Consider the following 57,671-nt stretch of genomic DNA (forward strand, 5'->3'; position numbering starts at 1 on the left):
AAACAGATTCTATATCATCTGGGTTTAAATCGCTAATTCCATTTCCATAATCTATAGGAGCATCTCCTTGTGCGTAATTACTAACACTTCTTGTAGACGTAATTCCAGAAGTAATAGGAATTCCATCTACTACAAATAAAGCTTCATTGTTTCCATAATTTAAAGATTGATCCCCACGCAAGGTAACTCTAACAGATCCGCTTGGTCCTGTGCCTGCCTGATCAAAAGTTAAACCCGCTACTTTACCAGACATTCCATTAATCCAGTTTCCTGTTACTGTTTTGGTTAAATCTTCTTCATTCACTTTAGCTACAGAATATCCTAAAGATTTTTCTTCTCTAGAAATATTCAATGCGGTAATTACTACCTCACTTAACTTTGTTACATCTTCTTTTAAAACAATTTTAAGCTGAGTTTTATTTTTTACAGGGATTTCTTGCGTAATATATCCGTTATAAGACACGACCAGCACAGGGTTGTTAGTAGTTACGTTGATGGTGAAGTTTCCATCAAAATCTGATATTACTTGGTTGGTGGTTCCTTTTTCTAAAACCGTAACCACAGGTAAAGGGATGTCCATTTCATCTGTAATCACACCTGTTATTTTTATTACATCTGATTTTGTATCGGTAAGTTGTTGTACCGAAATACTGTTATTGATTCTTTTAAATTGTAATTTAACTTTAGATGTTAGTTCTTCTAATATTCTTAAAACAGATATGTTTTTGGATTTGATTGTAATCTCTTTATCTATTTTTTTAAGAGATTGATCATAAATAAAATAATAATCTGTTTTAGATTCTACTTCTTTTAAAATTTCTAATGGAGTTGCGTCTATTTTTAAAATTGATATCTTTGTTTCTGCCAGATTTTGGCCGAATGCAAATTTTGCAAACATTGGATTGGCAAAAAATAAAAGAGCTAAATAAACAGACAATTTTGTGACCATTTTTACAAAAGGATGTTTAATTAAGTTCATAAAAAATGTTTAATAATTTCTTTAATTAGTTATTGTTAATCGCTAGCAGTCTGTTTTACTCGCCAAAGTATCTTATAACAGACTGTTTTTTTATTCAGTAGTATGTAGTTTCGTTTTCTTTATGTCATAAAATTTATTTTAATGATTACACTTTCCTAAAATTTGAATTTCTTTAGAAGAAATAAATCTGTAGGATAAATTAGGTTTTACAAAAGTGATGTTATCTAATATGTTTTTTAAAGAAGCATTTTTAAACACTCCTGTAAACGAACAGTTTTGACTATTTTTATCTTCTAAGTGTATTTTAACATTGAACCATTTTTCTAGTTTTGGAATTGCTGTTGCCAACGTTTCATCATCAAACCTTAAAACACCATCTTTCCAAGCTAAAAACCTGTCTAATTCTACTTTTTGTTTTTGAATACTTTTGCTCTTTTTATTAAAGTTTACCTGATAAGAAGGAGTTAAAATCATCTCATCTTCTCCTTCAATAGCTACACTAATTTTTCCTGTAGCAAGAGTAACTTCTACATCATCCTGATCTTGATACGCTTTGATGTTAAAAGTGGTTCCCAACACTTTAGTAGTAACCATTGGAGTTTTGACTATAAATGGATGTGTTGGCTTTTTTTGAACATTAAAAAAAGCCTCTCCAGTTAATATTACTTCTCTAGTAGTTTCGTTAAAAGTTTCTGGAAATCTAATTTCACTGCCGCTATTTAAATTTACTACCGATCCATCTGGTAAAGTCACTGTTAACTTTTTACCGTAGTCAGCTCTTTTAGTAATAGTTTGTGCCACTGTGTAAGTGCTTTCTATTTGTAGTTTAGATGAAAAATACCAACTACCTCCAACTATAGATGCAGTTAACACAAATATTGCAGCTATTCTTAACCAAGTACTAATGGATTTCTTTTTCTTAGCTTTATGAATGTTTGAGTAAATTTCTTGTTGAACCATAGACTTGTGCCTATCGTTAAAAAAAATATGTTGTTCATTTCTTGCCAACATTTTTTCCTCAAATAATTCTAAAACTTGTTGTTCTTCTTTAGAAAGATTTCCTTTTTGCCTTTTGTTAATTAATTCTTTTAATTCTTTTTCTGTCATTTTTTATGGGTCTATACTAGTATATACCCAAACCTAATTTTTTTTCACGGTTCAAAAACAAGGTTTAACGTTATGTTTATATTCAAAGATTTCGTTAATATTTAATTAACAAAAAAGAAAGATGAAGTTATTGAAGCTCTATAAACACCCCAAAAAAAGAAGAAAAGAAATTACTTTTTCCATATGGGTTCTAAGAGATTTAAGTGCAATAGACAATTGATTTTCTACAGTACGTTTGGACGTTCCAACTTTTTGAGCAATTTCTTCGTTGTCTAGACCTTCATAACGACTCAACGTAAAAATTTCACGACATTTTGTAGGAAGATTGTTTATATAATGACGTAATCGTAAGTTCGTTTCATCAAAATCATGATCCAATTCAGTAACAGAATCTATTGTTAACTCTCTACAAACTTCCAACTGAACCTGGTTGAACTTTTTATCTCGTATAGAGTTGTAAACTTTGTAACGCACTGCCTGATGTAAATAAGCTTCTATATTGTTAGGAGATACCTCTTTTCTTCTCCTCCAGTAATCTAACCAAACTTCTTGAATTACATCTTTAGCTTCTGCTTCATCCATAACAATAGACTTTGCAAAAATATATAACTGCTCCCATAACCTACTATACAAAGTGCTATAGGCTATTTCATCATTATTAGTTATTCGTTTTGCCAGTTCTGAATTAGAAAGCATTTTATACTTTTTAGGGCTGCAATGTACTTAAAATATACCCTGTTTATATTATTGAAATGTTAACCTTTGTTGCAGGGAAATAACTAGTTATAAAAAAAAACGATGCAATTTATTATATATAGGAGGGTTTTAAATTTAAAAATAAATAATATTTTAGCCCAAAACACAAGTAGATGTCTTGCATGCATGTAAGATTATTTTAAACAATTTTAATCCAGATGTTAAGTTTATGAATGATTGGGATACATTAAAACTATTGGTCATTTTCTCATTACTTGCGGCAGTAAATTTATTGGTACTTTCTTTAATTCTATTGTTTAAAAAAAACAATAGTCCAAGTAATAAAGTGTTAGGACTCTTAGTTTTTATCCCTAGCTTGGTTTTGGTAATGAACCCTTTGTTGTATTTGCAATATTTTTCAAAATATTTGGTGTTTATCTTTTTAGGTTTGTCTAGTACTTTTTTGTTTGGACCTTTATTGTTATTGTATGTTTATTTGGTTCAAGGAAATACATATTGGTTTAAAAAAAAGGAACTCTTGCATTTTTTGCCTGTTTTTTTGGTTACGTTTTATGGAGTGTATCTCAATTTTCAGTCAAGAGAAGCCATTCTTGAAAATTATTTGCAAATCGTTTCAGGAGAAGACGTAGTTACGAACTTTATTTATTTGGCTCAGTTAATTCATTTTGCAATATACATCACTTGGAGTATTAGAAAAGTGAATGGAATGAGAACAAAAAACTACCTGTCTGTTGCAGAAAAAAACAACTACAAATGGCTTCGTTTTTTTGTGTTTCGTTTGTTGTATCTTAATGTTTTAATGTTGTTGGTGTATATAGTTCAAATCAGTTTTTTTCCTAGCTATATGATGTATTCAGATCTTTTGGCAACACCTTTAGCATCTTCATGTTTTTATCCAATTATGGTGTACAAGAGTTTTTCGGCCAATGCTACGTCTAGTGAAGATGTTTTTGATTCTAAAGAAAACAAATTCAAATGGCCTTTATCACCAAAATCAGCGCAGGTAAAAAAAGAGGATTGCAAGGAAAATGCCGAAGACTTACATGCTTTATCGGTCCAAATTCAGCAGCACATTAAAGAAAGTAAAGCCTATTTAACGCCTAATTATGCCATTTCTGATTTGGCAAAACAACTCCATCAGTCCCAAAGAATGGTTTCTGACAGTATCAATCAAGTTTTTGGTAAAAATTTTTCAGATTTGATACATGATTATAGAATAGAAACATCAAAAAAGTTATTGTTAGAAAAATCCAGTAATTTAACCATAGATGCCATTGCAGAACTGTCTGGTTTTAAGAGCAGAGCTACTTTTTATAGAGTGTTTAAAGACAAGACAAATCTTACACCAGCACAGTATGTAAAGAAGTATAAATCCGTCTCATAATCCGTTTTTGAGACATCTTACATTGTTTTGTTTCCTAGTTTTTTAGGTAAATCTTGTTTATTTACTTCCCAAAAACAACAACAATGAAACATTATATCAACAAGCTTTTTTATTTTGTGGCGATGGCTGTTTTGATGGCTTGCACTTCTGATAACGGACCGGAATCCGAAGCGGGTTTAACCCAAAATCAACAAGATTTTATAGCGTTACTCAAACTAAAGTATCCAACACAGGTAGTTAATTTTACAACAGAGACTGCAATAAATGAAGCTCCGTATGCAGTAAATCAAAAAACTACTTTTACTTTTTCTAGCTCGGGAATGTTGTTTATAGATACCAATCCAGAAAAAAATGATGGAGATGAAATTGAACTTCCAGTTTTTACCATTAGTGGTAATGAATATATTTGGAAAGATACAGAACAAGATTTGTCTTATGTTTTGTCTTTAACAGCAGAAAATTTTATTAACGAAATCAATGTTTTTAAAACATCAACTAATACTTTTTACAACTCTTTAAAAGTTAGTTCTGATGCTATTGAAGTTGAAAAGACATATTCTTATTTATTGTTACCAAATGAAATTGAATGTACGTCTCAAACAAAAAATAAAATAGAGACCGATCAAAGATTAATTACCATGAGAACAAAATTCTGTGATGGTTCTCAAAAATCTTTGAGTTTTAATTTTAAAGCAGATATAGCTATTGCCACAGGAACTTATCAAATACAAGCAACAAATGCTGAAGAAAAAAATCCGTTAGAAGGAAACGTAGCGGTGAGCTTATTTATAGATGGAGAAAATTACTATGGGCAATCAGGGACTATAACTATAAAAACAAACAACACTCTTAATACACTTGTTGATTGTGTTTTTGAAGGACTTGTGCTTAAAAACTCAAATGATGATGAAATTGTAATCTCAGGACAAATACTAGGGGTATAATGAAAAAGCAAATGTTATTAAAGTCAGCGTTACTGTGCTGTCTTTTTTTAGGAACCATGGTGAGCTGTTCTTCTACTGACGAACCAGAAGATGCTATTAATAAAGAAGAAGAGATTATTGAAGAAACTAAAGAGGGTTCTTATTACTTTTTTGGAGATGATAATATTGAATGTGCTCCTGTTTCTCAAGGAAAGACTTTGGTTTCAATTGTTCATATCATCTCTAAACCATGCCAATCGAGTAGTGCAGCTTTAACTTTTTATTTTGAAGTGATGCAAGAAATTGAGGTAGGAAGTTATGAAGTGTTGGCATCAGAAAGCATCAATGTTTACCCAGAAAAAGGACAAGTATCTATTGTTTTTTACAGTCACGATTCCAAAAACTGGTATGCTCAATCGGGAACAGTAACCATTACAACCAATAGTGATGACTCTTCTAAAATAGACTTAAAGTTTAAAAACCTGATAATGAAAGCTGAAGATGGAACAGAAACCACCTTTACAGGTCAAATTATTGGAGTGTAAAAAATTAAAACTTAATAAATAATAAAATGAAAAAACAATTTTTTTTAATAGCTGCTGTATTAACTATTTCCATAGCAAATGCGCAACAAGTTTCGGAAATAAAATTAAAGACAAAAGGATTTAATTTAAAAAAAGCCAAAAAACAGGATAAGGTTTATATTAACTCTTTTAACGTGTTTTTTGAAGTTTATAAAGAAATAAGAAATAAAAAAGCAGGGTATAAAGGGACAAGAGGAAAAGTAGTTGGAGATGCTAAAGTAAGTTTAGGAGTAGGTTTAAAAGGAGTAGATATTGCTGCGATTCAACAAAAAACAGACTTGCTTTACCAAGAGACCATCAATAAAATAAAAGCGAGTGGCTATCAATTAGTACCTGTAAATGAGGCGAAAAATTTAGAAATTTTTGAAGGATATGAAGTTTTACAAGGTCCATTATTGTTAGAAAAAGAAGAATTGCCTGGGGTAATACAAACTGTACCTGCTGGATATTCTTTTTTATCAAAAATTCCTAAAAAAACCGATGTAGGAAAATCTCTAGCCAAATTTACTAAAAAGTTTAAGCATCCTAAGTTATCAAGATATCCAAAAATTTCAAAAGAATTAGGAGATGTAATGGTGTTGGATATCAATATGTATGTGATGTTTACCGAAGCTCCAAAACCAGGATTTAATTTAGGAAGTTTAGATAAGGTGGCTAAGGTAAAAATTAATACCAACTATAGGTTGGTAGATAGGTATACCGTGGTAAATTCTGGAGAAGATAAAAAAAGTCTATTAGGAATAAAATCTGCTGGAAATAATATAGCTACCGATGTATTAACAGAGTTCTCTGTAGTGTATGGAAGAAATAAAATAGGAGGTTCTGCTTTGGCTACCTACGATGGAAATTTAAAAAAACCAATAGAAATAAACGGAGTCCTTAAAAAGGAAAAAATAAAGGCATATCAGTCACAACAAACCATTGCTCCAACCCTCAACAATCCTGCGTATCAAAAAATAGGAGGAATTACTTTGGCTACCATCGAAAACAGGTTTTCTAAAAATGCAAGTTGGATTCAGGTAGATGGTGCAAAACACAGCGATGGACTTTACAATGCTTGTCATCTGTTTTTAGAACAAAATTTAAAAGAAGTTTTTGATTAAAAAATCTATTATTCTATGGGAAAGTAAGGTTGATAAAGTGAGGTTTGATAATATTGTTTATCCTAGCTGTTTGCCATGTATATGGGCATTTGTTAGATAACAATTACAAACCTAAAGGCTGTATCGTTGTTTCGATACAGCTTTTTTATGTTTATTGGTTTTCTAATCAATAGACTTACACTAAAATAGTAGCACTTTCTGTAGTGAGTTCATCTACTTCATCAAAGTAAAAATCAATTCTTCCCAAATTGATTCCATAGGCTCCTACTTGATTGATTAAGGTGTTTTTACCAGCAGCATTTTTAACAATGGTTGGCTTTTTTAAGAAAGTGTGGGTGTGCCCTCCAATAATCAAATCGATATTTTGAGTTGCTTTGGCAAGCATTAAATCAGATATTTTATTAGGGTTGTTTTTGTAGTGATACCCCAAGTGAGACAAACAAATAATTAAATCGCAGTGGTGTTTGGTTTTGAGTTCTTGGGTAATGTCTTTTGTAATTTCAATTGGGTCTAAGTAGGTAGTTTCTTTGTACAACCTATGATCTACCAAACCTTCTAGTTGAATACCCAATCCAAAAATCCCTACTTTAATTCCATTTTTATGTATTATTTTATAGGGTTTTACATGACTGTCCAAAACAGTGTTTTTAAAATCGTAATTGGCAGATACAAAATCAAATTGTGCATGGGGTAGTTGCTTATAAAAGCCTTCAATTCCATTATCAAAATCATGGTTTCCAAGTGTAGCAACATCGTATTGCAACTTGCTCATCAATTGAAACTCTAGTGCACCTCCAAAATAATTAAAATAAGGGGTGCCCTGAAAAATATCTCCTGCATCTAACAATAGTGTATTGGGGTTTTCTTTACGGATTTGCTGTACCAATGTAGCACGTTTGGCTACACCTCCTTTACTGGCATTTCGGTAGTGTGTGGGTTTAAATGGCTCTATGTGACTGTGAGTGTCGTTGGTGTGTAAAATAGTTAAATGCCTTTGTTTTTGGGTAGTAAAAGCAGGCAATGTAAGTCCTCCAGCTAGAGCTAAAGTACTGGCACCTCCTACTTGTTTTATAAATTTTCTTCTTTCCATTAGTCAAGTGTTATGCGGTGGTCTATACGAGCTTTTAAAGTGTCTGTTTTTTTAAAATACTGAATGATAGCATCTCTAACTTTAAGATCTATCTTAGTTAAGGCTATAGGGTTTTTAAAAAAATCCATGCCATCGCCTCCGTGTTGCAAATAATCAGAAGTAAGAACAAGGTAGTTTTTGTTTGGATCAAATTTCTGTCCTCTTATGCTCAGTTCGTAGCTTTGGTCGTTGTGTATGGTGAGTTTTATTTGTTTAGAAAGCGGATGGGCTTTTTTTCCTTGAATAAAATAATGGATGAGTTCTTCTGTTTTTTTTCCACTAAGTTGAACCACAACCAACTGATTTTCAAAAGGCATGAGTTTAAAAGCGTGTTCTTTGGTTACATTTCCTTTGGATATCAACGCTCTAATTCCTCCAGAATTAAATAGGGCAAAATCGATGGTTTGTTTCGTTTTATTTTGAAAAATAGGCTGTGCCATTTGATAAGTCAAATCGGCCATTAAGTTGCCCAAATTACTTTGTTGTTGGTCTGTTTTTTTTTGTAAGGTTACAGGTGTGTAAGTCAGTATTTGCTGCATTTCACGGTCTAGTTGTGTCTTGTATGGAGCAATCATACTATCAATAGCGGTATTAGCTACCATTGCACTATCTATAGCGATGTTTTTGCCAACTATTTTGCTTAGTTGTTGTGTGCTGTTTTTACAGGACACGAAAGATATCCATCCACAAATAAATAAAATGACTTTTGTAAGTTGGGTTTTCATTTTAAAAAAGGATTATTTAACAGCTAAATTAAACAACGATTTTACAAACAAGCGAGATTGCAAAGTTGTGATTTTGTTAACATTTAGTGTGTTTTTGTGACTTTGCACTGGCGAAGTATAAAATTAAAATGTTCGATGTCATCTTTGTTTAAAAAAAGCTTGCCGGTTATGGTAACAATGGCATCGGTTTCAATTTTTTGTACAGTGCTAAATTGCAATTCCATAGCGGTTTCTGGTCCAGCACCACCACAAAAAAAGCAAGATGCCATGGGGTTTTTAGATAATATATACGTTTTTTTAGTAGGATGTATGTCTAAAAAGTATCCTGTTATTTCAACATTTTTACCGTTAAGTTGATTTAGGGTTGTTGGGAAAGTAGGATACAGTACCAGTTGGTCTAAGGTTTCTAAGTACTTTTCTTTAAAAGTAACTTTGGCCATTTGTTCCCAGGTGAGTTTATTTTGTGCTATTGAGAAAGAACTCATTAAAATAAAAAGGAACAATACAAGGTTATTTTTCATGATTAAGCTGTTTTGCTATGTTTAGGTTAAAAATAGGAGCAACGGCTAGTAGTACAGCCAAAAATGTTACGCCAATAGTTAAACATCCTATTTGTATAATAGCTTGTAGTGGAAGTGGGTTTAATAGATGTTGTGGTAGGTTATGTTTAAAAATAGCTGTACTTATGTTTGTGAACAAAATTCCCAAAATTAGAGAAAGACTTACAATCATTATGCCTTCGTATAATACAATTTGTAGCAGTTGTAAACGACTTGCCCCATAGGTTCTCATCAAAGCCAAATCGTAACTGCGTTCTTGTACCATTTTGTATAGACTACTAAACAAAATAAAACCCGCAATCATCAGTACAAAATAAGCTATGGTTGCTATGGTTTGAAGACCTATGTTGGTAAATTGGTAAAGTTTGTTTAGCTCGTATTTGGGAAGTGCTGCCTGTAAATGCGTATCTTTATTAATTTTTTTTGGCAATGTTAACAAAGCCATTGGGTTGTTAAAGCGAATCAATATGGCTGTAATTTCTTTAGATTGTTGATGTGAATTTTCTCCATGCCCCAAATTAGGTGCATTGTGCTCCTTGTGTTGATGTACTTCCCAAATGCTTTCTAATGGTGTAAGAATAAGTCTGTCTGTTACTTTGTTTGTTGAGTTTAATATTCCTACTACTGTAAATTCTTCTTGGTGCACGTGATGTTCGTTTGCCATCAAACCATGAGCACTTTTAAAAGTAGCTCCCAATTGCAAACGGAGTTCTTTGGCAACTTGACTACCTATTACCACCTCTAATTTTTTTTGAGGCCATGTTCCTTGTAGTAACTGTGTATTGTATAGTTTTTTAAAATCTGGTGTAGTGCCTACAATGCGATATCCCAAATAATTATCTCCATAAGATATAGGCACTGCAAATTTAATATGTCTGTTTTGGCTTAGTTTTAAGGCTTCTTGATAAGCTATATTTCCTGTAGGCTTGTCTAAATGCAACAAAGCAGAAAGTACAAGCTGTATTGGGCTTCCTTTTGCCCCAACAATCAAATCAATACCCTGTACTTGTTGTTGTATTTGTTGTTCAAAAGAATGTTTAATTTGAGCAATACCAAGTAGTAAAGCCAAACTAAATGATAGTGTCAATACGCTTAAAACCGTGTGTAAGGGTTTTGATTTTATGTTTTTTATGCTGATGAACCACAAATTCATAAAACAATAGATTTAGAAAAATAGGGCTTGATGCGTTTGTCGTGTGTAATTACTATTAAATTGGCTTGGTTCTGTGTTGCCTGATTTAACAATAGCTGAATTCCTTTTTTACAGTTGATGTCATCAAGACTAGAAGTGGGCTCATCGGCCAGTAAAAGTTTAGGTTGATGTACCACCGCCAATGCAATACTGAGTCTTTGTAGCTGCCCTTCACTTAACTCATTACTCTTTTTATGCATAAGTTCACTTAAATCAAGTTGCTGTAACAGTTCGTCTATTTGTTTTTTTCGAATGGATTTTTTTGCAAAAAACAAACGTGTTTTTAAGTGTTCTAAAATGCTTAAAGAAGCCAAGGCATGTTTTTTTTGAAACACAAAGCCCATTTGTTGTCCTCTAAACTGCTCAGTTTCTTTAAAAGTAAGTTTAGAAAGAGAAACATCTCCAACACGAATTTCTCCACTTGTGGGTGGCAATAAACCAGCTATCAAATGCAATAAAGTAGTTTTTCCTATTCCAGATTTTCCCAAAATAAGCAAATGTTCTTTTGGTTGAAGTTGTATGTCTGGAAAACAGAAAGTTTTTTCACCTTTTTTGTATTGATAAGTCAATTGATGTGTGCTAAGCATGGCTTCGTGTTGGAGTTGTAAATTATATTTATAGTTGATTTAAATAGTTCATTTTTTCAATCAAATCTCCCGAAATAGCAACCACAGCAGGTTTTGGAATCCCGTCACTGTCAAAAGGCCATTTGCTGGTAGGGTTGTTAAGGTCTTTGGTTTGTTCTCCAGGATGTTGCACGCTTAAAAATAAGGTTTTTCCATCAGGAGAAAACCAAGGGCCTGTAAGTTCGGCATCGGTAGGTGCGGAAGCAACCCTAATTACTTTTCCTGCATCTTTGCCTAGTCTTGGAATCACAAATAAGCTGTTGTTTTTAAAAGCTTGATAAGGTTTGTCTGCTCTGTTCATAGCACTTCCAGACATGTCGGAAGTCATCCATAAATTTCCAGAAAGGTCAAAAGCAAGGTTGTCTGGGCACGAAAAACCTTGAGCTTCACCTCCAGCCAAATAGGTAGATGCTTTAAAGCTAAGTGCATCAAAAGCTCCGTTGGTTTCTTCAATTTTTAAAAGGCTTCCGTGAAAATCATTATTAGACTTGTTGTTGGTTAAACTTACAATAATGTTCCCTGTTAATGGGTCTATCTCAATGTCTTCAGGTCTGTTTAGCTCGGTAGCACCTAATAGTTTGGCTGCTTCTCTTGCGCGAATCAATACCTCTGTTTGGTCTTTAAATTTAGCTTTTAGTTTAGGTTGTGTTTCCCAATCTAAGGGCAACCATTTTCCATTAATGGTGTCGGCTACATAAAGGGTTCCTTCTTTTAACGATCCTGGTTTTGATGAAATAAATTTATACAAATGTTCGTTGTTGCTATCATCACCTGTATATGCAACCACGCGCTTGTCTGCTAGTTCGTACAAGGAGCAACATTCATGTGCAAACCTACCCAAAGCAATGTGTTTTTGGGCAGCACCTGTTTTTGGATCTATTTCTACCACCCAACCATAGTGTTCTGGTGGGTAATCATAAAAACGATCCCAGCCATAACTGCTAAATCGATGACTAGCAACATTATTGGCATCGTATTCAGTTTCACCAAAAAAACCATCGTAGTTTTCTTCACAAGTAATAAATGTATTCCAAGGGGTAATTCCTCCAGAACAGTTGGCTAAGGTTCCTTTTACTGTTGTTTTCCCTTTAATGGGTTTGTCCCAATTTAATTGAATAGGAGTTTGTGCGGTAATACGTCGGTTATAAGGGTCGTTGTGTACTATTTTCCATTCATTTTTTTCTTTTTTAATTCGTACAATAGTTCCCCCTACATGATACATTTCTTGATCTACTTGTTCTTGGGTTCTGTGTTCTCTAGGATTGTCGTAATCTCTGTAATTAAAATTAGACACAAATAGCGGATTGATGTACTCGTGATTTACCCAAAGCAATCCATCATTAGGATTGGTGTTATCTAAAGGAATAAAGCAAGTAAAATCATTGTTAAAGCCAAAAAGATCTTGATCGCTAATGGCTTCGTTCCAGCGAATAATAGGCTGGTAAGACAGTCCTTTGGATAAAAGCAAGTCGTCTTTGTTTGAGGGGGCTAAATTTTGCAATACCAAATCTTTTAGTCGGCTTTTATCAGCTTCACTCAGTTTGTTTTTAGAATTCGGAGTGGTGGTGTTTCCGCAACTAGCCAAAAATGGTGGAACCATTGCAACTCCGATTCCGATTTTACCTAAAAAAGAGAGAAACTCTTTTCTGTTGTAGGTTGTTTGTGTTTTCATGTGATTATTAATAAAATTTTGCTTGTATTTATGCTTTAAAAGGAAATGAGGAATGGTGTAAATCAATTTTTAACTGATTTTCAATTAGTTTATAACCCAAAGTATATTCTACCTTTACTTCTTGGTTATGGATGTCGGTAAAATAATAATTGCCCATGGTAATGGCTCTATTTTCTTCTAAGATCCATCCTGTATTTTCAAATCTGATTTTTATCCAAGGCTGCGAGGTAAAACCTTGATCCTCTTGGCAAGTTCTGTTTTTACCAGCAATAAAATAAGACAATGCTTCATTTTTATCAAAGCGAAATTGTTTAGTTTCACATCGTGTTGGTTTGAATAGTACAGGAACATGATCAAAGGCATAAAGCGAATCAATAAATTCTTTTGCTTTTTGTTCGCAGGCATTTCGCTCATTTTTTAGCTTTCCAATGGCTATTATACCCTGAGCCCATTGGTTTTGAGTTTGGTTTATTTGTTTTTTACAAATCATATTTGTTGAGGTTTTATGATTTTTAAAAATTCATTTCGTTTGCTTTCGTCTTCAAAGCACCCACCAAATTCTAGGGTAGTGGTAAAGCTATTTTTATCTTTAATTCCCCTAGAGGATACATACAAGTGTTTGGCTGAAATCATAACAATTACATCCTCCGTTTCTAAAGCATCTTGTAAATCTTTTAAAATCTGAATAGACAAACGTTCTTGCACTTGTGGTCGGTGTGCATAATAATCTACCAAGCGGTTTATTTTTGAAAGTCCTATCACCTTTTTTTTAGGAACATAAGCAATATGAGCATGGCCTGTTATGGGCAAAAAGTGATGCTCACAAGCAGAGTCTATGGTAATGTTTTGTTCTACAATAAGTTTTTGGTATCGATATTTATTTTCAAACGTAGCCAATTTGGGTTTGTTGGTAGGGTTAAGGCCGTAAAACAATTCTTTTACATACATTTTTGCAAACCTGTAGGGAGTACCCGAAAGACTATCGTCTTTAAGATCCAAGCCCAATTCTTCCATAATAAGGCCAAAATATTTTTGTATGGTTTCTATTTTTTCTGCATCTGTTTTAACAAATGCATTTGGTAGCATAGGGGTTTTAATGCTAAAACCAATATGGTTGTCTCCTATGTCTTCTATTTGTTTTTTATTCATTTGTGATTTTTTAAATGCAACATTGTTGCAAATATATTGTTTTTGTGCAATATTGTTGCCATAATTGATTTTAAGCAAAAAAAAACTCTCAAAAAATATTTGAGAGTGGGTAGTTTTAAAAGTTGCTTAAGTTGTTAGGTTTTAGTAAAGTCTGTCTAAAATAGATTGTAGCACATTAGGATTGCTTCCAGGGCCTATGGTTAATAATTTTGAACCTGTAGTCGGAATTCCGTTAAAAGGTCTAATCAAACAAGTTCCATTAGGTTTACGTTCAAAATAAACATAGTTTTCTTGTTCTGTAAGTTGACAACAGCCTTTTACTCGTAAGATGCTTTGGGGCAAAAGAGAACAAAGTTGTTGAATGATTTCAGTACTGGCAAGTACAGGTAAATCAATAGAACACGAGGACCAATGTGATTTTAAATGATCTATTTTTTCTACATGATTTTCAGTAGCTTTTAATTTTGGTAGCAACAGCAAATCTAAGTTACTCATATTTGTGATTGCTGCTTTTGGGTTTATTTTCTGAATACTTTCGGTTGCTTTCTGTAGTTCTAATTCACTTACAGCATCTATATGAGTCAATACAATTAATGATGAGACTTGTATCTGATTCGCTTCTAATTCGTTGTGTTCTCCTCTTTGTTGCCAGTTGCTTACATCTACTACTGAAATTTGTACTGGAGGCAAAAAATGGGGTTCCAGACCAACGCCTAAAAACTCTATTAGGGCACAAGCATCCGAGGTTCCGTTGGCTTCAATAAGGGTAATTCCTTGTTCTCTTTTTGGAATTCGGTTAACAGTTTCTCTTAATTCCTGAATACCACTACAACAAATACAGCTACCATGTAAAGCTTTAATCCATGTTGGATTTTGTTCTTGGGTAAGTTGTTGTGCATCTATATAGGCGTTTTCGTAATCGTTTAAAACAACAAAAGGTTGCCAACCTATTTCTGTGTATTTTTTAGTTAGATGTTTTAAAAGGGTGGTTTTGCCAGCACCTAAAAACCCTACAATGCAAATAATAGCTTCCATTTTTTTATATTTTGTAAATGTAAAAAGCTGTATTCCTATATAGAAATACAGCCCTTAAAATTTGTAGCCTTTGTGTTTAGCAAATTTTATAAATTTCTTGAATGTTTTTTAAGATGTTTTCAAAATCAATCTTAAGGTCAATCAGCTTACCTGAATGAATGTCAAATACCCAGCCATGTACAATCACTTCTCTTTCGGCAAATGCTTTTTGGTATTGAGAGGTTTTTATCACATTAACACATTGTTCTTGCACGTTGAGTTCTACCAGTCGGTTGTAGCGTTCTTCTTCGTTTTCAATGGCATTCAACTCCTCTTTGTGCAATCTGTATACGTCTCTAATATTACGTAGCCAAGGGTTTAAAATTCCTAAATCTTGCGATTGCATGGCAGCTTTTACGCCTCCACAAAAATAATGACCACATACCACAATGTGTTTTACTTTTAGATGTGTTACAGCATAGTCAATTACAGACATGGCACTTAAATCTGTGTTAGGAACCATGTTGGCAATATTGCGGTGTACAAAAGCATCGCCTGGGTTAACTCCCATTAACTCTTCGGCAGTTACTCGGCTGTCAGAGCATCCTATATATAAAATTTCAGGACTTTGTCCTTTAGACAGATTTTTAAAGTAATCAGCATCAATGCTAAGCTTTTCTTCTACCCATTTTTGATTGTTTTCAAATATATTTCTAAGTTTCATAGATTTTATTTTAATTGTTAAAACTTAAGATTTAATTACACGAATATGTGACATCGTTTGATCTTGCTTGTGTAAATCCAGATCCAAATCTATTAACGTAAGAGTGATCTTTTTATTTTCTGCTTTGATGGAAAAATCTTCAATAATCTCAATAATATCTCTGTGAATAAATTGTGTTTTGGTAGCACTAATAGTAACGTTACTCTCTTCGGGTATTTTGTCTAATACCTTTAATACAGAAGCTTTGTTCAAAAAAGTTACATCTTCAGACAATTCTATAGTATAAGATCCTTTTTCTCCTTCGTTTTCTTCTTCTAAAAAGTATGGAATTTTATAGTTGTTTCTTAGAATGATAAAAATAGCTACAACCATCCCCAGGCCAATTCCTTTTAACAAATCCGTACCTACAATTCCTACAATGGTAACTATAAAAGGAATAAACTGACTCATTCCTTCGCTATACATTTTCTTAAATGTTGCTGGGCTTGCTAGTTTGTATCCTACAATCAATAAAATGGCCGCCAAAGTAGCAAGTGGAATTTTATTCAACAATACAGGAATACAGATAATGCTAATCAGCAATAAAAAGCCATGTAATATAGCCGATGTTTTGGTTTTTCCACCAGCCTGCATGTTGGCAGAACTACGAACAATTACTTGGGTTACGGGCAAACCACCAATAAGACCAGCACACATGTTTCCTATTCCTTGTGCAATTAATTCTGTGTTTGTAGAGGTTGTTCTTTTCAAAGGGTCTTGTTTGTCTGTAGCTTCTACACACAATAAGGTTTCTAAGCTTGCTACAACGGCAATTACAATTCCTGTAACGTACACATCTTTGTTTCCTAGACCTTCTGCAAAATCAGGAAAAGTAAAACTTGCAAAAAACTCTTCGGTAGACGATGCTACAGGGATTTTTACCAAATAGTCTGGAGCAATGTCTACGGCAAAATTAGCTAATAAGATACTAATAATTACCGCTAGTAAAGGACCTGGAAGCTGACCTACAAAAGGAATTTTTTTGACAAACGAACTTTGCCAAAGAATTAAAATAGCTAAAGAAATAATGGTAATTAGAGTTACATTTACATTAATTCCTTCAGAAATAGCATCTAAGCTCAGTGCTTTAATTCCAACAGCATCGTCCAATTGTTTATAAAAAATTAAAATTCCGATTCCTGCCAACATTCCTTTAATTACAGAAGATGGAAAGTAATAAGCAATTATTCCTGCTTTAAAAAATCCCATAATCAGCTGTATAGCTCCACCAATAACTACGGCAACTAAAAATATATTAAAAGAGCCCAAGTCTGTAATGGCGTTTAGTACAATTACTGCAAGACCTGCAGCAGGTCCGCTAACTCCCAAAGGAGAGTTGCTAAAACTTCCGACTACGATTCCTCCAATAATACCACTAATTAAACCCGAGTACAAAGGGGCACCAGAAGCCAAAGCAATTCCCAAACATAAAGGAAGGGCGACTAAAAAAACTACAATACTAGCAGAAAAATCGTGTTTGATATTTTTTTTAAAAGAAGCAAAATTCATAAGTTTAGTTTGTTTGTTAGTGAAAAAGTAACTTTTGTCTAAGCATTTACGCTATCTGGTGGAGGCGTTTGTATTTTTGAATTAAGGACTCCAACCTTTAGCGATTCATAAAAAACAATATCGATAAGTAGTCTGTTGTTAAGAAAATTGAAACATACACCGTTTGTATTGTATAAGTGCTGCACATCGTTAAGGTGGTTGTTTTCTTGGATTTTGTTTTCCTCTTCTAGCAGAAGCGTGATATTGTCTTTGCTTTGTTCTGTAAAAGAGTCCAAAGAAACCATTAAACTAGGTGCAAATACCACACAGAACATTAGGCTTAGAATGGCAAAGCCGCTAAGAAAATACGTTTTGTGTGGTGTATGCATTTAAGATGGTTTTTCTTAAATATAGACAATTTTTAAGATATCATGTCAAAACCAGTATAAGGAATTAATACGTCTGGAATTTTAATTCCTTCGGGAGTTTGATAATTTTCTAAAATAGCAGCCAATACTCTTGGCAATGCCAATGAACTACCGTTTAATGTATGAGCCAAAGTGCTTTTTCCTTCTGCGTTTTTATAACGCAACTTTAAACGATTGGCTTGAAATGTTTCAAAATTAGAGACAGAACTAATTTCTAACCATCGATCTTGACCTGTAGAAAAAACCTCAAAATCGTAGGTTAATGTAGATGTAAATCCTAAGTCTCCACCGCATAAGTTCAAAATTCGATAAGGCAATTTTAGTTCTCCTAAAATCTCTTTAACGTGTGTAACCATGCCATTAAGTGCTTCGGCAGATTTATCAGGATGTTCTATTCGTACTATTTCTACTTTGTCAAATTGATGCAATCGGTTTAAACCGCGAACATGCGCTCCGTAAGAACCTGCTTCACGTCTAAAACATGGAGTGTAACCTGTTAAGCAAATAGGAAAATCATCTTCTTTTAACAAATCTCCTCTAAAAATATTGGTCATAGGTACTTCTCCTGTAGGGATTAGGTACAAATCATCTATGGTAACATGATACATTTGTCCTTCTTTGTCAGGCAATTGCCCAGTTCCCATTCCAGAAGCTTCGTTTACCAAATGAGGAACTTGTGTTTCTTCGTAGCCTGCTGCTGTATTTTTATCTAAAAAATAGTTGATTAAGGCACGTTGCAATCGGGCACCTTTTCCTCGGTATACAGGAAAACCAGCTCCAGTAATTTTATTTCCCAATTCAAAATCAATCAAATTGTATTTTTTAGCCAATTCCCAATGTGGCAAAGCCCCTGAGTGTAGTTCAGGTTTTTCTCCAGCTTCAAAAACAGTAATGTTGTCATCTTCACTAGATCCTGCAGGAACTATTTTGTTAGGAACGTTAGGAATGGTATATAACAAGTTTAGCAATTTTTGCTCTGCTTGGTTAAATTCCTCTTGCAATTCCTTGGCACTGATTTTTAGCTTTCCGGACTTTTCTTTTAATATGTTTGCTTTTTGAACCTCTCCTGATTTAAAAAGAAGACCAATTTCTTTGTTCAGGGAATTAGACTCTGCCAAAACTTTATCGAGCTTAGCTTGTGTGCTTCTTTTCAATTCATCCGTAGCAATTACATCTTCTATAATTGCAACTGCATCTTTAAAGTTACGCTTGGCCAATCCAGCCAAAACTTCTTCTTTATTTTCTCTGATAAATGGTACTTGTAACATATCAAAATTATATTTGCAGCAAATATAATCTTTCCATGCTAAGGTAAAAACAATCTGTATAGGAAGATGTTTATAGCAGGTTTAATTTTTTTAGAAAATCTAGACTGTTTTTTTTGTCGGTTTGGAGCTGTTCCTTGAGTGCTTCTAGCGCATAAAAATTACGTTCGTCTCTTAGGTAGTGTAAAAACTCTACTTTAATTTCTTGATCATAAATATTTTGGTTAAAATCAAACAAGTGAGCTTCTATAGATTTGCTACTGCCTCCTACTGTAGGACGTGTTCCTATATTTAACATTCCATAATAAGTTACTTGTTGATAAGTAGCTCTAATTACATAAGCTCCATTTTTGGGAGTTAGTTTGTAAAGTTGCGGAATTTTAATGTTGGCAGTAGGAAAACCTAGTGTGTTTCCAATTTGTGCTCCCTGAACCACCACTCCGTTAATAAAAAATGGCGTGGTAAGGTATTCGTTTGCAGTGGCAATTGCTCCTTCATTTAAAGCAGTTCTAATTTTGGTAGAACTTACGGCAATATTATCAATGTCCTGAGCTTTGATTTCTTTTAAGCTAAAATCAAAAGTGTGGCTTAGTTCTTTAAGTTGTTCAAAGTCGCCTTCTCGATTTTTTCCAAAACGATGATCGTAACCAATTACCAATTGTTTTACGTTTAATTTATCTACCAAAACATCTCTTACAAAATCAAATGCTGTAAGATTAGAAAACTCTTTGTCAAAAGGATGAATAACTAAGTAATCCAAATCTGTTTGGGAGAGGATTTCAATACGCTCGTCTATGGTGTTGATGAGTTTGATGGAGTTGTTGGCTTGAATGACCATCCTGGGATGAGGAAAAAAAGTCAACAACACCGATTTTAGCTTTTTAGCTTTCGCATCAGCGAACAATCGACTCAATAGTTTTCTATGACCGACATGTACACCATCAAAAGTTCCGATAGTAACAACGGTGTCTATGTCTTCGGGAAAGTTTTTGTAATTGTGAATTACTTCCAAGGGACTCATGAATTTTGGCCAAATTTAAGAAACTATTTAAGAGTGATGATTGAAGAAAACGTAAAAAAATCGATTTTTTTTATCAAATTGATAGTGTCATATTATCGTATGTTTATTTTTTTTGTAAATTAGAATAAACAACCTAACCCAAAACTATGAGAACTAAACTATTACTTACATTCTTTACATTGCTATGTGTTAATTTTTACGGACAGAATACCGTAATTGTAAAAGGAAAAGTAGTCAACTCCCAAGACAACACACCCGTCATAACAGCCACAATTTCGGTAACCAAGTCACCAGAAATAGGTGTGGTTGATGAAAACGGAGCGTTTGTGTTAGAAATCAAAAAAGCCCCACCAGTAGAAATCCATATCAATGCAATTGGTTACAAAGAATACAAACAAAAGGTGTACACTACTAATAAAGAGTTGTTAATTTTGTTAGAAGAAGATGTTACCAGTCTCGATCAGGTAGTTATTTCCGCTTCTAGAACCCCAGAGCGTGTTTTTGAATCTCCTGTTTCTATTGAAAGAATGGGGGCAAAGGTGGTAGAAACAACTACCTCGCCAAGTTTTTATGATGGATTGGAAAACTTAAAAGGAGTAGATATTAACTCAAGTAGTTTAACATTTAAATCTATAAACACCAGAGGATTTGCTTCATTTGCCAACACACGTTTTGTACAGTTGGTAGATGGAATGGACAATTCCTCTCCAGGATTAAACTTTCCTTTGGGGAACTTAATTGGTCTAAACGAGCTAGATGTGCAATCTGTTGAGTTGTTGCCAGGAGCTTCCTCGGCTTTATATGGAGCCAATGCCTTTAACGGAATTATGTTTATGAGAAGCAAAAACCCATTTACACATCAAGGAACTAGTGTGTACGGAAAAGCAGGGGTTACTTCATCAGAAAATGCAGGAACCAACAGTTATGTAGATGTTGGAGCAAGAGTAGCAAAAAAAATCAATGACAAGTTTGCTGTAAAATTTACAACCTCTTTCTTAAAAGCCACAGATTGGTTTGCAACAGATACCCGTAATTTAAGTGATGATGGAGTCGCTATTGACGGAGATCGTAGTACGTTAGACTATAACGGTATAAACATTTACGGAGATATTATCAAAACAGATATTAAAGAAGTAGCACAGTCGCTAGAAGCCATGGGAGCAAGAACCTTAGGAGGAAACCCCATAGATGCAGACGATTTTAACAAGGAAGATGTTTCTAGAACAGGATATGCAGAACAAGATTTAATCAATAATGATACAGACAATTTTAGAGCAGCTTTAGCTTTGCACTTTAAACCTTTTGAAAATGATAAGGATACAGAAATTATTTTTAGCAGTAAGTTTGGAACCGGAAATACCATGTATCATGGAGCTAGCAGGTATGCGTTAAGAAACTTTATCATGCATCAACATAAATTAGAGTTTCAATCCAAACACTTAATGTTTCGTAGTTATATAACCTTAGAAGATGCAGGAGATTCTTACGATGTGCGTTTTGCAGGAATCAATACGCTAAGTGCCAATGGAGCAAACAACCAATGGTTTGGAACCTATGCAACAGTGTATGCTTCGGCAATTAATGGAGAGTTGGCAGGTTCAGGAGTTCCTGCAAATGTACCTACAGCAGCTCATGCAGTTGCTAGACTTCAAGCAGATACAGCTGTTAGATTAGAACCAGGAACCGAGGAGTTTAAAAATACATTCAACCAAGTAATAAAAAATCCTGACTTACTTACAGGAGCAAAATTTGTAGATAGTTCTAAATTGTTTCACTCAGACCTGAATTATAATTTTAAAGAGTTGATTGAATTTGCAGAAGTACAAATAGGAGGATCAGCAAGAAGGTATGTGTTAAATTCACAAGGAACCATTTTTACGGATACCAAAGATGAAGATATTTCTTATGATGAATATGGAATCTATACCCAATTGCAGAAAAAAGTTTGGGATAATAAAGTAAAACTAACAGGATCTATCCGTTATGACAAAGCTCAGAATTTTGATGGAAATTTTTCTCCAAGATTTTCGGCTTCTTACAGCCCTGATGTAGAAAAAAATCACAACATTAGAGCTTCGGTACAAACAGGATTTAGAAACCCTACAACACAAGACCAGTACATTGGGTTAAATTTAGGAAATGCTATCTTAATAGGTTCTGCAGCAGACAACCTAAGCCGTTATCAACTAGATGTACCCAATAGTGGTGCAGCACAACAACAAGGTTTTGCTGCTAGCACAAATTTTACAGGAACTTTGGCTTATCAAAACTCATTTACCTTATCTTCTATTCGTAAATTTTCTGCAACTCAGAACCCAGCAGATTTACAAGCAGCAGATGTAACTTTGGTAAAACCAGAGCAAGTAACTTCTTATGAAGTAGGGTATAGAGGAAAAGTAGCTAAAAGAACAGTTTTAGACATAAGTGCATACTACAGTCAGTACAGAGATTTTATCTCTATCAACACAGTAATTACCCCTCATTATGGAAGCAATACACTGCAAGATATTCATCCTGTTATCAACGTGCCAAATGCAGTTTTGGCAGTTGCGAATGGAGATTATACAGCGGTTAGAGTATATACTAACTCTAAAGTAGATGTAAGTTCAGTAGGTGTAAATGCAGGTTTGGAAACAAAAGTTTTTGGTGATTTTGATTTTGGAATCAACTATACATATGCATCTCAAGATTTTGATCAATCAGAAGACCCAGATTTTGCAACTTCTTTTAACACGCCCGAGCACAAAGTAAAAATTGCTTTTGGACACGATAATGTATATAAAGGACTAGGTTTTGGAATCAATGGGCGTTGGCAAGATGCTTTTTATTGGCAATCCTCGTTTATGGATGGTCAAATAGATGCAAGAACATTGGTAGATGCACAATTGATGTATAATATTGCAAATTGGAACTCTAAAATAAAAGTAGGGGGAGCCAATATTTTAGGACACGAATACCAATCAGCACCAGGTACAGGAACAATAGGATCTCAGTTTTATGGTTCTTGGGTATACAATTTTTAAAGAAGCATTTTTAAACTAATGATCATAAAGGAGGTTTCAAACTTTGGTTTTGAAACCTCCTTTATTTTTTTATAAAATCAAGTTGTGAACATTAATAAAAAATATATCTTTGCAGACAATTAAATCGCTGAACTGATTTAGAATTGAACTAGAAATTAAATTCTTTTAATAATACAAAAATGTCTAAAACAACAGGTAAAATCGCTCAAATTATTGGACCAGTAATTGATGTTGCTTTCGAAACTGGGACTGAGCTTCCAAAAATTTACGATTCTTTAGTTATCAACCGTGAGAACGGAAACACATTGGTGTTAGAGGTTGAACAACACATTGGTGAAAATACAGTAAGATGTATTGCAATGGATTCTTCTGATGGATTGTCTAGAGGGCAAGAAGTACTTGTTACTGGAGAACCAATTAAAGTTCCTGTTGGTAACGATATCTACGGGCGTTTGTTTAATGTAAGTGGGGATCCAATCGATGGATTAGCTCCGTTAGATAAACAAGGTGCAAACGGATTGCCAATTCACCGTGAAGCTCCAAAGTTTGAAGACTTATCTGTATCTACAGAAGTATTATTTACAGGAATTAAAGTAATCGATTTGATTGAACCTTATGCAAAAGGAGGTAAAATTGGATTGTTTGGAGGTGCTGGAGTAGGAAAGACAGTATTAATTCAGGAGTTGATTAACAACATTGCAAAAGGGCACGGAGGATTGTCTGTGTTTGCAGGAGTTGGAGAAAGAACTCGTGAAGGAAATGACTTAATGCGTGAGATGATTGAAGCTGGAATTATTTCTTATGGAGAAGCTTTTGAGCACTCTATGGAAGAAGGTGGATGGGATCTTGAAAAAGTAGACCACGCAAAAATGAAAGACTCTAAAGTAACATTTGTATTTGGTCAGATGAATGAACCTCCAGGAGCTCGTGCTCGTGTAGCTTTATCTGGATTAACCATTGCTGAATACTTCCGTGATGGAGCTGGAGACGGACAAGGAAAAGACGTATTATTCTTCGTAGATAACATCTTCCGTTTTACACAAGCTGGATCTGAAGTGTCTGCCTTGTTAGGACGTATGCCATCAGCAGTAGGATATCAACCAACATTGGCAACTGAAATGGGAGCTATGCAGGAACGTATTACTTCTACAAAAACAGGATCTATTACATCTGTACAAGCGGTTTACGTACCTGCGGATGATTTAACAGACCCTGCACCAGCAACAACGTTTGCTCACCTAGATGCTACTACAGTATTGTCTCGTAAAATTGCTGAGTTAGGTATCTACCCAGCAGTAGACCCGTTAGATTCTACATCTAGAATTTTAACTCCAGAAATTTTAGGAAAAGAACACTATGAGTGTGCTCAAAATGTAAAGGAGTTGTTACAACGTTATAAAGAATTACAAGATATTATTGCCATCTTAGGTATGGAAGAATTGTCTGAAGAAGATAAACTGGTTGTACACAGAGCACGTCGTGCACAACGTTTCTTATCTCAGCCTTTCCATGTAGCTGAGCAATTTACAGGAATCCCTGGGGTATTGGTAGATATCAAGGATACCATTAAAGGATTTAATATGATTATGAACGGGGAATTGGATAAATACCCAGAAGCTGCATTTAACCTTAAAGGTTCTATCCAAGAAGCAATTGATGCTGGAGAGAAAATGTTAGCGGAAGCATAAGTCAATGAACAATTTGCAATGAGCAATTAACAATAAGTTTTAATTGACCATTTGTAAAGTATTGAACATTGCTAATTATTAATTGTTAATTGATAAAAAATGTATTTAGAAATAGTATCACCAGAGGCTGTCTTGTTTTCATCAGAAGTAGATTCTGTAACGGTTCCAGGAGCCCAAGGAGAATTTCAAATGTTAAACAATCACGCTGCCATTGTTTCGGAATTAACCAAAGGATTGGTAAAAGTTCATGTACACTCTCAAGAACATTTAGAGCTGAATGAATTGACTGGAGGTTTGGAACGACATGTTGATGATGATAAAATTTTAACTTTGAAGATTAAAAGCGGAACGGTTGAAATGAAAGACAATAAGGTTATTGTTTTGGCAGACTAAGTCAAACATAAAATATATTAAAGAACGCTATCTATTTTTTAGATAGCGTTTTTTATTTTTGTAGGCTATATGTATAAGTTACCTACATCACTACAGCAAAAATTAGCCAAGCGAATTCAAGATAATTCGTTCAGAACTGTTCAACCCCAACAGCATCTTATTGATTTTTATTCGAATGATTATTTAGGTTTTGCCCAGTCTTTAGAAATCAAAAAACAGGTAGATATTTTTACAAAAGAACAAGGTTGTTCTAATGGTAGCACGGGTTCACGTTTAATTTCGGGTACACATGCTATACATCTAGAGGTAGAACAGTTGGTGGCAGCGTATCATGGAGCTACAACAGGGCTTTTATACAATTCAGGATATGATGCTAATGTAGGTTTGTTTTCGTCCATTTTGCAAAAAAATGAGATCTTGTTGTATGACGAACTAATTCATGCATCGGTAAGAGACGGAATTCGATTGAGCAATGCCCACACTTACAAATTTAAACATAACAACAAAGCTGATTTAGAACAGAAGTTGCAACGTTTTAAAGAGACAGCAACTGAAATATATGTGGCCATAGAGACAGTATATTCTATGGATGGAGACACCGCTCCTGTAAAAGATATAGCTGAACTTTGTAGCAAGTACAGGGCTCATCTTATCGTAGATGAGGCACATTCTGGTGGAGTGTTTGGTAATGCAGGAAAAGGCTGTGTGTCCGAATTAGGTATAGAAACACAAGTGTTTGCCCGTATTCATACCTTTGGAAAAGCGTTGGGTTGTCATGGAGCTATAGTGTTAGGTTCAGAGCAACTGAGAGATTATTTAATTAATTTTTCTCGATCTTTTATTTATACTACTGCTTTGCCTGTACATGAGGTAGCAACTATCAAAGCTGCGTATTTAGAATTAAAAAAAGGAATCGCAATTGACCAATTACAAAGTAAGATTACTTATTTCCAACAACAACTAGAGGGCTTACAAATGGTAAATAAATTTATTCCTAGCAACAGTGCCATACATTGTTGTATTGTTTCTGGAAATGAAGCAGTAAAACATTTAGCTCAAAAAATACAAAAGAAAGGCATCAATATCAAACCAATTTTGTCTCCTACAGTGCCTAAAGGAAAAGAACGCTTGCGTATTTGTTTGCATGCGTTTAATACTTTGGATGAGATTAAATTGCTTACAGAGTTGATTGCAAAAAACATAAAGGCTTAAACATGAAAAAAAATATATTTATTACTGGGATTTCTACAGATGTAGGTAAAACTTTAGCTGCTGCTATCGTAGTAGAAGCCTTAGAAGCTGATTACTGGAAACCGATTCAGGCAGGAGATGTATCGTATGGAGACAAAGATCGAGTTCAGGCTCTGATTAGCAATTCAAGTTCCAAATTTTTTCCCAACACATATGCGTTAAAAACTCCAATGAGCCCGCATGCAGCAGCAGAAATAGATCAGGTGACAATTCAAGTAAATAAAATAACTGCTCCAGAAACGAACCAAACATTAGTGATTGAAGGAGCAGGTGGTTTGTTGGTGCCAATCAACAATACTCAAACCATTGCAGACATCATTCCACAAGATGCTTTGGTAGTGGTAGTATCTAAACATTATTTGGGAAGTATCAATCACACCTTAATGACCTTGGAATTGCTAAAACAAAAAGGGGTAAAAACAGCATTGATTTATAGTGGTGATGAGCATCCAACTACAGAAAGTATTGTGGCTAAAATGACGAATGTTCCTGTTATCGGACGTATAAATCAAGAGGCAGAAATTAACAAACAAGTGGTTAAAAAATATGCGACTTTGTTTAAAAGTAATTTAGAAGATGAGCTTAACTAAAAGAGATCAAAAACACTTATGGCATCCGCTTACTCAGCACAAAATGACACCCGAGCACTTAGGTATTGTAAAAGCAAACGGAGTGTATTTGCAAGATGAGGAAGGAAAAAAATATATAGATGCTATCTCTTCGTGGTATACAGCTGTATACGGCCATTGTCATCCATATATGGTACAAAAAGTAACAGCACAAGTACAAACTTTAGATCAGATTGTTTTTGCGGGATTTACACATCCAGCGGCAGTAAATATGTCGGAGAAATTGATGGAAATTTTGCCAGACAATCAACAAAAAATATTCTTTTCTGATAATGGATCTACAACAGTAGATATTGCTTTAAAAATGAGTTTGCAATACCATTTCAATCAGGGAAAAAAGAAATTAAAAATTGTTGCTTTTAAAAATGCCTTTCATGGAGATACGTTTGGTGCCATGTCTGTTTCTGGTTTAGACGTGTACAATGGTCCTTTTTCTGATGTTGTATTAAGTGTAGATAGAATTGCAGTACCCACCGATGAAAACTGTCATCAAGTTCTAGCCGATTTTAAAAAGTTGCTTGCCACCAATCAAGTAGCTTGTTTTGTGTTCGAGCCTTTGGTACAAGGGGCAAATTGCATGCATATGCATCAAGCAAAACACTTGGATGCTTTGATTGCTTTGGCTCAAAAATACGATACGGTTTGTATTGCAGATGAGGTAATGACAGGCTTTGGAAAAACAGGAACTTACTTCGCTTCTGATCAGTTAGAAAACAAACCAGATATCATGTGTTTGTCAAAAGCATTAACAGGGGGGATGATTCCTATGGGACTTACTACTTGTACTCAGAAAATATACGATGCTTTTTATGCCAATGAAATAGCCAAAGGTTTTTTTCATGGCCATACTTATTCTGCCAATCCTATTGCTTGTGCAGCAGTAATCGCAAGTGTTGATTTATTAAAATCCGAAGAAATTCAAACTGGAATTAAGAGAATACAAAAAGGACATCAAGCTTTTTTAAAAAGCATCAAACCATATACTAAGGTAAAAAAGGCAAGAACTCTTGGAGTAATTCTAGCCATTGATTTGGATGTAGCTATTGACCGTTACGGAAAAGATCGAAACGCCATCTTTAATCATTTTATGAGTAAGGGTATTTTTTTAAGACCTTTGGGGAATACCTTGTACGTGGTTCCTCCTTACGTTATAAAACAAAAAGAGCTAGCGTTTATTTATGATGAGATAAAGGAATACATTCATCTTATAAGTTAAATGTATTCGACTTTGCTTTACGATTGTTTGGTTTAAGATTCAAGTTTTAACGGAGTTGAAAATGAATTATATGATTTTTTCGCAAACCAAAACGACTTGTTCGTTTTCTAAATTTGTTGTAAAAAACAAATATATATTTCCTCCTTCTTTAATTCCTGTTTTTTTACGAATGGTAGCCACAGATTCTTTAAAGTTTCGCGTAGTGATGTTTGCCTTTTTTTCGGGGAGTAGTTTTAAGAGTTGTTTTTTATGATAAGGAAGATTATGAAGAATTTTAAAACGTCTACCCGCAAATGGCACTAACGTATTGGAGGTGTATAGATGTGAATGTTGATGAAGTTTACAAACGTTGTAAGAATCACAAACTGCTGCAAATCCACCAGATTTTAAAATAGCACTATTGGGTTCGTACAAGTAGGTTAATGGCTTAGAGAGTTCGTAGGGATACTCTTGTTGATAAGTAAAACGAAACGTATTGGATTCTTTGTCTAGATTGGTTGCCAAGATGTCAATTTTGCCTTCGTAGTTCTTTTCAATACAAACCAAAACCTCCTTAACTTCATTATGCAAAGCAACTACGTGGATTTTTTTAACAAACTTCAATTCGTTTATACAACTACTGATGTCTATTAAGGGAGAGTTTTTAATAAGTATTTGATTTGTTTTTTCTAATAAAGAATCCAAGTGCATAGGAACATTAGGAAGACAGTCTTTTAGTAAAAATACTTTTCCTTTGGCATCATTTCTCCTAGAAGGGTCTATGTAAATCCAATCGTAGTGCTGGTTGTTGTCTATTACGTATTGTACTCCGTCTCCTTGAATACATTGTATGTTTTTGATCCCTAAGACTTGATTGTTGTGTTGCACCATTTCAGAAAGTTCGGAGTTCAATTCGCAATGAATTACTTGTGCAAACACAGACGAAAATGCATGACAGTCTACTCCAAAACCTCCAGTAATATCAATAATGCGGTTTCCCCCTTCAATCATTTCACTTTTAAAAGATGCGGTAGTTTCGGATGAAGTTTGTTCTATATTCAGTTTGTTGGGGTAATAAATTCCATCCGTTCGAAACCATAACGGTAGTTTTTTTTCACACTTTCTTTTCGATTCCAATTGCTGTAACAGTTCATGCATGTCTACATCAACAAAAGGACTTCCTTTAAAAACCAATTGTGTAATGTCTGTTTTTAGATGTTGCAGAATGTACTGCTGAATATGATTTTTTAAAAGGTTGGTGTTCAATGTTACAAATCTTGAGTTAGTAGTTTTACGGCTTTGTACTTGTAAAAAAATTCTTTGGCAATTACTTTAATAGCGGTGTAACATGGAATAGATACCACCATTCCGATCACACCAAAAAGACTTCCAAAAATCATAATCACTAAAAAGATTTCTAGTGGATGAGATTTAACACTTTTTGAAAAGATTAACGGCTGACTAACAAAATTGTCTAACAACTGAGCAAATAAGTAGCCAGACATAATGTACAAGGTGTTGGGAAGAATTTGGGTCTGAAAGTCTAAATCTAAGTTGTTGGTGGTTGCCAAAACAAACATAATAATTCCTCCGATTAAAGGTCCTATGTACGGAATTAAATTAAACAAAGCACATAAAAAAGCAATAATCAAAGCATTTTCAATATCAAAAATACTTAATACCAATGTGTAGATGATAAAGAGGACAGAAATTTGAAGAACCAAACCAATAAAGTAACGAGATAATAAGTCTTTGATTATTTCTAGCGATCTAGCTGCGTGTATAATATGTTGCTTAGGAATAAAGGCAAAAGTTCCTCTAGATAAAATTCTGGAATCTGACATAAAGAAAAAGGTAATAAACAAAACCGAAAACAAGCCCATGCTAAACGAACCAATACTTGCCAAGATAAGGTTAAGAATGTTAGGAATATTCTTTAGGCTAGGCATTACATCAAAGGTTTTGGTTTTTTCTAAAATGTCAATATTGCGAGTAAGTAAATAAGAATTGATTTCGTTACTTAAATGTTCCATTTTTAGTTTAAACGCTTCAGAGTTTAGCAAGGCTATATTTTCACTCTGTTTGCTAATTAACGGAGCAAATGCATTGATAATAATGGCAATGATAAAAATATACACTCCCATAGAAATTACTGCAGATAAGTTGTTTTTGATTTTTAACTTTTGATTTAAAAACTTAAGCATGGGTCTAGAAATCAAGGTCAGCACCGCAGAAATTAGGATGTAAACAAGAATGGTTTGTATTTGTATAAAGAACCAGATAAGAGCAACAATCCCAGCTAGGATACTTAGGGTTCTTAACAGTCCGTTACTGAGTGTTTTTGCGGTCATAGCTTTCTAAATATTGATGGCAGTAAGACTGAATTTCATCAAAAAAAAGAATGAAATCTTTTTCAAAAATAGCATAATTCTCTTTCAAATCTTCAATAGCTTCGTTCATTTTAGACAATCCTTTGGTTCGGATATTCATGTCGTGCATAATTTCGCCAATTCCCTCAAGGGTTCTGTACTTATACAACCAGTTTTGCGAAGACATGTAAGGAAGTAAGTTTTGTGCTCTTTCGGGAAGAATGCTGTAGTTGTCAAAAAACAATTGATACAGTCCTTGACTGTAGTTTAATAGCGGAATATTGGAGTATTGCTGCCAGTTTTTAGCTAAAAAATGATCGTATATTAAATCAATAATAACTCCTTTGTACAATCGGTATTTTGGGTCTAATCTGCGTTTGCTTTGTCTAAAAATAGGGTGCGTGTCCGTAAAATGATCAATAGCTCTGTGCATCATAATTCCAAACTGTATGTCTTTTGTATAATGCTGGTATTTGTTTCCTTTTAGCGTATCTGCAATAAAATTCCCAATAATAATTTCTTTGTGGTTTTGGGATAGAAAAAGATGTGCTAAAAAATTCATTTTATTAGATTAAGGTAGATGAAGGTAAACAAAAAAAGCGTTTTACAGGATGTGCAAAACGCTTTTTTAAGAATATAGTTAGTTGAGTTAGTTACTTAGCATAACAGGCATTACCAACATGGTAATCAATTCGCCTTCTTCGGTACCATCAGCAGGAGTTAAAATTCCAGCTCTGTTGGGCAAAGACATTTCTAGTTGTACATTTTCGGAAGAAAGGTTGTTTAACATTTCGGTTAAAAAACGAGAGTTGAACCCTATTTCTAAATCATCTCCGTTATAATCACATAACAAACGCTCGTTGGCTTTGTTAGAAAAGTCTAAGTCTTCAGCAGAAATATGTAGTTCTGTTCCAGCCATTTTTAAACGAATTTGATGCGTAGTTTTGCTAGAGAAAATAGAAACACGCTTGGTAGAGTTTAAAAAAGAGTTTCTAGAAATAGAAAGAACATTAGGGTTTTCTTTTGGAATTACAGCGTTGTAGTTTGGATATTTTCCATCAATTAACCTACAGATTAACGAAACGTTATCAAAAGTAAATTTGGCATTGGCATCGTTGTAAGATATGCTTACTTCAGCATCTGAAGAAGCCAAAATTCCCTTTAAAATATTCAAAGGTTTTTTAGGCATAATAAACTCTGCTGCAGTGGCTGCCTTTACATCTGTTCGGGTATATTTTACCAATTTGTGAGCATCGGTAGCTACAAAAGTTAAGTCTTCGGTACCAAACTGAAAAAACACACCGCTCATTACAGGTCTTAATTCATCATTACCTGCAGCAAAAATAGTTTTAGAAATTGCGTTGGCTAAAATATTGGCAGGTACCAAAGTAGTACTTGGTTTTTCTAGTTCAATAGCTTTAGGAAATTCACTTCCGTCAAAATAAGGCATTCCGTAGTTTCCTTGTTCCGATGTCATTTCTACCTCGTTTTCCTGAATCTTAAAAGTTAAAGGCTGGTTAGGAAGCGTTTTTAAAGTATCTAACAAAATTTTAGAAGGAACAGCAATTGCACCTTCATCTTCGGATTGTACTTCTATTAAGGTAGACATGGTGGTTTCCAAATCAGATGCCGAAATGGTCAATTCTCCTTGGTTTAGCTCAAATAAAAAATTATCTAAAATAGGCAAGGTGTTGCTGGTGCTAATTACACCACTTAAAACTTGTAATTGTTTCAACAATTGCGAGCTAGATACTATAAATTTCATAAGTTGTTACTGTTAAGTAATAATGATAAGTTGTATGAAAAGCTAATATAGAATGAAATCGTATGCTATCAAAGAAATGTTTTAAACATAATTAAAGAGACTGTTAATAACCTTTAAGAATAATTCTTTTTTCTCCTCAAAAAATTAAGCAATCCTACTAGGGATAATAGCAATAGTGGCAATCCCAAGTTTAGCCATTGCCAGTATATCTTTTCTTGATATGCTTTAGGTTTGTTAATAAAATCTAGTGTGATTTTTTTGGCTCTAAGTTGAATGAGTCCAGAATCATTCAACAAATAGTTAACCGTATTGGTTAAAAATTCTTTGTTGGCAAAATACGATTGAGTCCATTTGTCTAAGCCTAGTTCTAAGGGTTTTCCTTTGCTAATTTGATTACTGCTAAGGTCTCCATCGGCAATAACCACCATTTTATTGTTGCTTCCTTTATCTAAATGTTTGGTTGCAAAGGGTTTTACACGGTTTTGATAAGCAGAAGTAAAATCTCCTTCTAACAACACACCTATTATTTTAGATCCTTGTTGGTATGAAGCTACATCTCCAGTTTCGGTAATACTAGCCAAAGAAACATATGTTGGTACAGCTTGGGTTTTGCTTAAAGCAGAACTTTGTAGCAAAACTGTTTTGCGAATACGGGGATTAAGAGTGTCTAAACTATTGGCAAATTCTAGCCTAACTTCTCCTATGTTTTGATTGATAACATGTTGCTGGTTGCTTTTAATCACAGGATAATAATCCCATAAAAACTCATCGTATTGAGTGTTGTTGCCAATTTTTCCTGTGGCTAATGGAATTTTAGCGGCATACAAATCTCTTATCAAATGTTTTTGTATGCGCACTCCGTAATTAAACAAATAATCGGTTAGATTTAAATTTCTCTGATAAGCCAGTAATTTTCCATGCTGCATCAAACTATCTTTGGGGGTGTGCACCAAATCTAACAACCACAGTGTTGCTCCTCCGTGTACTGTATACTGATCTAAAACGTATTTTTCTTGTTCGCTAAACGCTTCTGTAGGCTTGCTAATAATTGTTAAATCAAAGTCTTTTAGTTGTGCCAGTGTTTGTTTAGGATTCTTAGCTACAGAGTCTAAAGTAAACGGAGCTAGAAAATAATTTTCTCCCAGACTTTTTAGCCAATCGTATTGGTACAAATCGTTCAGTTGGCCATTTCCTTTAAGTACTGCAATCTTTTGTTTTTTTACAGCGGTAATTTGTTGTATTCCGTTGGCAAAGGCAAACTCTAAATTCTGAACAGAGTTTTCTATTTGACGGCTTTCGTCTTCAAAAAAAGAATTTTTTAAAAGATTGATTTTTTTTGTTTTCTGACCACTTTTTATCAGAGCCCAAGGAAAAATGATGCGTTCCGAAACGGTTCCGTCTTCTTGAACGGTCAATCGGCTAGGGGATAGCCCTTTGGAAATTAGTTCTTGCTCCTTTCCTTTGGGAGATACAAATGCAAAGTGAATATGCTTGTTTTGTGCTTGTAGCTCTGTTAAAAAATACAAAGTTTCTCTACGCAAGCGTTCAAAATCAAAAGGCAAATCATCCGTTAAAAATACCTGAATAAAAACGTCTTGAGACAAATTGGTTAGTAAGTGTTGCGTAGGTGTAGATAAGGAATATTTTTGGTCTTTGGTAAAATCCCAACGTATGGAAACTTGAGTACATACAACGTTGATAGCAACGACAAAAATAACTAGAATTATATTTTTTTTAGAGGCGATCATCCTGTAATTTTAAATGAGTAAATCCAAGAAATAAGAAAGAAAGAGATATAAAATACATGATATCGCTAAGTGCAATTACACCGCGGCTCATACTGTCAAAATGAAAGGGAACTCCCAAAAGATGCCATCCTGAAGTAATGCCTTCGCTTAGGTTTTCTAGAGCAGTAAATCCAAAATAAAATATAGCATTGATGAGACTTGCCAAAATAAAAGAGGTGATGTTGTTTTGGGTTAAAATAGAACAAAACATTCCAATAGCAATGTAAAAACAAGCCAGTAATAATAGACCAAAATAAGAAGTAAATGTACTTCCCAAATCAATATTTCCTACAGGGTTTCCTAACTGGTAAACGCTGTATACAAAAACACAACTTAGCAACAAGGTAATGAACAGAATACAGGCATAGGCAAAAAATTTACCCAAAATAATTTCAGAACTTTTAAGAGGTAGTGTTTTTAACAACTCAATGGTTCCTTGTTGGTACTCGTCGGCAAAACTTTTCATGGTCATTGCGGGAATCAAAAACAGGAAAACCCAAGAACTGTTAGAAAAAAACGCATTTAAGTGTGCAAAGCCAGTTAAGATTACGTTGCTGTATCCTTTAAAAAACCAGAGCAATAAGGCGTTTAGAGTTAAAAAAGTCCCTAGAATTAAGTAGCCAACGGGATGACTAAAAAAGGATTGTAGCTCTTTGTAAAAAATAGGTTTCATTTACTTAGGTGTCTGTTCAAATTCTATGGTTACAGGTTCTCTGTAATTTAAGCCTAGTAGTGTAGAAGCTCCTCCTACAGTTTTAGGATTGCTTTTATAGATGGCAATTTCTAAAAAATTATTGGAATTGAATAACATCAATCTGCTACCAGGAGCTTTTCTAATAGAAGCTTCAGAATTAAAATCGATGATATCACTATACTTTTGTAATATTTGATGGGTGGTATACCTACCTGCCGAAATTTTAAAAGGTCTTCCTTTGCCATATTCTTGAAACAATTCCTTGGTAATATTAGAGATTGCATTTCCGTAATTATCTACATAAATAATACTTCCTACAATTTTAGAATCGTACAAAGTGGGCTGTAATTCTACCAAGTGTTTGATGTTTGCTAAAGGTCTACCAATCACATCCAAAGTTCCTCCGCGAGCAATATGACAAGCTACGTGAACAAAAACATCCAATTCCGAACGACAATTTTCTATACGATCGTGAATGTTGATTTCTACAATTTTGCTGGGTTGAATTTCGGAAGCAATCATAGAAGTAATTCCGTTGTCTGGACAAATAAAATAATGGCCGTCTAACAGCAATGCAATGTGTTTGTTGGTAGGTGTCAATTCTGTATCAACTCCTACAATATGAATACTCCCTTTAGGAAAACTTTGATAAGCGTTTTTTAAAATATAAGCTGTTTCTGCAATATTAAACGGAGAAATTTCATGAGAGATATCTACAATAATAGTGTTAGGCAACAAGGAATAGATAGCTCCTTTTAAAGTAGAGACATAGTGATCTTTTTTTCCAAAATCAGTCGTTAAGGTAATCAATGCCATAAACTAAAGGTGCTATTTTTTTTTGAGATAATAATTGTGGCAAATTTACAGAAATGTAAATGATAATTATGTACTTTGTATGGGCAATTTATAAACAGGAATAGAGCTTGAACGAACGATTAATTACCTTAGACGAAATCAATCCCGTAGACTTTTTGGGAACCAACAATTCCAACATCGATTTTATCAAATCCTATTATCCAAAATTAAAATTAGTGGTAAGGGGCAATCAAATCAAAGCCTTTGGAGAAGCTGTGTTGTTGGATGAGTTTGAAAAGAAAATTGAAATGCTTGTTAACTATTTGCTAAAGTACAACAAGCTAGATGAAAGTAGCATAGAACAACTGCTATTGTCTTCTAAAAGCGATTTGCAAAAAGACAAAAACTACGACAAAATATTGGTACACGGTGTAGGAGGCAATCAAATTAAAGCCCAAACCGCCAATCAGCAAAAAATGGTAAAAGCTATAGAAGAAAACGATATGTTGTTTGCCGTGGGGCCTGCTGGTACAGGAAAAACCTATACAGCTGTTGCTTTGGCCGTTAGAGCTTTAAAAGAAAAAGAAGTAAAACGAATTATTTTAACACGACCCGCCGTAGAGTCTGGAGAGAATTTAGGTTTTTTGCCAGGAGATATGAAAGAAAAGCTAGATCCTTACATGCAACCTTTGTACGATGCTTTGCGTGATATGATTCCAGCCGAACGTTTGGCATCGCATATGGAAAAAGGAATTATACAAATAGCCCCTTTGGCTTTTATGCGTGGTAGAACTTTAGACAATGCCTTTGTAATTTTAGATGAAGCACAAAACACCACCCATCAGCAAATGAAGATGTTTTTAACTCGTATGGGAAAAAGAGCCAAGTTTATCATTACGGGTGATCCAGGACAAATAGACTTACCAAGAAAGCAGGTTTCAGGTTTAAAAGAAGCTTTGTTGGCTTTAAAAGATGTAAAAGGAATTGCCCAGGTTTTCTTAGATGGAAAAGATGTAATTCGTCACCGTTTGGTAAAAGAAATTATAACGGCTTATAAGAGTATTGAGACGGATATTTAGAATATTAGATATGAGAGGTTAGATATTAGAATTGTTTCGGATAAATTCTTACACTTAGATTCTAACTTCTAATATCTAAATTCTTACATCTAAAATCCTATTTTTGCAAAACTTAATTTAAGAGTATGAGTAACACAATCAACGATACCAATTTTAACTTTCCTAACCAAACAGCGGTTTACAAAGGAAAAGTTCGCGAAGTATATACTGTAGAAGAAAAGTTAGTAATGATTGCATCGGACAGACTTTCTGCTTTTGATGTAATTATGCCGAAGCAAATTCCATACAAAGGGCAGATTTTAAATCAGATTGCGGCTAAAATGTTAGAAGCAACCAAAGATATTTGTCCAAATTGGGTGTTAGGAACACCAGATCCTAATGTAACCATTGGGTATGCTTGTGAACCTTTTAAGGTAGAAATGGTAGTGCGTGGATACTGTACTGGACATGCGTGGAGAACCTACAGAAGTGGAGAAAGGATTTTGTGTGGAGTAACCATGCCTGAGGGGATGAAAGAGAACGACAAATTTCCAACTCCAATTATTACACCAACGACAAAAGCAGATTTAGGAGATCATGATGAAGATATTTCTCGTGAAGATATTTTAGCAAAAGGAGTTGTTTCTCAAGAAGATTACGAACAGTTAGAAGCTTATACTTTGGCTTTGTTTAAAAGAGGTACAGAATTGGCTGCTGAAAGAGGGTTGATTTTGGTAGATACCAAATATGAATTTGGAAAAACTGCAGAGGGTAAAATTGTGGTAATTGATGAAATTCACACACCAGATTCTTCTCGTTATTTCTATGCAGAAGGCTATCAAGAAAGACAAGATAAGGGAGAAGCTCAAAAGCAATTGTCTAAAGAGTTTGTACGTCAGTGGTTGATAGAAAATGACTTTCAAGGGAAAGAAGGACAACAAATTCCTGAGCTAACCGAAGAGAAAATAGAGGAAATCTCTAATAGATACATTGAGTTGTACGAGCAAATTACAGGAGAGGATTTTGTGAAAGCAGACATATCAAATGTATTAGAGCGTATAGAAAAAAATGTAAATGCTTTTTTAGCTAGTTAATATTTTTAACCCCATCAAATCAAAACCTCAAGCCTAATGTTTGAGGTTTTTTAGGTTGTTAGCGTATTAAATTACCATTATATTCTGTAGATTTTTTTTTCAAATCGAGGATATTATCGAACTTTAAGCCTAAAATATTTAACATGAAACTGCAAAAATCGCATTTACTAGAGCTACAAGAAATAGCCCAACAGGCTGCCTTAAATGCTGGAAAATACATTCAAAGTAAGTTGAATGAAGATTATGAAATTGGCAGTAAAGGAACCAATAGTAAAGCTTCAGATATTGTTACGGAAGTAGATATCAATGCTCAAAAAATTATAGCTAAAGCCTTACAAGAAAGTATACAAAAGTACGATTTGGGTTGGTTGGGAGAAGAAACTCCTGATGATGGAAGTCGTTTGGTGAAAGACTATTTTTTTACGGTTGATCCTATTGATGGAACACTTCCGTTTACCAAAAAAACAAATGGATTTTCGGTGTCTATTGGGTTGGTGTCTCAATCTGGAATATCGGTTTTAGGAGTAGCTTACGATCCGTATCACGATGTGTTGTATTGTGCTGTAAAAGGGGAGAAAGCTTACAGAAATGGAGAGGAGTTTAAAATAAATTACAACAAAAATAAAGGACTTACTTTTTATAGTGATCTAAGTTTTGTTTCTTCAGGAGCGTATCCTTTTTTAATAGAATCTCTGGAAAGAACAGCTAAAGAAAAATATGGTGGAGCGTTAAAAGTAGTCGATCATCAAGGAGCGGTCATCAATGCTATGAGTGTTATAGAAAATGCTCCTGCTGTATACATCAAACCGCATAGAGACAAGCAAGGAGGAGGATGTGCTTGGGACTTTGCAGCTAGTGCATGCATTGCAGAAGCAGTTGGGATTAAAGTGACAGATTATTTTGGAAATCCAATCAACTTAAACAAAAAAGAAAATACCTACATGAACAACGAGGGAATTCGCTTCGAAGTTTGGTAGGTAATTTTTGTATTATTTTTTAATAATTTTAAGTGGTGCAGTTCCTGTGTTTGCGAGTTTTAGAAAATAAATTCCAGCAGGGATTTCACTCAAATCCAAAGACATTTGTTGTTGTACCACCGCAACTTTTTGTTTGTACACCAATTGTGATTGGCTGTTGTGTAAGGTAGTTAAAACAAAGTCTTTTGTGGTGTTAACAGTAATATGAAGCATTCCCTGGGTAGGGTTAGGACGAGCTATGACAACCTTGGTAAAAGGAATACGGGTTTCAGAACTTCCTTCGCATTCTTTTTTAGAAAGAATCACAACCTGATCGTTTTGGTGTACGGGAATGTTAAAATTAGGATGATTGGTTTCTAGTACTAGTTGATCGTTAATCATTACTCTATAGGGTGGAGTTCCACTAAGAATTGCTACCGAAAAAATGTCAGACGTTAATTGTGTGTTTGTTTTAATAGCATTGCTTTCTTGTATTGTAAGCTGGGAGCACTGTTTGTCTTCTGTAGCACTGCGTAAGGCAATACACAACTCATAGGTGGAAGGAGCTAAGTTTTCTAGGGTAAGTTCTTTGCTAAAGTTATAACTGTTTCCTTGAATTTCCGCAACGTATTCCCCAGCAATATCTGCTTTAATATAGATACTTCCGTTGTTGCTGTCAGGACAGCTTTCAGAATTTGTTTGTAAGGTAAATTGCGTGTCAAAAACAGTCCATGCTTCTCCTTCTCCTGTATCTTCAATGGCATCAACACCTGCAGTCCACCTAGTTCCTCCACGTTCGTATGCTCCAATATCGGGTAAAGCACCTTTGTAAGGAATAACAAAACCTGAAATAAGCGGAGCTGCATCAATCAACGGACTTCCTGCTGCAGGCACAAAATTTTGTTCAGCTGCATTTTCAAAAGGAGAGTCAGAAAAAATAGGGCTATTCTGAATGTCGAATTCGCTAGTGCCTGTTCCTTTATGCCAATTACCTGTATTAGCGTAGTTGTTGTAAATTTTATTGTTGGGTTGGGTGTATCCATTAACCCAAGAATCCATAGCACCTTGTGCATTCCAAATGGTATTGTGATAAAAATTTAGATGGGTATTGTTCCAGTTAACTTGATATCCTGTCCAAGATACATTCCATACTACATTATGATGAACTTGATATCCTTTGCTATTGTTGTCTAGATAGATTCCAGCTGCTTTGGCGGGATCGTCAGGATGATGAGAATAAGAAGGAGCAGTTGCATCGTGAAACCAATTGTGATGAATTTCGTTGTTTTTAAGATTGCTGTTACCCACTGTGTAAAACACGCCAGAATCGCTATTTATTATTTGAGAGTGAGAGACATCGTTGTAAGCTACTTCACAATCGGTACCAGCTACATACATTCCATCCCTTCCTGCGTTATAGATGGTGTTTTTTAAAATCTTCATTCCGTCACCGCTTGTACGAATAGGAGAAGCATGGATGCCAACATAATCTATATTTCTAATGGTATTGCCTTCTACGGTACAAAAGTCAGCAGCCCAACCAGAGATTACAATACCACTCACAGAACTGTGGTCTATAGTACAGCCTTTAATTAGAGTTCTGTCGCCCAAAACTTCAATAGCTGCTTCACCTACTTGTGCAGAGGTGTTGCTTAAATCATCGTGTCCTTCACTTCCGTGAACAATGGTACAGTTTAGAATTTGATTGTCATCAGCACGATTGTCTATTTTAATACTACCTCCAAAAACATGTAGTCCATCAAGCTGAACATAATCTCCTTTGATTTCTATAGCGTACTTTCTAGTGGCATAAGAAACGGAATTGTTGGCAGGCATAAGACCATCAGCAGGCTGAAAATACAAGATGTTGGTAGCACTATCATAATACCATTCTCTGGCATAATCCAAAGCTTCTAGTTTGTTAAAAAGGTAAAGTTGTCCTCTTTCATTACCAGCATAGTTTCTCCAAGTAGTTGGGTTGTGAGTACTAAAAGGCCATTTTTCAATATTTACCTCCTCAAAATCAATTCTTGTCGTAGAGCTTGCGGTAATGGGTCTTGTCCAACTGGCACCAGAATGAGCTCCTAGGTAATAGACCAAACCTCCTGTCCAGTCAATATTTGGGAGATTGTTTGCCGTAAAGTAAGCACCATTTCCTCCAGTAACGGGGATGCAATCTATGGTCCAACGATTATTGTCTGTATTGTTAGGCCATCGAGCTAAATCCATATAATCACCATGATGATATACGGCTCTAAAACGGCTTTCAATTTCCATGTTTACGGATGTTTTATAAATATTGTTTTGGTGTACTTGCCATCCATTGACATACGAGGTAGCCTTAATTTCTACGACTTCTCCATCAGCAGCTCTAAAAGTTAGGTATTGATTGGGGGTTCCACTTTTATTAATAATAAACTCTTGTTCGTATACACCACCTTTAATAATACAAACATCACCAGCATTCATCACGGCTATGGCTTTGTTAAAAGTACGATATGGAGAGGTAACACTTCCATTATTGTTGTCGTTCCCGTTGGTAGCCAGGTAAATAGTTTTGGCAAAACCAAAAGAGAATATAGAAAAAGTGAAGAGTAAAAAAAGTAATTTTTGTTTCATAATACCAAAGGTCTCAAATTAGGTGATTTAAAATTAGCAGAGCGATTTGGTTTTGAGGGAGACGATATTCCAAATTACTAAATCATATGTTTTGTAAAGTAAAAAGGGATGGTTTTGTAAGGTATTTAAAGTTGTAAACAGCTTGTTGATAAGTTGTGTTTGAGTATAAAAAAAGAGGCTCAAAGGCCTCTTGTAGGTAGAAAATAGTTAAATTATTTTTTTTCTCGTTTGTAATAAGCAACCAAACTGGCTTTTGCTAATGTGTGATTTCCTAAGTTAAAACCAACGATGGCCGCATTGGTGTTGGCATTTAGTCCTAAACTTTGGATGTCTAAAGCATATACGGTAATAATGTATTGGTGAAATCCGTGTCCTTCAGGTGGGCAAGGTCCTCCATATCCTTGAGTACCATAGTCTGTGATACTTTGTATAGCTCCCTTTGGAGCCAGTCCTGATTGGATGTTTCCTGCATCGGGTACCAGTTGATTGATATCTGGAGCAATGTCAAAAATTAGCCAATGCCACCAACCACTTCCTGTGGGAGCATCAGGATCGTACATGGTAACAGCAAAACTTTTGGTTCCTTCTGGTGCGTTTTTCCATGTCAATTCAGGAGATGTATTTTTTCCAACACAACCAAATCCATCAAATTCTTCATTAATGGTGGCTTGCCCTCCCAAATTCTGACTACTTAAGGTAAAAGTTTCTTGTGCGTAAGTGCTGCATGTAATAGCAAGCAAAAACGTAATTACGAATGTGGTTTGTTTCATATACATGTTGTTTTTAGTGTGTTTGTTATAGATTTATTCAATTCTTTTTCCATTGGTAATAAATGAAATCCCTTGTTGGCCAGAGGTAGAAATCATCACCGCTTCAAATAAAGGTTCGTTGCTGTCGGGATGAATTCTCCAATCAAAAAGAAAATTGCCACCTGTTCCTCCGTGCTTATCACTTTCATCAATAACAATTTCAACGGTTTCCATAGGAGCAATGTAAATAGGGTGTTCAAAATAAGTTCTTATCGATTTACCATGCGTGTCAAAATATGCAGCTTTGTCTATGTAAACAGTGTCATGAGAGTTTAGGTTTCTAAGGCTTACCGTAACGGTTAAATTGTGAGTTCTGTGTTCGGTTTGGCTGTATACTTGCGAGTATACAGAAAGGTATGATGTTCCTTTTTCTAAAGGAATATCTTTAGTAAAAGTAGCTTTTCTTTTGTTCCAATTTACGGTGTTTAACGCACTATTCTCTTTTGGAGGCTGGCAAGAGATGAAAAAGTTACAGGTTAACATAAAAAGAAGATAGCGTTTCATAATAGTATGGGATAAGAAGCAATCGGAAAGATTGTCTAGGTTTTTAAATCAAATATAAAAAAATGCCTTGCAAGTTGTTTTGATAGAGACAACTTTCTGTACAAGGCGGTGTAAAAAAAACATTCGTTTAAACACAAAGTGTTTTTGTGTTAAACGAATGTTAAAGTATAGGGATGAAAATAATTAGTGGCTTGTAATTTTAATATTTTCTGGAGTTCTTACATATAGTAAAGTAGTTGTATTGGGACTCTGAATAAAGTGTTCGTAAACTCCCTTAGAGCTAAAATAGCTACCTGGTAATAAATTTTTTGTGGTTTGATCTTGATAATCTAAAGCTCCTTGAATCACAACGCTTCGGAACGTTTTTTTTGCTTTAATACTTCCCTTAAATCCTTTTGGTATGGAAATTAGTAGTCCTTTGTTTTGAGAGTCTTCCCATAAAAAAGCAATTTTTGGAGTTTTGGCATTTTTATGGGTTTTAATCAATTTGGTTTCTTTAGCACCTAGCCAAACCATATTGCTTGCATCTACATTCACAGGGCGTTCTCCATTGTCAAAAGCTTTAGAGGTGGGTTTTACCAAATAAGGACCTTGGTTGATTTCTATATAAGCCATGTTTTCATCTGCTTTTGCTGAGGTGATATGAGATTCCCCCGCAGGTTGTGTCCAAAAAGATCCAGTAGGCATCCACATGTTAGCTGCATCAGGGTCGTCGTTGTGAACCAATCCTTTAATAACAATTCCTCTGTAAGTAACATTGTGAATGTGTGGTGGGGAAGCAAATCCTTTTTTAAATTGAACTAAAAATCCTGTTGCTTGGGTTCCTTCTCTATCTCCCCATAAAGTTCCTGCTTTGGGGCTGTTGTCCCCTCTGGCTGGGTTTAACGGAGTCCAGTTAACTTCTGAGCTAAGTACCACTTGATGTTCTGATTTTAATTGATTTTTTTGTGCATAGGTAGCACTTGCAAAAGCAAATATGCTCCATAGACTTATTTGAATGATGTTAATTTTCATGGTGTTTGTTTTTTTGTTCTTACAAAGATAAAATAAGTTTAAAAGTTAAACTAAGTATGGAAAAAGGTTAATGAGGTAAAAAATAAGGTTTTGTTGTTGTAAAAAAAGGGTTTAGACCCTTAAATTAACAAGGTTAGGTTATTACCAACAACAAAAAAACAAGCAACCCTAAGGTTGCTTGTTAAAAAAGTGTAGTTTTCAACATCTTGGGATGTTTGACTTTAAAACATTTTCATTAACTAGAAATGAGAAATATAGAAGGGATGTTGAGTGTTTATACTTTTTTAGGTTGATAATATTTTTTCTTTAACCAAAAGGAAACTCTAACCAGTAGAATAAGGGCTGGTACTTCAACCAAAGGCCCTATTACTCCTGCAAATGCCTGTCCAGAATTTAGTCCAAAAACAGCAATGGCTACAGCAATTGCTAATTCAAAATTATTACCAGCAGCTGTAAAGGCTACAGAAGCTGTTTTATCGTATTCAGTTCCCATGGCTTTAGAAAAGAAAAATCCAATTAAAAACATCAAGGTAAAATAGACAAGCAATGGCAAGGCAATAATTAGCACATCCATAGGGATTTCTACAATCAATTCTCCTTTTAAAGAGAACATCAATACAATGGTAAATAGCAAAGCAATTAATGTTAAAGGAGATATGGTTGGGATGTAGGTTTGGTTGTACCATTTTTCTCCTTTCCATTTTACCAAAATAAGTCTACTCAAAATTCCTAATACAAACGGTATTCCTAAATAAATAGCTACACTTTCTGCTATGGTAGCAATCGAGATGTCTACAATAGCTCCTTCAAAACCAAAATAAGGTGGCAATACGGTGATAAAAATCCAAGCGTAAAAACTATAAGCAAATACTTGGAAAATACTATTCAATGCAACCAATCCCGCTCCGTACTCGCTACTTCCTTCAGCCAAATCGTTCCAAACCAACACCATGGCAATACATCGAGCCAAACCAATTAAAATTAACCCTACCATGTATTCTGGGTAGTCTTGTAAAAAGGTGATGGCTAAAACAAACATCAATACAGGGCCTACAATCCAGTTAAGGATTAATGAAATTGATAAAATCTTAGTGTTTTTAAAAACTTTAGGTAGTAAACCATAGTTCACTTTTGCCAAAGGAGGATACATCATTAAAATCAAACCGATAGCGATGGGGATGTTGGTAGCTCCATGACTCATATTACTAACCAATGTAGGAATTTTTGGAAATGCGTAACCTATGGCAACTCCAAAAGCCATGGCTACAAAAATCCACAAGGTTAAATTTCGATCTAAAAAACTCAGTTTCTTTTGTGCCATAATTTAAGCGTTAATGTTAGAGAAAATATATTTTAGTTCCGTAGCGATTTGTAAACTTCGCTCTTCATATTTTACTGCTTGTTGCGAAGTGTTGTCAAATGCTTTTGGGTCTTCAAATGTAATAGGAACTCTAACTTCTGCACCCGCAATAAATGGGCAGCCACCGTCTGCTTGAGAGCAAGTCATGACAGCTGCAAACTGTGACGTAGGGTTAAAAGCTGCATCTAGTTTTTTAGAAAAACCAATAATTGGGTGTGTGTTTGCACTGTATTTAATACTGTAAACAGGATTGTCTGTATTGCTAAGTTTTTCTATTTCAAACCCTGCTTTACTCAGTGTTTCAGCAACCATAGGGTACAAGGCTGTGCTTTCCGTTCCACCAGAATAACAAGTCACATTTTGGATACCGTGGTAGTAGGCTATAGCTTGTGCCCAAACTTGAGATAAGTGACTTCTTCTAGAGTTGTGGGTGCAAATAAAGTTGATTCTTATAGGTTGTTTAGCGGTGACTTTCTGTTGTACATATTCAATCAATGGTTGTAGAACTTCTTTTCTTTCAGGAGCAATGGTTTGGAAATCTAAAGAAGAAATAGTGCTTTCTATTGTTGAGAATAAAGACATGTGTTATAGGTTTATTTGTTAATAGTAATATTGCGATATAATGAATGAAAATTTCTAACTAAGGAACTAAAATTATATCCTTATTTGTTTATTGCAATATTACGATTGAATTGTGAGTTGACAAAATTTAAAAGTTAAAATAATGTAAAATAAAAAAGCTTCGAGAACTTTTGTTTCTCGAAGCTTTAATTGTTGTTATGTGTACACAAAGATTACATCATTCCTGGCATACCTCCGTGATGGTCATGACCTCCACCAGCTACTTCAGGCTCTTTGATATCAGTTAGAGTACAAGCTGTGGTTAAAATCATTCCTGCTACAGAGGCAGCATTTTCTAAGGCAACACGTGTTACTTTAGTTGGGTCGATAATTCCCGCTTTAAACATTTCTACGTATTCGTCATTTTTAGCATTGTAACCATAGTCTCCTTTTCCTTCAATCACTTTAGCTACAACTACAGAACCTTCACCTCCTGCATTGTTTACAATTTGTCTTAAAGGTTCTTCAATAGCTCTGTTTACAATAGCGATTCCTGTTTTCTCATCGGCATTTTCAGCTTCTAACTCGGCCAAAGCAACTTTTGCTCTAACCAAAGCAACTCCACCACCTGCAACAATTCCTTCTTCTACAGCAGCTCTTGTAGCATGTAAAGCATCATCTACACGATCTTTCTTTTCTTTCATTTCTACTTCAGAAGCAGCACCTACATACAATACGGCAACACCTCCAGCTAATTTAGCCAAACGTTCTTGTAATTTTTCTTTGTCGTAGTCAGAAGTTGTGGTTTCTATTTGTGCTTTAATTTGATTTACTCTAGCAGCAATAGCATCGGCAGCACCAGCACCATTTACGATGGTTGTATTATCTTTGTCAATAGTTACCGTTTCTGCAGTTCCTAAGTTGTCTACAGTAGCGTTTTCTAATGTCAATCCTGTTTCTTCAGAAATTACAGAACCTCCAGTTAAAATAGCGATGTCTTCTAACATAGCTTTACGTCTGTCTCCAAATCCAGGAGCTTTTACAGCAGCAATTTTTAAAGCACCACGTAGTTTATTCATAACCAAGGTAGCCAAGGCTTCACCATCAACATCTTCGGCAACAATTAACAACGGTTTACCACTTTGAGAAATAGGTTCTAAAATAGGTAATAATTCTTTAAGGTTAGAAATCTTTTTGTCGTATAACAAAATGTAAGGGTTTTCTAACTCGGCCAACATTTTTTCTGAGTTGGTTACAAAGTAAGGAGATAAATATCCTCTGTCAAATTGCATACCTTCTACAACATCAACATAGGTTTCAGTTCCTTTGGCTTCTTCTACAGTAATAACACCTTCTTTACCAACTTTTCCAAAAGCTTCAGCAATCAAATCACCAATGGTATTGTCGTTGTTAGCAGATATTGCAGCTACTTGCTGAATTTTATCAGAATCTGAACCTACCACCTCAGACTGATTTGCCAAACCTGCTACGATAGAAGTTACCGCTTTGTCAATTCCTTTTTTCAAATCTAACGGATTGGCACCTGCAGCTACGTTTTTTAACCCTTCGTTTACAATAGCTTGTGCCAATACGGTAGCGGTAGTGGTACCGTCACCCGCCAAATCGTTGGTTTTAGAGGCTACTTCTTTTACCATTTGTGCACCCATATTTTCCAAAGCATCTGGTAGTTCTATTTCTTTAGCTACAGTAACACCATCTTTGGTAATATGTGGTCCTCCAAAAGCTTTGCTAATTACCACATTACGTCCTTTAGGTCCTAAGGTTACTTTTACAGCATTTGCCAATTGGTCTACTCCTCGTTTCAATCCGTCACGAGCTTCTATGTCAAAAATGATTTCTTTTGCCATGATATTTTATTTTTTATGGTTTGCAACTATCAGTTACAAACGTTTTTGTTTAGGTTATAAAATTGTTGTTAATAAATTGAAGTTATAGGCAAGTAGCCCATAACTGATGGGGTGTTTAAATAATCGCAAAGATGTCACTCTCTCTCATGATTAAATAATCGGTTCCTTCGTAATTCAATTCGGTTCCTGCATATTTACCGTACAAGACTTGGTCACCTACTTTTACAGTTATAGGGTTGTCATTAGTTCCATTACCTACGGCAACTACAGTTCCTTTTAAAGGTTTTTCTTTGGCAGAATCAGGGATAATCAATCCTGATGCAGTAGTGGTTTCAGCTGGAGAAGGTTCAATCAAAACGCGATCCGCTAATGGTTTAATGTTAATGCTCATAATATAATTTTTTAAATAGGTTTATTAATTACGCTGTTGTATTAATCGAAAAGTATGCCAATAAAAAAAATGTCATCATGAGTGACATGATGACATTTTTAGGATTTTGATAAGAAATACAACCTATTCTTCCGAGCTTTCTTTAGTCTCTGTAGGGTTGTTTATCAAATCTTCAATATCTTCTACTTCTTGAGTTGCAGCGGGTGCTTGCTCTCTTTGTTGGATTGTTTCTTGTAAGTCTGATTGACTAGTACCTGTTCTTGGAATAGCCAAGCTAGATAGCAAAATCAACGCCAGTAAAGTAATTGCTAATGTCCATGTAGCTTTGTCCAAAAAGTTGTTGGTACTCTGTACACCTCCAATAGTGTTTCCTGTACCTCCTGCAATAGAAGAAGACAAACCACCTCCTTTTGGATTCTGTACCAATACAATTAAAATAAGTAGTACTGCCACTACCATGATTAGGATTAACAATAGGTCGAATGTTGTCATGATTTATTTTTTTGTAAAATTTCGATTTTTTCTATTTGGTTTGCAAAGAAACTACTTTTTTCTGGATATTTCAAACTTAAAATTTTATAGGCTTGAATTGCATCTGAGTATTTTTTTTGAGCAATATACACTTTTGCCAAGGTCTCTGTCATAAGTTGGTGTGTTGGATCTTCCGTTTCTGAAAGAATCGAAGCACTGGTAGGTATATTTTTAATGGGACGAGAAATCTTAGGATTGCTCATTAAAAACTGATCTATAATATTTAGCTTGGTTTCTAAGGGTTTAGGTGTTTCCTTTTGTAAAGTAGTTGGATTGCGCTCTATAGTTTTTTGATGACTTAACTGCAGCCATTCTTTAAAACTGTGTTTTTCTTTGCTGGTAAATTCTAAAGGAGCAGAGAATACAACCTCTTGTGTTTCTGTAGCAAGAGGAGTGTCGGGTGCTGTTTTGGTAATTTGAGCTTTGTTTTGTGCTTGTTGTGCTTCTTCAATTTGGGAAATAAAGTCAAACAAAACCTCTCGATCTACTGTGTGTGCAGCAAGGTTTTTTAGTGCGTTGTTGTATTTAAAATGTTGGCTGTTTCGGTATTTTTGTAACAACAATGCTTTGGCCAGTTGAAAATATGGAAATTCTGCAACCAAGGTTTCTAGTTCTGAAACGCTTAATTGTTCTGTTTTTTGATGTTTTAAAATTTCCGTAAACTGTTGCATAGGTTGTCTTACCAGCTTCCTACAGAAGCGTTAAAAATATTTTGGTTGATACGTTCAAAAATTTCTTCGTAAGCAGTTTCCAATTCACTTCCTTGCAAGATGGTGGTTGCAGGATAATCGTAAAAGTGGCTAAAGCGTTGTTCAAAATTTTTGCTTTCGTCTTCCCTGTTGTAATAGCGTACATTAATTTCTATAGTCAAACGGTTTTGAGAGGCCGTTTGCTGTGCGTTGGCAGTCATTGGAGTAATGGTGTAGCGAGTGATTTCTCCCTCAAACTGCAAATCGCCACTAGATTTTACCAAACTCAAGTTGGTTTGTGTTAAGAAAAAATCTTGCAAGTTAATGGTAAATTCCTGACTCAAGGTAGGCTCTACCAATTCTGCATTGTTGTTAAAAAAACTAACCTGAATGGTTTTGGCATTTCCCGTGTCTCCTCCGGTAAAACTATAGTTTACACTACAGCCAATCAATACAATGGTGGCGATAGCAATACTACATCTAAAAGCAAAAGTGCGAAGCATGTGCATATGGTTTGTTAACAAAGATAACTTATAAGTTGTATTGTTTTATTTTTCTGTACAAAGTTCGTTCCGAGATCCCTAATTCTTTGGCTGCCAACTTGCGTTTGTCGTTATTGCGTTCCAAAGATTTTTTGATCATTTCTATTTCTTTGTCTTGTAAAGACAGGTTCTCGTCTTCTTCCACGGTTTCTATATACGAGTATTCCTCGTCTGGTTCTTCGTCTTCAACTGCCTCTTTTTTTGAATAGCTTAGCAAATGAGCTTTGGATGATGGGGCCAATGCTTTGGGATGAGGTTCGTAAAAATCTTCCAATTCTTGATGATTGGTGTTGCGCTGCATAATGCCAAAGGTTACTTTTTTAAGTTCGTCTAATTCCGTTCTTAAATCGTAAATCATTTTTAGTAAATTTGACTTTTCTTCTTTTTGAAAATCAGAAGTTTTGTCTTCAAAAACCATGGGTAGCGAAGCACTGCTTAGATTAGGAAGGTATTGCTTTAATACTTGAGCAGAAATATTTCGGTTTTCTTCAATCACAGAAACTTGTTCGGCAATGTTTCGTAGCTGACGGATGTTTCCTGGAAAATGATAACGATCTAACAGTTCTACTGCCTCATCACTTAATCTTACGGTTGGCATTTTGTACTTTTGAGCAAAATCAGAAGCAAATTTACGGAAGAGTAGATGAATGTCTCCATTTCTATTTCTCAATGGTGGCAGTTCAATTTCTACGGTGCTTAATCGATAATACAAATCTTCTCTAAAACGGCCTTTTCTAATAGCTTCAATCATTTTTACATTGGTTGCAGCAACAATACGAACATTGGTTTTTTGCACATCAGAAGAGCCTACTTTAATAAATTCTCCGTTTTCTAACACACGTAACAGGCGAACTTGTGTGGTTAAGGGCAATTCTCCTACTTCATCTAAAAAAATAGTTCCTCCATCAGCTACTTCAAAATATCCTTTTCGGGTACTAGTTGCCCCTGTAAAAGCTCCTTTTTCATGTCCAAACAATTCACTGTCTATAGTTCCTTCTGGAATGGCACCACAGTTTACAGCAATGTAATTGCTGTGTTTTCGGTGAGACAGAGAGTGGATTATTTTAGGAATACTTTCTTTACCCACACCACTTTCTCCAACTACCAAAACAGAAATATCTGTAGGGGCTACACGAGTGGCTTTTTCGATAGAGCGATTAAGTTGTGCATCGTTTCCTATAATTCCAAAACGTTGTTTAATTACCTGAACAGATTCCATAGTTTTTTGATTTTTTTTTGAGTTCAAATTAATGAAGGGCTTCTCCTAAAAGTGTAGCAGAGGTACAGTCTGTTATTTTTACCTGAACAAAATCGCCTACTTTTTCATTTCCTTTAGGAAAAACGACAGCATAATTCTGAGAGTTTCTACCCATCCAATGAGCTTCGGATTTTTTAGAATTTCCTTCAATCAAAACTTCTACTGTTTTGCCCATGTAACTTTGGGTGTTTTTTAAACTCAATTCACGTTGCAAGTTAATAACCTCAGTCAATCTTCTTTTCTTTACATCGTTAGGAACGTCATCTGGGAATTTTTTTTCGGCCAAGGTTCCTGGTCTTTCTGAATACGCAAACATAAATCCGTAGTCGTAATTTACGTATTCCATTAGGCTAAGCGTATCTTGATGCTCTTCTTCGGTTTCGCCGCAGAAACCAACAATCATGTCTTGAGAAATGGCACAATCGGGCAATAATTTTCTGACGTTATCAATCAACTCTATGTATTCTTCTCTAGTGTGCTGTCGGTTCATTCGTTTCAATACAGTAGTGCTACCCGATTGTACAGGCAAGTGCAAATACCTACAGATATTTGGATAGGTAACCATGGTATGTAGTACTTCTAAATCCATGTCTTGAGGATTGTTTGTGTGAAAACGAACACGTGTTTTTGGAAAACTACTGGCAACCATTTTTAACAAGTCAGCAAAACCAACAGCAGTTGCTTTGGCAATAGCACTAGCTTTGTCAAAGTCTTTCTTAAGACCTCCACCATACCAAAGGTAGCTGTCTACATTTTGCCCTAGCAGGGTAATTTCTTTGTAGCCTTTTGTAACCAAGTCTTGAATTTCAGAGATAATACTTTGCGGGTCTCTACTTCGTTCTCTACCACGGGTAAAAGGTACTACACAAAACGTACACATATTGTCACAACCACGGGTAATGGTAACAAATGCAGAAACACCGTTGGAATTTAATCGAACAGGCGATACATCAGCATAAGTCTCGTCTCTAGAAAGCAACACGTTTACAGCATCTCTTCCGTCTTCTACTTCCGACAATAAATTAGGCAAGTCTCTGTATGCATCTGGTCCTACAACCAAGTCAACAATTTTTTCTTCGTCCAAAAATTTCGCTTTCAAACGTTCTGCCATACAACCTAAAACCCCCACTTTCATCGCAGGATTTATTTTTTTTACAGCATTGTATTTTTCCAAACGCTTTCTTACAGTTTGTTCTGCTTTTTCGCGAATAGAACAAGTGTTTACCATTACCAAATCAGCTTCATTAAGGTTGGTGGTGGTGTTGTATCCTTGTTCGGATAAAATCGCAGCTACAATTTCGCTGTCATTCATATTCATCTGACAACCATAGCTTTCTAGGTATAGCTTTTTTGTATTTCCTTTTATATGTTCGGTAGAAAGTGGATGTCCTTGCTTGTTGGCATCAATCACTTTTTCTTGATCGCTGACTCTACTCATGAGATTGTATTTATGGAGAGCAAAAGTACAATAAAATATGTGATTTTATGACAAGATGTCAGAATATAATAGAGTTAATAAAATCTTAAATAAAGATGTTAAAGCAAAGGTTTTAAATTTTCTCCCTACTTTTGTTGCAAAACTAAGACAACAAAAGGAAGAAGATATATAGCGTATGGCAAACAATCTTGTAATCGTAGAGTCGCCTGCAAAGGCAAAAACAATAGAAAAATTTTTAGGGAAAGATTATCAGGTTGAGTCCAGTTTTGGGCACATTGCTGATTTACCTTCTAACGGTTTAGGAGTTGATGTAGACGGAGATTTTAGTCCCACTTATATTGTCTCTGATGATAAAAAGTCGGTCGTTAAAAAATTAAAAACACTTGCCAATAAAGCCCAAACGGTTTGGTTAGCAAGTGATGAGGACCGTGAAGGAGAAGCTATTGCTTGGCATTTAAAAGAACAGTTAAAGTTAAAAGAGGAAAACACCAAAAGAATTGTTTTCCATGAAATAACAAAAAAAGCGATTCTAAAAGCAGTAGAAAATCCAAGAAAGATTAATTACAATTTAGTAGATGCACAACAAGCCAGAAGAGTACTAGATAGGATTGTAGGTTACGAACTTTCTCCTGTATTGTGGAGAAAAGTAAAAGCAGGCTTGTCTGCAGGTAGAGTACAATCTGTTGCAGTACGATTGATTGTAGAAAGAGAACGAAGTATTTTAGAATTTCAAACAGAAGCTAGTTACAAAGTCGTGGCGGAATTTGTAAGTTCAGAAGGGAAAACATTTAAAGCCAGTATTCCTAAAGCATTTGATACTAGAGAAGAAGCGGAGGGATTTTTAAAAGAATGTGTAGGAGCTAATTTTAAGATAGCAGATTTAACGACCAAACCTGCAAAAAAATCACCAGCAGCTCCTTTTACAACATCAACTTTGCAACAAGAAGCCTCTAGAAAATTAGGTTTTTCAGTGTCTAGAACCATGACGGTAGCACAACGTTTGTACGAGGCTGGGATCATTACTTACATGAGAACGGACAGTGTCAACCTATCGGACGATGCCAAACAAGCTGCTGCAGATGAAATTACTTCTTACTACGGAGCAGAATATAGTACTCCAAGAGATTACAATACAAAATCAAAAGGAGCACAAGAGGCTCACGAAGCCATTCGCCCTACAGAGATGTCTCGTCACGAAATCAATCAAGAGCACGATCAAAACCGATTGTACGATTTGATTTGGAAACGTACGCTAGCTTCGCAAATGAGCGATGCTCAATTAGAACGTACCAATGTAAAAATAGAAAACAATCAAAATGATAAAATCTTTACAGCAAATGGAGAGATGATTAAGTTTGAAGGGTTTTTAAAAGTGTACTTAGAAGGTACCGACACAGAGGACGAAGAACAAGACGGTATGTTGCCTAGGTTGGCAGTAGGAGAAGCTTTAGAAAATGAATTGATGACTGCTACGCAAAGATTCACCAAACCTCCATACCGATTTACAGAAGCTTCTTTAGTAAAACAGTTAGAGGAACTAGGAATTGGTCGTCCGTCTACCTACGCACCTACTATTTCCACGGTTTTAAGAAGAGGTTATGTAGAAAAAGGAACTGTAGAGGGTACAGAAAGAGAGTACGAACAATTTGTGTTGGCTAACAATAAATTAACAACTAAAACGTTGACAGAAAAGGTGGGGTCTGACAAAGGAAAGTTGGTGCCTACGGATATAGGAAATATTGTAAACGACTTTTTAGTAGCTCATTTTGATAAAATTCTAGATTTTGGTTTTACAGCCAAAGTAGAAGAGCATTTTGATGAAATTGCCAGAGGAAACGAAGACTGGATTAAAATGATCAAAGATTTTTACAAAGGATTTCATACCGATGTAAAAGACGTAGCAGAAAATGCAGAGAGAGAAAGTGGAGAACGCATTCTTGGAACACATCCAAAATCAGGAAAAACAGTATTGGTACGATTGGGTAAATTTGGACCCTTGGCACAAATTGGAGGACCAGATGATGAGGAGAAAGAATTTGCAAGTTTGTTAAAAGAGCAAAACCTAGGAACGGTTACTTTAGAGGAAGTGTTAGATTTGTTCTTGTTGCCAAAAAACTTGGGAGACTACAAAGGAGAAGAAGCTATTGTATCTAACGGACGTTTTGGTCCTTATATAAAATACGGAAGCATGTATGTTTCCTTAGACAAAGGAGAAGACCCTATGTCTGTAGATTACGATAGAGCGGTAGAATTGATCGAAGCAAAAATTAAAGCAGATGCTCCTATATATCATTACGAGGAATTGCCTGTACAAAAAGGAGTAGGACGTTTTGGACCTTATATCAAGTGGAACGGAATGTTTATCAATGTAAACAAAAAATACGATTTTGATAATTTGTCCGATCAAGACATTGTTACTTTAATAGAGGATAAAAAGCGAAAAGAGATAGAAAAAGTAGTTCACCATTGGGAAGAAGAGGGAATTCGTGTGGAAAAAGCTCGATGGGGACGACATAATATTATCAAAGGAAAAACCAAAATAGAACTTCCAAAAACAGTAGATGCTCCTGCACTTAGTTTAGAAGAAGTAAAAGATATTTTAGAAAAGAACACACCTAAAAAAGCAACTCGTAAAAAAGCAGCGACCAAAAAAACAACTGCTAGAAAGTCAACACGAAAAAAAGCGTAAGATGATTCAAGATTTTTTTACCCCAGTTCCCAAACATCTTAGTGAGTGTGATTATCCCAGTCAGACTTTGGGGAACTGTGTCGTGAAAAATACAGAATGCGAAGGTTTTCCTGATTTAGATAATGTACAAGTCGCTTTGTTTGATGTTAGAGAATCTAGAGGGGCAGATCGCAATCTAGGAACGGAAGAAGGAGGTGAAAAAATACGAGAAGAACTGTACCAGCTTTACCAAGGAAACTGGGAGATTTCTATGGTAGATTTGGGCTCTATTTTAGCAGGAAATGAGCTAAAAGACACCTATTATGCTGTGAAAGAAACAGTTTTTTATCTGTTCAAAAAAAATATCTTGCCAATTCTTTTAGGAGGTAGTATAGATTTGATTTATGCAAATTATAGAGGTTACGACAATTTAGATCAAATGGTAAATTTGGCTGTAGTTAGTCCTTATTTTGGTTTCGGAAAAGAAAAAAATGATGAAAACTCTACATCATATCTTACTAAAATTGTGATGGAAGAACCTTGTAATTTGTTTAATTATGCCAATTTGGGTTATCAGACTTATTACAACTCTAGCGACGAAATAGCGTTGATTGAAGATTTGTACTTTGAAAGTTACAGATTAGGGGAACTAAAAGACATTACCATTGCTGAACCTGTAATGCGAGATGCTGACATTGTGTCTATAGATATGAGTGCCGTAAGAGCTAGTGATGCTCCAGCCAATGAAAAAGCCAATCCTAATGGGTTGTTTGGAGACAAGGTTTGTGCTATTGCTAGGTATGCAGGGATTAGTGATAAGGTAACATCATTTGGTGTGTACGAATACAACCCTTTGTATGATGAAAGAAATTTATCGGCTAAATTAATAGCTCAAATTATATGGTATTTTTTAGAGGGATATTCTTTAAGAACAGAAGATTATCCTTTTGGATCTAAAGAAAACTACTTTAAATATTTAGTACCCTTTGAAGATTATGTGATTGAGTTTTATCAAAGTGATAAAAGTTTAAGATGGTGGATGAAAATAGAATTAAACACAAAGAAAAAGTATACAAGACACATACTTGTTCCTTGTGCTGAAGAAGATTATTTAAATGCAATTGATCAAAAAATGCCAGAAAGATGGTTTAAGGCATTAAAAAAAATGAGTACGTACTAGTAGTTTAAGATTGAGTTAAGACTCGTTAGATGGTTCGAAAGTTCTATTGTTTAATAGGATTTTTTTTCTAAGTTTACAGCGGGTTTAAAATCCTGAAAAAAGAAACAAAAAAAACAATATGAAGAAATTAATTTTCTTGCTTGTAATAGCAATTACTCTTGTCGGTTGTAGTAAAGTAAGTGATCGTGGTGAATTGGTTGGGGCTAAATCAGAATTATGGTTTGCAGAAAGACCTTACGGTATGGTGTTGATTCCAGGAGGAACATTTACAATGGGAAAGACAGACGAAAACAGATGGGGAGCTTACACAGCACCTGTAAAAGATGTTTCTGTGAAAGAGTTTTTTATGGATGATACCGAAATCACCAATTCTGAGTACAAAGAGTTTGTGTATTGGGTAAGAGATTCTATTGTAAGAACAGAATTAGCCATTTTTGCTGAATCTGCTACCTTGGCAGAAGAAGGAGGAAGAAGAGCTTCTATTGCAGATTATAAATATCAAGATTTAGACATCGATGCAGATTCTGATAAAATCAACGCATATCAAAAATATATGCTAGAAACGTATGGTTCTATTAGTAGAAACCATTTAGGGTCAGGAGCTTTAAACTGGGATGTGCCAATTGTTTGGGAAAGAGAAGATTATCCAGATGAGGCTTATGCAGAAGTAATGGAGCAATTGTACTTGCCTAGCGAAGACGTAGGAGAAAAAAGAGTCTTTGACGTAGAGTTGTTAAAATACTCTTATTTATCTACTCATAAAACCAAAGATGCTACCAAAAACAATACTGATAAAAAAGTAATCAACGACAGAATTGACATCAACATTTATCCTGATACTACTGTATGGGCAAAAGACTTTAAATATTCTTACAATGATGTGATGGTAAGCAATTATTTTTGGCATTCCGCTTTTGAAGAATATCCTGTTGTTGGGGTTACATGGAATCAAGCCAATGCGTTTTGTAACTGGAGAACTAAGAAAAAAAATGATTTCTTAAGAGCATCAGAATCGGGGATTCAGGCTCCAGACTTTAGATTGCCAACTGAAGCAGAATGGGAATTTGCTGCCAGAGGTGGAATACAAAATGGTAAATTTCCATGGGGAGGACCCTATGTAGTAGATAAAGAAGGTTATTATTTAGCCAACTTTAAACCTAAAAGAAATGATTCTGGAGCCGATGGGTTTATCTATACTGTAGAAGCAAAGTCTTTTCCTGCTAATGATTACGGACTTTACAATATGGCTGGGAATGTATCGGAGTGGACATCAAATGCTTATAATATGTCTAGTGCTTACATCTCTTCTTCATTAAATGTAAATATAGACGATCCAGCAAATAAAAGAAAAATTGTAAGAGGAGGTTCTTGGAAAGATATTGCATACTTTTTAGAGGTAAGTACTCAGGATTATGAGTATGCAGATTCTGCCAAAAGCTATATTGGGTTTAGAACAGTTCAAGATTACTTAGGTGATATTAGAACAAACAAATAAAAAAGAGCAATAAAAAGAAAACAAACAACAAACTATTTTATACTATGTTACATTCAAAAGGATTCAAGAGATTTATGGCAATGGCTTATGGAATTGGAGGAGCTATTGTAATTATCGGGGCTTTATTTAAAATCTTACACTTGCCAGGTGCTGATATCGCATTAATGGCTGGGTTAGGAACGGAAGCTTTTATTTTCTTAATTTCTGCATTTGAACCT

Annotated in this window: 54 protein-coding genes (1 of these 54 running past the window's edge); 17 read left to right on the top strand and 37 right to left on the bottom strand. The window is 34.9% G+C overall.

The window, feature by feature from the left end; translation table 11 throughout:
* The 3 genes from FS85_RS15350 to FS85_RS0108110 form a co-directional block, all read right to left on the bottom strand.
* A partial coding sequence (locus tag FS85_RS15350) for a carboxypeptidase-like regulatory domain-containing protein (RefSeq protein WP_010135675.1) occupies positions 1 to 979 on the bottom strand: 979 nt, incomplete at its 3' end.
* A gap of 138 nt (positions 980 to 1,117) precedes the next feature.
* Complete coding sequence (locus FS85_RS0108105; RefSeq protein ID WP_010135676.1) at positions 1,118 to 2,086, bottom strand: FecR family protein; 969 nt, start codon at positions 2,084 to 2,086, stop codon at positions 1,118 to 1,120.
* Positions 2,087 to 2,224: 138 nt separating this feature from the next.
* On the bottom strand, positions 2,225 to 2,782 hold the full coding sequence (locus FS85_RS0108110; protein WP_010135677.1) for an RNA polymerase sigma factor: 558 nt from the start codon (positions 2,780 to 2,782) through the stop codon (positions 2,225 to 2,227).
* A 229-nt stretch (positions 2,783 to 3,011) separates the two neighbouring features.
* Between FS85_RS0108110 and FS85_RS0108115 the strand changes: the two genes are divergently transcribed.
* The 4 genes from FS85_RS0108115 to FS85_RS0108130 all read left to right on the top strand — a co-directional run bounded on the left by FS85_RS0108115 (position 3,012) and on the right by FS85_RS0108130 (position 6,797).
* The gene (locus tag FS85_RS0108115) at positions 3,012 to 4,187 is read left to right on the top strand and encodes a helix-turn-helix domain-containing protein (protein WP_029489345.1); all 1,176 of its coding nucleotides are present in this window, start codon (positions 3,012 to 3,014) and stop codon (positions 4,185 to 4,187) included.
* Positions 4,188 to 4,270: 83 nt separating this feature from the next.
* Entirely contained in the window at positions 4,271 to 5,131 is an 861-nt protein-coding gene (locus FS85_RS0108120) for a hypothetical protein (RefSeq protein ID WP_010135679.1), read from the top strand.
* On the top strand, positions 5,131 to 5,655 hold the full coding sequence (locus FS85_RS0108125) for a hypothetical protein (protein WP_010135680.1): 525 nt from the start codon (positions 5,131 to 5,133) through the stop codon (positions 5,653 to 5,655). The genes FS85_RS0108120 and FS85_RS0108125 overlap by 1 nt, the downstream gene beginning before the upstream one ends.
* A gap of 26 nt (positions 5,656 to 5,681) precedes the next feature.
* On the top strand, positions 5,682 to 6,797 hold the full coding sequence (locus FS85_RS0108130; protein WP_010135681.1) for a hypothetical protein: 1,116 nt from the start codon (positions 5,682 to 5,684) through the stop codon (positions 6,795 to 6,797).
* A 175-nt stretch (positions 6,798 to 6,972) separates the two neighbouring features.
* Here the strand turns inward: FS85_RS0108130 and FS85_RS0108135 are convergent, their stop codons facing one another.
* The 14 genes from FS85_RS0108135 to FS85_RS0108200 all read right to left on the bottom strand — a co-directional run bounded on the left by FS85_RS0108135 (position 6,973) and on the right by FS85_RS0108200 (position 19,829).
* On the bottom strand, positions 6,973 to 7,887 hold the full coding sequence (locus FS85_RS0108135) for a bifunctional metallophosphatase/5'-nucleotidase (RefSeq protein ID WP_010135683.1): 915 nt from the start codon (positions 7,885 to 7,887) through the stop codon (positions 6,973 to 6,975).
* Positions 7,887 to 8,651 carry a 5'-nucleotidase C-terminal domain-containing protein gene (locus tag FS85_RS0108140; protein WP_029489346.1) on the bottom strand — a complete coding sequence of 255 codons (765 nt, stop codon included), beginning with the start codon at positions 8,649 to 8,651 and terminating at the stop codon, positions 7,887 to 7,889. Before FS85_RS0108140 ends, FS85_RS0108135 begins: the two co-directional genes overlap by 1 nt.
* A gap of 83 nt (positions 8,652 to 8,734) precedes the next feature.
* Entirely contained in the window at positions 8,735 to 9,172 is a 438-nt protein-coding gene (locus FS85_RS16870) for a hypothetical protein (RefSeq protein WP_010135685.1), read from the bottom strand.
* On the bottom strand, positions 9,162 to 10,364 hold the full coding sequence (locus FS85_RS0108150) for an ABC transporter permease (protein WP_010135686.1): 1,203 nt from the start codon (positions 10,362 to 10,364) through the stop codon (positions 9,162 to 9,164). The genes FS85_RS16870 and FS85_RS0108150 overlap by 11 nt, the downstream gene beginning before the upstream one ends.
* A complete protein-coding gene (locus tag FS85_RS0108155) occupies positions 10,361 to 10,990 on the bottom strand; it encodes an ABC transporter ATP-binding protein (protein ID WP_010135687.1) in 630 nt (209 codons plus the stop codon). Before FS85_RS0108155 ends, FS85_RS0108150 begins: the two co-directional genes overlap by 4 nt.
* Before the next feature lie 28 nt (positions 10,991 to 11,018).
* Complete coding sequence (locus FS85_RS0108160; protein ID WP_010135689.1) at positions 11,019 to 12,701, bottom strand: PhoX family protein; 1,683 nt, start codon at positions 12,699 to 12,701, stop codon at positions 11,019 to 11,021.
* Between the two features lie 28 nt (positions 12,702 to 12,729).
* A complete protein-coding gene (locus FS85_RS0108165) occupies positions 12,730 to 13,191 on the bottom strand; it encodes a hypothetical protein (RefSeq protein ID WP_010135691.1) in 462 nt (153 codons plus the stop codon).
* Positions 13,188 to 13,850 carry a GTP cyclohydrolase I FolE gene (gene folE / locus FS85_RS0108170; RefSeq protein WP_010135693.1) on the bottom strand — a complete coding sequence of 221 codons (663 nt, stop codon included), beginning with the start codon at positions 13,848 to 13,850 and terminating at the stop codon, positions 13,188 to 13,190. The genes FS85_RS0108165 and folE overlap by 4 nt, the downstream gene beginning before the upstream one ends.
* Positions 13,851 to 13,991: 141 nt before the next feature.
* Positions 13,992 to 14,885: a GTP-binding protein gene (locus FS85_RS0108175; protein WP_010135695.1), complete on the bottom strand. Its 894-nt coding sequence runs from the start codon at positions 14,883 to 14,885 to the stop codon at positions 13,992 to 13,994.
* Positions 14,886 to 14,961: 76 nt separating this feature from the next.
* Positions 14,962 to 15,588: a carbonic anhydrase gene (locus tag FS85_RS0108180; RefSeq protein ID WP_010135696.1), complete on the bottom strand. Its 627-nt coding sequence runs from the start codon at positions 15,586 to 15,588 to the stop codon at positions 14,962 to 14,964.
* Between the two features lie 24 nt (positions 15,589 to 15,612).
* Positions 15,613 to 17,136 carry a SulP family inorganic anion transporter gene (locus FS85_RS0108185; RefSeq protein WP_010135697.1) on the bottom strand — a complete coding sequence of 508 codons (1,524 nt, stop codon included), beginning with the start codon at positions 17,134 to 17,136 and terminating at the stop codon, positions 15,613 to 15,615.
* A gap of 38 nt (positions 17,137 to 17,174) precedes the next feature.
* Complete coding sequence (locus tag FS85_RS0108190; protein ID WP_010135698.1) at positions 17,175 to 17,504, bottom strand: hypothetical protein; 330 nt, start codon at positions 17,502 to 17,504, stop codon at positions 17,175 to 17,177.
* 32 nt (positions 17,505 to 17,536) lie between these two features.
* Positions 17,537 to 18,811, bottom strand: a complete 1,275-nt coding sequence (gene serS / locus FS85_RS0108195) for a serine--tRNA ligase (protein ID WP_010135699.1) — start codon at positions 18,809 to 18,811, stop codon at positions 17,537 to 17,539.
* Between the two features lie 70 nt (positions 18,812 to 18,881).
* Positions 18,882 to 19,829: a bifunctional riboflavin kinase/FAD synthetase gene (locus FS85_RS0108200; protein WP_010135700.1), complete on the bottom strand. Its 948-nt coding sequence runs from the start codon at positions 19,827 to 19,829 to the stop codon at positions 18,882 to 18,884.
* A gap of 146 nt (positions 19,830 to 19,975) precedes the next feature.
* Between FS85_RS0108200 and FS85_RS0108205 the strand changes: the two genes are divergently transcribed.
* From FS85_RS0108205 to bioA, 6 genes are all read left to right on the top strand, one after another.
* Positions 19,976 to 22,852, top strand: a complete 2,877-nt coding sequence (locus tag FS85_RS0108205; protein WP_010135701.1) for a TonB-dependent receptor — start codon at positions 19,976 to 19,978, stop codon at positions 22,850 to 22,852.
* A 179-nt stretch (positions 22,853 to 23,031) separates the two neighbouring features.
* Entirely contained in the window at positions 23,032 to 24,540 is a 1,509-nt protein-coding gene (gene atpD / locus FS85_RS0108210; RefSeq protein WP_010135703.1) for a F0F1 ATP synthase subunit beta, read from the top strand.
* Positions 24,541 to 24,639: 99 nt separating this feature from the next.
* Positions 24,640 to 24,933, top strand: coding sequence for a FoF1 ATP synthase subunit delta/epsilon (locus FS85_RS0108215; protein WP_010135704.1), 294 nt, complete (start codon positions 24,640 to 24,642; stop codon positions 24,931 to 24,933).
* Positions 24,934 to 25,002: 69 nt separating this feature from the next.
* Complete coding sequence (locus FS85_RS0108220) at positions 25,003 to 26,145, top strand: aminotransferase class I/II-fold pyridoxal phosphate-dependent enzyme (RefSeq protein WP_010135705.1); 1,143 nt, start codon at positions 25,003 to 25,005, stop codon at positions 26,143 to 26,145.
* Between the two features lie 2 nt (positions 26,146 to 26,147).
* Positions 26,148 to 26,774, top strand: coding sequence for a dethiobiotin synthase (gene bioD / locus FS85_RS0108225; RefSeq protein ID WP_010135706.1), 627 nt, complete (start codon positions 26,148 to 26,150; stop codon positions 26,772 to 26,774).
* Complete coding sequence (gene bioA, locus FS85_RS0108230; protein WP_010135707.1) at positions 26,761 to 28,029, top strand: adenosylmethionine--8-amino-7-oxononanoate transaminase; 1,269 nt, start codon at positions 26,761 to 26,763, stop codon at positions 28,027 to 28,029. Before bioD ends, bioA begins: the two co-directional genes overlap by 14 nt.
* A 66-nt stretch (positions 28,030 to 28,095) precedes the next feature.
* On the opposite strand, the gene FS85_RS0108235 is transcribed toward bioA, so the two are convergent.
* The 7 genes from FS85_RS0108235 to FS85_RS0108265 form a co-directional block, all read right to left on the bottom strand.
* The gene (locus FS85_RS0108235) at positions 28,096 to 29,274 is read right to left on the bottom strand and encodes a class I SAM-dependent methyltransferase (protein WP_010135708.1); all 1,179 of its coding nucleotides are present in this window, start codon (positions 29,272 to 29,274) and stop codon (positions 28,096 to 28,098) included.
* Positions 29,275 to 29,276: 2 nt separating this feature from the next.
* Positions 29,277 to 30,359: an AI-2E family transporter gene (locus FS85_RS0108240; protein ID WP_010135709.1), complete on the bottom strand. Its 1,083-nt coding sequence runs from the start codon at positions 30,357 to 30,359 to the stop codon at positions 29,277 to 29,279.
* Positions 30,337 to 30,939 (bottom strand): acyl carrier protein phosphodiesterase, encoded by a 603-nt coding sequence (locus FS85_RS0108245; RefSeq protein ID WP_010135710.1) that lies wholly within the window; start codon positions 30,937 to 30,939, stop codon positions 30,337 to 30,339. The genes FS85_RS0108240 and FS85_RS0108245 overlap by 23 nt, the downstream gene beginning before the upstream one ends.
* Positions 30,940 to 31,026: 87 nt before the next feature.
* Positions 31,027 to 32,142, bottom strand: a complete 1,116-nt coding sequence (gene dnaN / locus FS85_RS0108250; RefSeq protein ID WP_010135711.1) for a DNA polymerase III subunit beta — start codon at positions 32,140 to 32,142, stop codon at positions 31,027 to 31,029.
* A gap of 113 nt (positions 32,143 to 32,255) precedes the next feature.
* On the bottom strand, positions 32,256 to 33,890 hold the full coding sequence (gene gldG / locus FS85_RS0108255) for a gliding motility-associated ABC transporter substrate-binding protein GldG (protein ID WP_010135712.1): 1,635 nt from the start codon (positions 33,888 to 33,890) through the stop codon (positions 32,256 to 32,258).
* Entirely contained in the window at positions 33,877 to 34,602 is a 726-nt protein-coding gene (locus FS85_RS0108260; RefSeq protein ID WP_010135713.1) for an ABC transporter permease subunit, read from the bottom strand. Before FS85_RS0108260 ends, gldG begins: the two co-directional genes overlap by 14 nt.
* Positions 34,603 to 35,439 carry an SAM hydrolase/SAM-dependent halogenase family protein gene (locus FS85_RS0108265; RefSeq protein ID WP_010135714.1) on the bottom strand — a complete coding sequence of 279 codons (837 nt, stop codon included), beginning with the start codon at positions 35,437 to 35,439 and terminating at the stop codon, positions 34,603 to 34,605.
* 107 nt (positions 35,440 to 35,546) lie between these two features.
* On the opposite strand from FS85_RS0108265, the gene FS85_RS0108270 reads away from it, so the two are divergent.
* The 3 genes from FS85_RS0108270 to FS85_RS0108280 all read left to right on the top strand — a co-directional run bounded on the left by FS85_RS0108270 (position 35,547) and on the right by FS85_RS0108280 (position 38,547).
* The gene (locus FS85_RS0108270; RefSeq protein ID WP_010135715.1) at positions 35,547 to 36,497 is read left to right on the top strand and encodes a PhoH family protein; all 951 of its coding nucleotides are present in this window, start codon (positions 35,547 to 35,549) and stop codon (positions 36,495 to 36,497) included.
* A 125-nt stretch (positions 36,498 to 36,622) separates the two neighbouring features.
* On the top strand, positions 36,623 to 37,570 hold the full coding sequence (locus FS85_RS0108275; RefSeq protein ID WP_010135716.1) for a phosphoribosylaminoimidazolesuccinocarboxamide synthase: 948 nt from the start codon (positions 36,623 to 36,625) through the stop codon (positions 37,568 to 37,570).
* A gap of 143 nt (positions 37,571 to 37,713) precedes the next feature.
* On the top strand, positions 37,714 to 38,547 hold the full coding sequence (locus FS85_RS0108280; RefSeq protein ID WP_010135717.1) for a 3'(2'),5'-bisphosphate nucleotidase CysQ family protein: 834 nt from the start codon (positions 37,714 to 37,716) through the stop codon (positions 38,545 to 38,547).
* 12 nt (positions 38,548 to 38,559) lie between these two features.
* Here FS85_RS0108280 and FS85_RS0108285 read toward each other — a convergent pair whose 3' ends face one another.
* The 13 genes from FS85_RS0108285 to miaB form a co-directional block, all read right to left on the bottom strand.
* Positions 38,560 to 41,145: a right-handed parallel beta-helix repeat-containing protein gene (locus FS85_RS0108285; RefSeq protein WP_010135718.1), complete on the bottom strand. Its 2,586-nt coding sequence runs from the start codon at positions 41,143 to 41,145 to the stop codon at positions 38,560 to 38,562.
* Between the two features lie 212 nt (positions 41,146 to 41,357).
* Entirely contained in the window at positions 41,358 to 41,915 is a 558-nt protein-coding gene (locus FS85_RS0108290; protein ID WP_010135719.1) for a YbhB/YbcL family Raf kinase inhibitor-like protein, read from the bottom strand.
* A 33-nt stretch (positions 41,916 to 41,948) separates the two neighbouring features.
* Positions 41,949 to 42,458, bottom strand: a complete 510-nt coding sequence (locus tag FS85_RS0108295; RefSeq protein WP_029489348.1) for a DUF3124 domain-containing protein — start codon at positions 42,456 to 42,458, stop codon at positions 41,949 to 41,951.
* Between the two features lie 183 nt (positions 42,459 to 42,641).
* Positions 42,642 to 43,472, bottom strand: a complete 831-nt coding sequence (locus FS85_RS0108300; RefSeq protein ID WP_010135721.1) for a DUF4437 domain-containing protein — start codon at positions 43,470 to 43,472, stop codon at positions 42,642 to 42,644.
* A gap of 274 nt (positions 43,473 to 43,746) precedes the next feature.
* On the bottom strand, positions 43,747 to 44,793 hold the full coding sequence (arsB, locus tag FS85_RS0108305) for an ACR3 family arsenite efflux transporter (RefSeq protein WP_010135722.1): 1,047 nt from the start codon (positions 44,791 to 44,793) through the stop codon (positions 43,747 to 43,749).
* Positions 44,794 to 44,796: 3 nt separating this feature from the next.
* Positions 44,797 to 45,414: an arsenate-mycothiol transferase ArsC gene (locus tag FS85_RS0108310; protein ID WP_010135723.1), complete on the bottom strand. Its 618-nt coding sequence runs from the start codon at positions 45,412 to 45,414 to the stop codon at positions 44,797 to 44,799.
* Between the two features lie 212 nt (positions 45,415 to 45,626).
* Positions 45,627 to 47,261, bottom strand: a complete 1,635-nt coding sequence (gene groL, locus FS85_RS0108315; protein ID WP_010135724.1) for a chaperonin GroEL — start codon at positions 47,259 to 47,261, stop codon at positions 45,627 to 45,629.
* A 115-nt stretch (positions 47,262 to 47,376) separates the two neighbouring features.
* A complete protein-coding gene (locus tag FS85_RS0108325) occupies positions 47,377 to 47,652 on the bottom strand; it encodes a co-chaperone GroES (protein ID WP_010135725.1) in 276 nt (91 codons plus the stop codon).
* A gap of 123 nt (positions 47,653 to 47,775) precedes the next feature.
* Positions 47,776 to 48,144 (bottom strand): preprotein translocase subunit SecG, encoded by a 369-nt coding sequence (gene secG, locus FS85_RS15355; protein ID WP_010135726.1) that lies wholly within the window; start codon positions 48,142 to 48,144, stop codon positions 47,776 to 47,778.
* Positions 48,141 to 48,854: a hypothetical protein gene (locus tag FS85_RS0108335; protein WP_010135727.1), complete on the bottom strand. Its 714-nt coding sequence runs from the start codon at positions 48,852 to 48,854 to the stop codon at positions 48,141 to 48,143. The genes secG and FS85_RS0108335 overlap by 4 nt, the downstream gene beginning before the upstream one ends.
* An 8-nt stretch (positions 48,855 to 48,862) precedes the next feature.
* Complete coding sequence (locus FS85_RS0108340) at positions 48,863 to 49,381, bottom strand: LptE family protein (protein ID WP_010135728.1); 519 nt, start codon at positions 49,379 to 49,381, stop codon at positions 48,863 to 48,865.
* 22 nt (positions 49,382 to 49,403) lie between these two features.
* A complete protein-coding gene (locus tag FS85_RS0108345) occupies positions 49,404 to 50,633 on the bottom strand; it encodes a sigma-54 interaction domain-containing protein (protein ID WP_010135729.1) in 1,230 nt (409 codons plus the stop codon).
* 28 nt (positions 50,634 to 50,661) lie between these two features.
* Positions 50,662 to 52,110 carry a tRNA (N6-isopentenyl adenosine(37)-C2)-methylthiotransferase MiaB gene (miaB, locus tag FS85_RS0108350; protein ID WP_010135731.1) on the bottom strand — a complete coding sequence of 483 codons (1,449 nt, stop codon included), beginning with the start codon at positions 52,108 to 52,110 and terminating at the stop codon, positions 50,662 to 50,664.
* A 175-nt stretch (positions 52,111 to 52,285) separates the two neighbouring features.
* Here miaB and topA point away from each other — a divergent pair, with 175 nt between their 5' ends.
* The 4 genes from topA to porL form a co-directional block, all read left to right on the top strand.
* The gene (gene topA / locus FS85_RS0108360) at positions 52,286 to 54,799 is read left to right on the top strand and encodes a type I DNA topoisomerase (protein ID WP_010135732.1); all 2,514 of its coding nucleotides are present in this window, start codon (positions 52,286 to 52,288) and stop codon (positions 54,797 to 54,799) included.
* A 1-nt stretch (position 54,800) separates the two neighbouring features.
* Positions 54,801 to 55,958, top strand: coding sequence for a formimidoylglutamase (locus tag FS85_RS0108365; RefSeq protein ID WP_010135733.1), 1,158 nt, complete (start codon positions 54,801 to 54,803; stop codon positions 55,956 to 55,958).
* A gap of 118 nt (positions 55,959 to 56,076) precedes the next feature.
* Positions 56,077 to 57,453 (top strand): T9SS ring complex lipoprotein PorK/GldK, encoded by a 1,377-nt coding sequence (porK, locus tag FS85_RS0108370; RefSeq protein WP_010135734.1) that lies wholly within the window; start codon positions 56,077 to 56,079, stop codon positions 57,451 to 57,453.
* Positions 57,454 to 57,497: 44 nt separating this feature from the next.
* A protein-coding gene (gene porL, locus FS85_RS0108375) for a type IX secretion system motor protein PorL/GldL (RefSeq protein ID WP_010135735.1) crosses the window boundary here: on the top strand, positions 57,498 to 57,671 show its 5' end (the start). 495 nt of this gene lie beyond the right edge of the window; only the first 174 of its 669 coding nucleotides appear in the window; the start codon lies at positions 57,498 to 57,500; the stop codon falls past the right edge of the window.

Source organism: Ochrovirga pacifica (assembly GCF_000220525.1).
GTDB lineage: Bacteria > Bacteroidota > Bacteroidia > Flavobacteriales > Flavobacteriaceae > Ochrovirga > Ochrovirga pacifica.

Excerpts from the sequence above, each read along its gene's own strand:
- FS85_RS0108105 (WP_010135676.1), bottom strand. The coding sequence starts at position 2,086 with ATGACAGAAAAAGAATTAAAAGAATTAATTAACAAAAGGCAAAAAGGA.
- FS85_RS0108110 (WP_010135677.1), bottom strand. The coding sequence starts at position 2,782 with ATGCTTTCTAATTCAGAACTGGCAAAACGAATAACTAATAATGATGAA.
- FS85_RS0108115 (WP_029489345.1), top strand. The coding sequence starts at position 3,012 with ATGAATGATTGGGATACATTAAAACTATTGGTCATTTTCTCATTACTT.
- FS85_RS0108120 (WP_010135679.1), top strand. The coding sequence starts at position 4,271 with ATGAAACATTATATCAACAAGCTTTTTTATTTTGTGGCGATGGCTGTT.
- FS85_RS0108125 (WP_010135680.1), top strand. The coding sequence starts at position 5,131 with ATGAAAAAGCAAATGTTATTAAAGTCAGCGTTACTGTGCTGTCTTTTT.
- FS85_RS0108130 (WP_010135681.1), top strand. The coding sequence starts at position 5,682 with ATGAAAAAACAATTTTTTTTAATAGCTGCTGTATTAACTATTTCCATA.
- FS85_RS0108135 (WP_010135683.1), bottom strand. The coding sequence starts at position 7,887 with ATGGAAAGAAGAAAATTTATAAAACAAGTAGGAGGTGCCAGTACTTTA.
- FS85_RS0108140 (WP_029489346.1), bottom strand. The coding sequence starts at position 8,651 with ATGAAAACCCAACTTACAAAAGTCATTTTATTTATTTGTGGATGGATA.
- FS85_RS16870 (WP_010135685.1), bottom strand. The coding sequence starts at position 9,172 with ATGAAAAATAACCTTGTATTGTTCCTTTTTATTTTAATGAGTTCTTTC.
- FS85_RS0108150 (WP_010135686.1), bottom strand. The coding sequence starts at position 10,364 with ATGAATTTGTGGTTCATCAGCATAAAAAACATAAAATCAAAACCCTTA.
- FS85_RS0108155 (WP_010135687.1), bottom strand. The coding sequence starts at position 10,990 with ATGCTTAGCACACATCAATTGACTTATCAATACAAAAAAGGTGAAAAA.
- FS85_RS0108160 (WP_010135689.1), bottom strand. The coding sequence starts at position 12,701 with ATGAAAACACAAACAACCTACAACAGAAAAGAGTTTCTCTCTTTTTTA.
- FS85_RS0108165 (WP_010135691.1), bottom strand. The coding sequence starts at position 13,191 with ATGATTTGTAAAAAACAAATAAACCAAACTCAAAACCAATGGGCTCAG.
- folE (WP_010135693.1), bottom strand. The coding sequence starts at position 13,850 with ATGAATAAAAAACAAATAGAAGACATAGGAGACAACCATATTGGTTTT.
- FS85_RS0108175 (WP_010135695.1), bottom strand. The coding sequence starts at position 14,885 with ATGGAAGCTATTATTTGCATTGTAGGGTTTTTAGGTGCTGGCAAAACC.
- FS85_RS0108180 (WP_010135696.1), bottom strand. The coding sequence starts at position 15,588 with ATGAAACTTAGAAATATATTTGAAAACAATCAAAAATGGGTAGAAGAA.
- FS85_RS0108185 (WP_010135697.1), bottom strand. The coding sequence starts at position 17,136 with ATGAATTTTGCTTCTTTTAAAAAAAATATCAAACACGATTTTTCTGCT.
- FS85_RS0108190 (WP_010135698.1), bottom strand. The coding sequence starts at position 17,504 with ATGCATACACCACACAAAACGTATTTTCTTAGCGGCTTTGCCATTCTA.
- serS (WP_010135699.1), bottom strand. The coding sequence starts at position 18,811 with ATGTTACAAGTACCATTTATCAGAGAAAATAAAGAAGAAGTTTTGGCT.
- FS85_RS0108200 (WP_010135700.1), bottom strand. The coding sequence starts at position 19,829 with ATGAGTCCCTTGGAAGTAATTCACAATTACAAAAACTTTCCCGAAGAC.
- FS85_RS0108205 (WP_010135701.1), top strand. The coding sequence starts at position 19,976 with ATGAGAACTAAACTATTACTTACATTCTTTACATTGCTATGTGTTAAT.
- atpD (WP_010135703.1), top strand. The coding sequence starts at position 23,032 with ATGTCTAAAACAACAGGTAAAATCGCTCAAATTATTGGACCAGTAATT.
- FS85_RS0108215 (WP_010135704.1), top strand. The coding sequence starts at position 24,640 with ATGTATTTAGAAATAGTATCACCAGAGGCTGTCTTGTTTTCATCAGAA.
- FS85_RS0108220 (WP_010135705.1), top strand. The coding sequence starts at position 25,003 with ATGTATAAGTTACCTACATCACTACAGCAAAAATTAGCCAAGCGAATT.
- bioD (WP_010135706.1), top strand. The coding sequence starts at position 26,148 with ATGAAAAAAAATATATTTATTACTGGGATTTCTACAGATGTAGGTAAA.
- bioA (WP_010135707.1), top strand. The coding sequence starts at position 26,761 with ATGAGCTTAACTAAAAGAGATCAAAAACACTTATGGCATCCGCTTACT.
- FS85_RS0108240 (WP_010135709.1), bottom strand. The coding sequence starts at position 30,359 with ATGACCGCAAAAACACTCAGTAACGGACTGTTAAGAACCCTAAGTATC.
- FS85_RS0108245 (WP_010135710.1), bottom strand. The coding sequence starts at position 30,939 with ATGAATTTTTTAGCACATCTTTTTCTATCCCAAAACCACAAAGAAATT.
- dnaN (WP_010135711.1), bottom strand. The coding sequence starts at position 32,142 with ATGAAATTTATAGTATCTAGCTCGCAATTGTTGAAACAATTACAAGTT.
- gldG (WP_010135712.1), bottom strand. The coding sequence starts at position 33,890 with ATGATCGCCTCTAAAAAAAATATAATTCTAGTTATTTTTGTCGTTGCT.
- FS85_RS0108260 (WP_010135713.1), bottom strand. The coding sequence starts at position 34,602 with ATGAAACCTATTTTTTACAAAGAGCTACAATCCTTTTTTAGTCATCCC.
- FS85_RS0108265 (WP_010135714.1), bottom strand. The coding sequence starts at position 35,439 with ATGGCATTGATTACCTTAACGACTGATTTTGGAAAAAAAGATCACTAT.
- FS85_RS0108275 (WP_010135716.1), top strand. The coding sequence starts at position 36,623 with ATGAGTAACACAATCAACGATACCAATTTTAACTTTCCTAACCAAACA.
- FS85_RS0108280 (WP_010135717.1), top strand. The coding sequence starts at position 37,714 with ATGAAACTGCAAAAATCGCATTTACTAGAGCTACAAGAAATAGCCCAA.
- FS85_RS0108285 (WP_010135718.1), bottom strand. The coding sequence starts at position 41,145 with ATGAAACAAAAATTACTTTTTTTACTCTTCACTTTTTCTATATTCTCT.
- FS85_RS0108290 (WP_010135719.1), bottom strand. The coding sequence starts at position 41,915 with ATGAAACAAACCACATTCGTAATTACGTTTTTGCTTGCTATTACATGC.
- FS85_RS0108295 (WP_029489348.1), bottom strand. The coding sequence starts at position 42,458 with ATGAAACGCTATCTTCTTTTTATGTTAACCTGTAACTTTTTCATCTCT.
- FS85_RS0108300 (WP_010135721.1), bottom strand. The coding sequence starts at position 43,472 with ATGAAAATTAACATCATTCAAATAAGTCTATGGAGCATATTTGCTTTT.
- arsB (WP_010135722.1), bottom strand. The coding sequence starts at position 44,793 with ATGGCACAAAAGAAACTGAGTTTTTTAGATCGAAATTTAACCTTGTGG.
- FS85_RS0108310 (WP_010135723.1), bottom strand. The coding sequence starts at position 45,414 with ATGTCTTTATTCTCAACAATAGAAAGCACTATTTCTTCTTTAGATTTC.
- groL (WP_010135724.1), bottom strand. The coding sequence starts at position 47,261 with ATGGCAAAAGAAATCATTTTTGACATAGAAGCTCGTGACGGATTGAAA.
- FS85_RS0108325 (WP_010135725.1), bottom strand. The coding sequence starts at position 47,652 with ATGAGCATTAACATTAAACCATTAGCGGATCGCGTTTTGATTGAACCT.
- secG (WP_010135726.1), bottom strand. The coding sequence starts at position 48,144 with ATGACAACATTCGACCTATTGTTAATCCTAATCATGGTAGTGGCAGTA.
- FS85_RS0108335 (WP_010135727.1), bottom strand. The coding sequence starts at position 48,854 with ATGCAACAGTTTACGGAAATTTTAAAACATCAAAAAACAGAACAATTA.
- FS85_RS0108340 (WP_010135728.1), bottom strand. The coding sequence starts at position 49,381 with ATGCACATGCTTCGCACTTTTGCTTTTAGATGTAGTATTGCTATCGCC.
- FS85_RS0108345 (WP_010135729.1), bottom strand. The coding sequence starts at position 50,633 with ATGGAATCTGTTCAGGTAATTAAACAACGTTTTGGAATTATAGGAAAC.
- miaB (WP_010135731.1), bottom strand. The coding sequence starts at position 52,110 with ATGAGTAGAGTCAGCGATCAAGAAAAAGTGATTGATGCCAACAAGCAA.
- topA (WP_010135732.1), top strand. The coding sequence starts at position 52,286 with ATGGCAAACAATCTTGTAATCGTAGAGTCGCCTGCAAAGGCAAAAACA.
- FS85_RS0108365 (WP_010135733.1), top strand. The coding sequence starts at position 54,801 with ATGATTCAAGATTTTTTTACCCCAGTTCCCAAACATCTTAGTGAGTGT.
- porK (WP_010135734.1), top strand. The coding sequence starts at position 56,077 with ATGAAGAAATTAATTTTCTTGCTTGTAATAGCAATTACTCTTGTCGGT.